This is a genomic window from Haliea sp. E1-2-M8, from assembly GCF_030649675.1.
In the GTDB taxonomy this organism is placed as follows: Bacteria; Pseudomonadota; Gammaproteobacteria; order Pseudomonadales; family Halieaceae; genus Haliea.
In genome coordinates this window covers 1-49,297 of record NZ_JAUTDR010000031.1, presented here as the reverse complement: position 1 = coordinate 49,297, position 49,297 = coordinate 1, and the positions used below count along the sequence as shown (strand labels likewise).

At 54.7% G+C, this 49,297-nt stretch carries 40 protein-coding genes and 5 pseudogenes; 25 read left to right on the top strand and 20 right to left on the bottom strand.

From position 1 onward, the window contains the following. Window positions 1–68: 68 nt before the first annotated feature. Both Q6D67_RS19130 and Q6D67_RS19125 read right to left on the bottom strand, forming a co-directional pair. Window positions 69–470 (bottom strand): annotated as a pseudogene (locus Q6D67_RS19130) (IS30 family transposase); the annotation flags it as partial. A 234-nt stretch (window positions 471–704) separates the two neighbouring features. Beyond that, on the bottom strand, window positions 705–1,484 hold the full coding sequence (locus Q6D67_RS19125) for an FCD domain-containing protein (protein ID WP_304707274.1): 780 nt from the start codon (window positions 1,482–1,484) through the stop codon (window positions 705–707). Window positions 1,485–1,686: 202 nt separating this feature from the next. Between Q6D67_RS19125 and Q6D67_RS19120 the strand changes: the two genes are divergently transcribed. From Q6D67_RS19120 to Q6D67_RS21925, 6 genes and pseudogenes are all read left to right on the top strand, one after another. After that, complete coding sequence (locus tag Q6D67_RS19120) at window positions 1,687–3,858, top strand: malate synthase G (RefSeq protein WP_304707273.1); 2,172 nt, start codon at window positions 1,687–1,689, stop codon at window positions 3,856–3,858. A 58-nt stretch (window positions 3,859–3,916) separates the two neighbouring features. After that, window positions 3,917–4,225, top strand: a complete 309-nt coding sequence (locus Q6D67_RS19115) for a heme-binding protein (protein ID WP_304707272.1) — start codon at window positions 3,917–3,919, stop codon at window positions 4,223–4,225. A gap of 97 nt (window positions 4,226–4,322) precedes the next feature. After that, window positions 4,323–5,807, top strand: a complete 1,485-nt coding sequence (locus tag Q6D67_RS19110; protein ID WP_304707271.1) for an FAD-linked oxidase C-terminal domain-containing protein — start codon at window positions 4,323–4,325, stop codon at window positions 5,805–5,807. Further along, on the top strand, window positions 5,794–6,861 hold the full coding sequence (gene glcE, locus Q6D67_RS19105) for a glycolate oxidase subunit GlcE (RefSeq protein WP_304707270.1): 1,068 nt from the start codon (window positions 5,794–5,796) through the stop codon (window positions 6,859–6,861). The genes Q6D67_RS19110 and glcE overlap by 14 nt, the downstream gene beginning before the upstream one ends. 13 nt (window positions 6,862–6,874) lie before the next feature. Continuing rightward, the gene (glcF, locus tag Q6D67_RS19100) at window positions 6,875–8,080 is read left to right on the top strand and encodes a glycolate oxidase subunit GlcF (protein ID WP_304707269.1); all 1,206 of its coding nucleotides are present in this window, start codon (window positions 6,875–6,877) and stop codon (window positions 8,078–8,080) included. Between the two features lie 257 nt (window positions 8,081–8,337). Next, window positions 8,338–8,745: pseudogene (locus tag Q6D67_RS21925) on the top strand (transposase); the annotation flags it as partial. 30 nt (window positions 8,746–8,775) lie between these two features. Here Q6D67_RS21925 and Q6D67_RS19090 read toward each other — a convergent pair. From Q6D67_RS19090 to Q6D67_RS19065, 6 genes are all read right to left on the bottom strand, one after another. Beyond that, window positions 8,776–9,042, bottom strand: a complete 267-nt coding sequence (locus Q6D67_RS19090; RefSeq protein WP_304707268.1) for a formate dehydrogenase subunit delta — start codon at window positions 9,040–9,042, stop codon at window positions 8,776–8,778. Continuing rightward, window positions 9,039–9,893, bottom strand: a complete 855-nt coding sequence (gene fdhD / locus Q6D67_RS19085; RefSeq protein WP_304707267.1) for a formate dehydrogenase accessory sulfurtransferase FdhD — start codon at window positions 9,891–9,893, stop codon at window positions 9,039–9,041. Before fdhD ends, Q6D67_RS19090 begins: the two co-directional genes overlap by 4 nt. Then, the gene (gene fdhF / locus Q6D67_RS19080; RefSeq protein WP_304707266.1) at window positions 9,890–12,763 is read right to left on the bottom strand and encodes a formate dehydrogenase subunit alpha; all 2,874 of its coding nucleotides are present in this window, start codon (window positions 12,761–12,763) and stop codon (window positions 9,890–9,892) included. The genes fdhD and fdhF overlap by 4 nt, the downstream gene beginning before the upstream one ends. 1 nt (window position 12,764) lies before the next feature. Further along, complete coding sequence (locus Q6D67_RS19075; protein ID WP_304707264.1) at window positions 12,765–14,318, bottom strand: NADH-quinone oxidoreductase subunit NuoF; 1,554 nt, start codon at window positions 14,316–14,318, stop codon at window positions 12,765–12,767. Next, on the bottom strand, window positions 14,315–14,809 hold the full coding sequence (locus Q6D67_RS19070; RefSeq protein WP_304707263.1) for a formate dehydrogenase subunit gamma: 495 nt from the start codon (window positions 14,807–14,809) through the stop codon (window positions 14,315–14,317). The genes Q6D67_RS19075 and Q6D67_RS19070 overlap by 4 nt, the downstream gene beginning before the upstream one ends. Before the next feature lie 318 nt (window positions 14,810–15,127). Continuing rightward, complete coding sequence (locus Q6D67_RS19065) at window positions 15,128–15,835, bottom strand: FadR/GntR family transcriptional regulator (protein WP_304707262.1); 708 nt, start codon at window positions 15,833–15,835, stop codon at window positions 15,128–15,130. A gap of 242 nt (window positions 15,836–16,077) precedes the next feature. Between Q6D67_RS19065 and Q6D67_RS19060 the strand changes: the two genes are divergently transcribed. The 9 genes from Q6D67_RS19060 (at window position 16,078) to Q6D67_RS19020 (ending at window position 28,702) form a co-directional block, all read left to right on the top strand. Further along, a complete protein-coding gene (locus tag Q6D67_RS19060; RefSeq protein WP_304707261.1) occupies window positions 16,078–16,962 on the top strand; it encodes a fumarylacetoacetate hydrolase family protein in 885 nt (294 codons plus the stop codon). Between the two features lie 530 nt (window positions 16,963–17,492). After that, window positions 17,493–18,761, top strand: coding sequence for an amidohydrolase family protein (locus Q6D67_RS19055; RefSeq protein WP_304707260.1), 1,269 nt, complete (start codon window positions 17,493–17,495; stop codon window positions 18,759–18,761). Window positions 18,762–19,618: 857 nt separating this feature from the next. Further along, window positions 19,619–21,925, top strand: coding sequence for a TonB-dependent receptor (locus Q6D67_RS19050; RefSeq protein WP_304707259.1), 2,307 nt, complete (start codon window positions 19,619–19,621; stop codon window positions 21,923–21,925). Window positions 21,926–22,000: 75 nt separating this feature from the next. Then, window positions 22,001–23,260 carry an amidohydrolase family protein gene (locus Q6D67_RS19045; RefSeq protein WP_304707258.1) on the top strand — a complete coding sequence of 420 codons (1,260 nt, stop codon included), beginning with the start codon at window positions 22,001–22,003 and terminating at the stop codon, window positions 23,258–23,260. 51 nt (window positions 23,261–23,311) lie between these two features. Beyond that, entirely contained in the window at window positions 23,312–24,103 is a 792-nt protein-coding gene (locus Q6D67_RS19040) for an alpha/beta fold hydrolase (protein WP_304707257.1), read from the top strand. Between the two features lie 81 nt (window positions 24,104–24,184). After that, window positions 24,185–25,669: an amidase gene (locus tag Q6D67_RS19035; protein ID WP_304707256.1), complete on the top strand. Its 1,485-nt coding sequence runs from the start codon at window positions 24,185–24,187 to the stop codon at window positions 25,667–25,669. A 20-nt stretch (window positions 25,670–25,689) separates the two neighbouring features. Further along, window positions 25,690–26,502 (top strand): sulfite exporter TauE/SafE family protein, encoded by an 813-nt coding sequence (locus Q6D67_RS19030; RefSeq protein ID WP_304707255.1) that lies wholly within the window; start codon window positions 25,690–25,692, stop codon window positions 26,500–26,502. A 39-nt stretch (window positions 26,503–26,541) separates the two neighbouring features. Then, the gene (locus Q6D67_RS19025; protein WP_304707254.1) at window positions 26,542–27,771 is read left to right on the top strand and encodes an MFS transporter; all 1,230 of its coding nucleotides are present in this window, start codon (window positions 26,542–26,544) and stop codon (window positions 27,769–27,771) included. 97 nt (window positions 27,772–27,868) lie between these two features. Continuing rightward, on the top strand, window positions 27,869–28,702 hold the full coding sequence (locus Q6D67_RS19020; RefSeq protein WP_304707253.1) for a fumarylacetoacetate hydrolase family protein: 834 nt from the start codon (window positions 27,869–27,871) through the stop codon (window positions 28,700–28,702). Window positions 28,703–28,748: 46 nt separating this feature from the next. Here Q6D67_RS19020 and Q6D67_RS19015 read toward each other — a convergent pair whose 3' ends face one another. The 6 genes from Q6D67_RS19015 to Q6D67_RS21920 all read right to left on the bottom strand — a co-directional run bounded on the left by Q6D67_RS19015 (window position 28,749) and on the right by Q6D67_RS21920 (window position 34,294). Then, window positions 28,749–29,762, bottom strand: a complete 1,014-nt coding sequence (locus tag Q6D67_RS19015) for a LacI family DNA-binding transcriptional regulator (protein ID WP_304707252.1) — start codon at window positions 29,760–29,762, stop codon at window positions 28,749–28,751. 71 nt (window positions 29,763–29,833) lie between these two features. Beyond that, complete coding sequence (locus tag Q6D67_RS19010; protein WP_304707251.1) at window positions 29,834–30,781, bottom strand: D-isomer specific 2-hydroxyacid dehydrogenase family protein; 948 nt, start codon at window positions 30,779–30,781, stop codon at window positions 29,834–29,836. Between the two features lie 76 nt (window positions 30,782–30,857). Further along, on the bottom strand, window positions 30,858–32,159 hold the full coding sequence (locus tag Q6D67_RS19005) for an amidohydrolase family protein (RefSeq protein ID WP_304707250.1): 1,302 nt from the start codon (window positions 32,157–32,159) through the stop codon (window positions 30,858–30,860). Window positions 32,160–32,198: 39 nt separating this feature from the next. Then, complete coding sequence (locus tag Q6D67_RS19000; protein ID WP_304707249.1) at window positions 32,199–33,002, bottom strand: 2-keto-4-pentenoate hydratase; 804 nt, start codon at window positions 33,000–33,002, stop codon at window positions 32,199–32,201. A 60-nt stretch (window positions 33,003–33,062) separates the two neighbouring features. Then, window positions 33,063–33,944 (bottom strand): alpha/beta hydrolase, encoded by an 882-nt coding sequence (locus Q6D67_RS18995; protein ID WP_304707248.1) that lies wholly within the window; start codon window positions 33,942–33,944, stop codon window positions 33,063–33,065. Then, window positions 33,941–34,294 (bottom strand): DUF1636 family protein, encoded by a 354-nt coding sequence (locus Q6D67_RS21920; protein WP_370551994.1) that lies wholly within the window; start codon window positions 34,292–34,294, stop codon window positions 33,941–33,943. The genes Q6D67_RS18995 and Q6D67_RS21920 overlap by 4 nt, the downstream gene beginning before the upstream one ends. Window positions 34,295–34,637: 343 nt before the next feature. Here Q6D67_RS21920 and eno point away from each other — a divergent pair, with 343 nt between their 5' ends. Beyond that, the gene (gene eno, locus Q6D67_RS18990) at window positions 34,638–35,972 is read left to right on the top strand and encodes a phosphopyruvate hydratase (protein WP_304707247.1); all 1,335 of its coding nucleotides are present in this window, start codon (window positions 34,638–34,640) and stop codon (window positions 35,970–35,972) included. A 27-nt stretch (window positions 35,973–35,999) separates the two neighbouring features. Then, window positions 36,000–37,016 (top strand): phosphotransferase, encoded by a 1,017-nt coding sequence (locus tag Q6D67_RS18985; RefSeq protein WP_304707246.1) that lies wholly within the window; start codon window positions 36,000–36,002, stop codon window positions 37,014–37,016. Window positions 37,017–37,336: 320 nt separating this feature from the next. Here the strand turns inward: Q6D67_RS18985 and otnC are convergent, their stop codons facing one another. The 4 genes from otnC to Q6D67_RS18965 are packed head-to-tail and all read right to left on the bottom strand — an operon-like array spanning window position 37,337 to window position 40,623. Continuing rightward, window positions 37,337–37,975: a 3-oxo-tetronate 4-phosphate decarboxylase gene (gene otnC / locus Q6D67_RS18980; protein WP_304707245.1), complete on the bottom strand. Its 639-nt coding sequence runs from the start codon at window positions 37,973–37,975 to the stop codon at window positions 37,337–37,339. Further along, window positions 37,972–39,237 carry a 3-oxo-tetronate kinase gene (gene otnK / locus Q6D67_RS18975; protein ID WP_304707244.1) on the bottom strand — a complete coding sequence of 422 codons (1,266 nt, stop codon included), beginning with the start codon at window positions 39,235–39,237 and terminating at the stop codon, window positions 37,972–37,974. The genes otnC and otnK overlap by 4 nt, the downstream gene beginning before the upstream one ends. A gap of 39 nt (window positions 39,238–39,276) precedes the next feature. Then, on the bottom strand, window positions 39,277–39,660 hold the full coding sequence (locus Q6D67_RS18970) for a RidA family protein (protein WP_304707243.1): 384 nt from the start codon (window positions 39,658–39,660) through the stop codon (window positions 39,277–39,279). 60 nt (window positions 39,661–39,720) lie between these two features. Beyond that, on the bottom strand, window positions 39,721–40,623 hold the full coding sequence (locus tag Q6D67_RS18965) for an NAD(P)-dependent oxidoreductase (protein ID WP_304707242.1): 903 nt from the start codon (window positions 40,621–40,623) through the stop codon (window positions 39,721–39,723). 465 nt (window positions 40,624–41,088) lie between these two features. Here Q6D67_RS18965 and Q6D67_RS18960 point away from each other — a divergent pair, with 465 nt between their 5' ends. The 4 genes from Q6D67_RS18960 to Q6D67_RS18945 all read left to right on the top strand — a co-directional run bounded on the left by Q6D67_RS18960 (window position 41,089) and on the right by Q6D67_RS18945 (window position 44,061). Continuing rightward, the gene (locus tag Q6D67_RS18960) at window positions 41,089–41,343 is read left to right on the top strand and encodes a transposase (protein WP_304707241.1); all 255 of its coding nucleotides are present in this window, start codon (window positions 41,089–41,091) and stop codon (window positions 41,341–41,343) included. Further along, a complete protein-coding gene (locus Q6D67_RS18955; protein ID WP_304707240.1) occupies window positions 41,303–42,076 on the top strand; it encodes a hypothetical protein in 774 nt (257 codons plus the stop codon). Before Q6D67_RS18960 ends, Q6D67_RS18955 begins: the two co-directional genes overlap by 41 nt. Continuing rightward, a complete protein-coding gene (locus tag Q6D67_RS18950) occupies window positions 42,073–42,651 on the top strand; it encodes an integrase core domain-containing protein (RefSeq protein WP_304707239.1) in 579 nt (192 codons plus the stop codon). The genes Q6D67_RS18955 and Q6D67_RS18950 overlap by 4 nt, the downstream gene beginning before the upstream one ends. Window positions 42,652–43,362: 711 nt before the next feature. After that, window positions 43,363–44,061, top strand: coding sequence for a FadR/GntR family transcriptional regulator (locus tag Q6D67_RS18945; protein WP_304707238.1), 699 nt, complete (start codon window positions 43,363–43,365; stop codon window positions 44,059–44,061). Here Q6D67_RS18945 and Q6D67_RS21915 read toward each other — a convergent pair. Then, a pseudogene (locus tag Q6D67_RS21915) lies at window positions 44,034–44,414 on the bottom strand (leucine zipper domain-containing protein); the annotation flags it as partial. The gene Q6D67_RS18945 and the pseudogene Q6D67_RS21915 overlap by 28 nt on opposite strands. On the opposite strand from Q6D67_RS21915, the pseudogene Q6D67_RS21910 reads away from it, so the two are divergent. Beyond that, window positions 44,356–44,672 (top strand): annotated as a pseudogene (locus tag Q6D67_RS21910) (hypothetical protein). The pseudogenes Q6D67_RS21915 and Q6D67_RS21910 sit on opposite strands and share 59 nt — an antisense overlap. Before the next feature lie 27 nt (window positions 44,673–44,699). On the opposite strand, the gene Q6D67_RS18935 reads toward Q6D67_RS21910, so the two are convergent. Beyond that, window positions 44,700–45,569 (bottom strand): SIS domain-containing protein, encoded by an 870-nt coding sequence (locus Q6D67_RS18935; RefSeq protein WP_304707275.1) that lies wholly within the window; start codon window positions 45,567–45,569, stop codon window positions 44,700–44,702. A gap of 215 nt (window positions 45,570–45,784) precedes the next feature. On the opposite strand from Q6D67_RS18935, the gene gap reads away from it, so the two are divergent. The 3 genes and pseudogenes from gap (at window position 45,785) to Q6D67_RS18925 (ending at window position 48,384) form a co-directional block, all read left to right on the top strand. Then, complete coding sequence (gene gap / locus Q6D67_RS18930) at window positions 45,785–46,831, top strand: type I glyceraldehyde-3-phosphate dehydrogenase (RefSeq protein WP_304707236.1); 1,047 nt, start codon at window positions 45,785–45,787, stop codon at window positions 46,829–46,831. A 132-nt stretch (window positions 46,832–46,963) separates the two neighbouring features. Next, window positions 46,964–47,290 (top strand): glucokinase, encoded by a 327-nt coding sequence (locus Q6D67_RS21905; RefSeq protein WP_370551995.1) that lies wholly within the window; start codon window positions 46,964–46,966, stop codon window positions 47,288–47,290. 111 nt (window positions 47,291–47,401) lie between these two features. Beyond that, a pseudogene (locus Q6D67_RS18925) lies at window positions 47,402–48,384 on the top strand (IS5 family transposase). The last annotated feature ends 913 nt before the right edge of the window (window positions 48,385–49,297 follow it).

The window sequence follows — 49,297 nt, the reverse complement described above, 5'->3', positions numbered from 1 at the left end:
GCGATAACAAATCAACCAGATACGCCGCCTTTTTTCAAACCCTCAAACACCACTTTTGGTTATAGCTCCTGAATATAGAGAGCTTGGTATATGCTTTCGTGAGAGATGCCCATGGATTCGTCATCTGGGAAATATATCTGCAGTCGATTGGAAATCTGCTCAGACGACCAGCCATTGACCCATTTACGGTCGCCGCGATGGGGTTTGCTTCGACCTTTGAACGGTGCCTGCCGAGGCCCGACAATCTCACGGCCATCTGCGTCCTGAACCTTACCCCCCCAGCGCTATTGTACGTATTCGCGCAATTGCGGGTTAGTCACCAGTTTCGCCGGCTTCAGTCTTTTGGCAATCAGTTCCGCTTTCCACTGCGCAACTGAAGCGCGATACTTGAGCCGGCCGGCACGAGTTGCAGCGTTACGAGTCCGCCCCCGTGAAATTGTCGACGGACTTCGTCCAAGACGGCGAGTAAGGTGTACAAGATCCGCGCGTGCAAGTGATACAAAGGACAGAGGGACGGGATTCCGGCGTCACTATCATTTGCTATGCTGGCGGTGAAAAGCAATTTTCGTTTACCTCTTTATTGGTTTGCGGCCTCGGCTTTTCCCGCTTCGACCTTCGGTCGTTCGCACTGCCTGTTACGCTTGTGTGTAGGGAGGTCCCTCGTTGATAAAACAGTAGCATGTACCCTCGCTTTGGCGAAAAGTTCATGAGCCGATCATGCGCTCCCAACTGGTTGAGCGATCCAGCCGCTGTTCCTCTTTTTCAATTTCCTGCAGGCGTGAACGTATATCGCGTATGTGTGCTCTGGCGGCCTTCTCGGCCCACTCTGGTTGGCGGCCTACAATGGCGTGGTAAATTTGTCGGTGGTGGCGGTCAATCTGTTTTTTGGAAGCGGTGCGGTGGTATAGGTTCTTGACGGAAGCCACCACCGACTGGCGCATCGGTTGAAGCAGGCTTTCCAGTGTGTGTATTAGTACCGGATTGTTGGATGCCTCGTAGATGGACTGGTGAAAGGCGTGATCGCAGCGCGCGACCTCTTCCGGATCAGTGTCGTGAGGGGGGGCCTCGAGGGCCCGGAAAGCGTGGGCAATTCGGTTTAAATCTATCTCTCTTGCCCGCTCAGCTGCCAGGAAGGCGGCGCGGCCTTCAAGGAGTTCGCGGACTTCGAGCAAGTCGTACAGAATGCGGGGATGCTCTTGGTAGAGTAGCATCAGTGGGCCCTCTTGGTGTAATCGCGGCACCAATCCGGTGACTACCGAGCCCTGGCCATGGCGGGTTTCGATCAGCCCGCGCCCGCGCAGCATCTTGAGCGCTTCGCGGAGACTATTGCGTGACACCCCCAGCCGCTCCGAGAGCTGCCTCTCGGAGGGGACTTTTCCACCAGGCTTGAGGGTTCCGTCGAGGATCAGATCTTCCAGTCGCCGCGTCAGCGACTCGGACAGCGAGGCGGGTTTCGATGGCGCTGTTCTAGCTGGTTCTACCATTTTGATCTCTGTTGAGAGGCGGAATTTACGTTATCATAACTCATTGATATAGAAGTTTTTTAGAAAGCAAAAACATAATTAATCACAGTAAACTGGTAGTACCAGTGTGTTTGTCGCTCGACTGTTACCAGTTTTAGCGAGATGATCGGCGCAGGCAAGACATGACCTTCAGTCAAGAATGCATAATGGAGAGTCGAGTGTTATGAATACCCGAGTGAACCGCGGCGGCCTGCAGGTTGTGGAGAGCCTAGCCAGGATGATTGAGGAGGAGATGCTGCCGGGCACGGCTATTGAGCCCGAACAATTCTGGCGTCAGTTTGCTGGCATCGTGCACGAGCTCGCACCTGTCAACCAGGAGCTACTACTTAAGCGGGACAAAATCCAGGCGCAGATGGACCAATGGTACCGCGCACACCCCCAGCGTCCGCTGGATATGACGGTGTATCGTGAGATGCTTGAATCGATTGGATACCTAGTGCCGGAAGGGACGGATTTTACGCTTGCTACCGAGAATGTGGACGCGGAAATCTGCCGGATAGCTGGTCCACAGTTGGTGGTACCTGTCAGCAATGCTCGATTTGCACTGAACGCGGCCAATGCGCGATGGGGCAGCCTTTACGATGCGCTCTACGGAACCGATGCGATAGCTGAGAACGATGGTTGCGAGCGGGGCGATACATTCAACACCAGACGTGGCCTGCAGGTGATTGCCTGGACACAGGCCTTCTTGGATCAGGCAATTCCTCTGAAAGATGGTAGCCACTCTGAGGTCACAGCTTATTCGCTGGACGATGTAAACGGTCGCAAGACGATGGTTGTATCTCTGGGCGAGCGTGGCAACACCGGTCTGCAGAATCCGGCGCAGTTGGTTGGCTATGTTGGGGACGAAAGTCCAGACAGTTTGTTGCTGGTGAATAACGGTTTGCATATCGAGTTGCAGATCAATAGGGATCACCCTATCGGTAAACTCGCCTTGGCAGGAGTCAAGGATGTGATTCTCGAAGCCGCCGTGTCCACCATCCAGGATTGTGAGGATTCGGTAGCCGCTGTCGATGCTCAAGACAAAGTGCAGGTTTACCGCAACTGGCTGGGTCTGATGAAAGGTACTTTGAGCGATACCTTTGTCAAGGATGGAAAGGAGATGACTCGCGTCCTCAACGGGGATCGTTATTACACGTCTGTCGATGGTGAGGAAGTGACTCTTCATGGCCGAAGTCTGCTGCTGGTACGCAACGTAGGCCACCTGATGACGACCGAAGCAGTTCTCGATCGGGATGGCAAGGAAATTCCGGAGGGTATCATGGATGCAGTGGTGACGACGCTGGCCGCCCTACACGACTTGAAGGGTAACGACAAGTCAGTCAACAGCCGCACCGGTAGTCTCTACATTGTTAAACCCAAAATGCATGGTCCCGATGAGGTGGCATTCACTAACACCTTGTTTGGTAGGGTTGAGGATGCCCTGGGGCTAGCGCGAAATACCATCAAGGTGGGTGTGATGGATGAAGAGCGCCGCACCACGGTGAACCTAAAAGAGTGTATCCGCGCCGTAAGTGAGCGTCTGGTGTTTATCAATACCGGTTTCCTCGATCGTACCGGAGACGAAATCCACACCAGCATGGAAGCCGGGCCCTTTCTACCGAAGGAGCAAATCAAGCGTCATCCCTGGATTCTGGCCTACGAGGATTGGAATGTGGATATTGGCCTTGCCTGCGGTTTGCAGGGCAAAGCCCAGATAGGCAAGGGAATGTGGGCCATGCCCGATGAAATGGCGCAAATGCTGGCGATCAAGCAGGGTCATCCGCAGGCAGGTGCTAGTTGCGCCTGGGTACCTTCACCCACGGCGGCGGTGCTGCACGCCACCCATTATCACACCGTCGCAGTGGTCGGGCGGCAGGAGGCACTCCAATCACGTCAGCGAGCCAGTATCGACGCCATATTGACGCCGCCGCTGCTGCTGGAAAGCACGCTATCGGCGGAGCAAATTCAGGCGGAGCTAGATAATAACGCCCAGGGCTTGCTGGGCTACGTGGTGCACTGGATTGATCAAGGAATCGGTTGCTCAAAGGTGCTGGACATCAACAATACGGGGCTTATGGAGGATCGCGCTACGCTCCGCATCTCGTCCCAGCACCTGGCAAACTGGTTGCGCCACGGCATTTGTACCGAGGCGCAGATGATGGACACCCTCAAGTCTATGGCGCGCGTGGTAGACGCCCAAAATGTGGGTGACCCAGCCTACAATCCGATGGCGCCAGCTTATGACGGTGTCGCCTTCCAGGCAGCCTGTGACCTGGTTTTCAAGGGCTGCGAGCAACCCAATGGCTACACCGAACCTGTGCTGCACGCCCGACGCCGTGAAATGAAGGCATGATTTCGAATGTTTATTCTCCCAAAGAGTTAGAACGTGATTCAATGCTGAATTCAGGATTATGATCGAAGGCGCGCGGCGTAAGTCCGTCGAGATTGGGGAGCCCCTACGTATTTCCATCGCCTATGCACTGGGTGATTTGGTTGCTCTAGATCGCATCGATGTTCACAAAGTGACCAGAATCACCATGGCCAACGACAAGGTGTTTACCGGTGCCGTTGCACGCAAAGCTACCCATGGCGGCAATACGGACTGTGTGCACGGGACCCTGGCATTTAGCATTCATACCGATGTGTATGGCCGCATCGGTACCGTTTTTGGGGGCCGGCCAGTGGTGATTGGCGGCGGAGTGGCTGGAGGTTCGGCTTGAAATCTGGTGCGTCGGTCCGGGACGTGGAATGCGTCCTGGAGGGTGTCGATCTCTTTGTGGTACAGCTTTACTGAATTGCCGGCGGGGATTCGCGATCATGGTTGCCTCTCATTACTTTGTACTGGCTGAAGAACTTACCAAGGAATTTCGTGCATTCATCGATCCCGAATACGTCATTGTCGATGCTGAAACCCAGCGACCCTACGAATGCGATGGCTTGTCCATGTACTGCGCGATGCCTCTCATTGTGTTACTGCCGGAAACGGTTGCGCAAGTACAGCGGGCGATGCAGATCTGCCACCAACGGGGCGTGCCGGTGATCCCGCGAGGAGCCGGTACCGGTCTTTCCGCCGGCGCCATGCCGCGCGAGGATGCCGTCGTGCTTTCCCTGGCCAAGTTCAAACACGTTCTGGATATCGACCCACTGGCACGTACGGCTCGGTTGCAGCCTGGTGTACGCAACCTGGCCATCAGCGAGGCGGCGGCCCAGTACGGGCTCTATTACGGGCCAGATCCGTCTTCCCAGATCGCTTGCACGATCGGCGGCAACGTGGCGGAGAATTCCGGTGGTGTGCACTGCCTTAAATACGGCCTCACAGTGCATAACCTGCTGAGTGTCGAGTTGGTCACTGTGGAAGGCGAGCTTGTCAGGTTGGGCTCAGAGGGACTGGATTGCGCGGGCATCGACCTGATGGCTCTGATTACCGGCTCCGAAGGCCTACTCGGGGTAATCACCGAGGTTACCGTGCGCCTGTTGCCAGTGCCCGAACAGGCGCGGGTGGTGATGGCGGCTTTTGACAGCGTGAAGGCGGCGGGTGACGCGGTCAGCGCGGTCATTGCCCAAGGCGTAATTCCCGCCGGCCTGGAAATGATGGACAGTCACGCCATCGTAGCTGCGGAGGCGTTTGCCAAGGCGGGCTACCCCATCGATGCCCAGGCCTTGCTGCTCTGCGAGGTGGATGGCACAGTGGAGGAGGTGGCAGACCACATTACGCGTATCGAGCAGCTGTTCCTGTCCCTGGGAGCGACCCTGACGCGGGTTTCCCGCGACGAGGATGAACGGGCACTGCTGTGGAAAGGGCGTAAGTCTGCGTTCCCGGCGGTCGGGCGTATCTCTCCAGATTATTACTGCATGGACGGTACCATTCCCCGCGGCGAGCTTGCTCACGTGCTTACCGAAATGCAGCACATGTCTGAGCATTACGGCCTGCGGGTGGCCAACGTCTTCCACGCCGGAGACGGCAATTTGCATCCGCTGATTCTTTTCGACGCCAGCAAACCTGGGGAATTTGACAAGGCCGAGGAGTTTGGCGGCAGGATTCTAGAGCTGTGTGTGGCGGTGGGCGGCTGCATCACCGGTGAACACGGGGTGGGTGTCGAGAAGCTACCCCAGATGAGCGTGCAGTTCAGCCCGCTGGAGATCGCCCAGTTTCACGGGGTCAAGGCCGCATTCGACCCCGCCGGCACGCTCAACCCGGGTAAGGGCATTCCGGTACTAAAAAATTGTCAGGAATATCGCGCCCTCGATCCGGGCCGAGGCCATGTTGCCCGCCAGCATCCGGAGGGATATGAGCAAGCATGATGTCACGCAGGAGTTGATCGAACAGGTCAACTGTGCCCGCACCGACGGCAGCACTCTGGAGATCGTCGGTGGCGGCAGCAAGCGGTTTATCGGCAGGGAGGCAGCAGCCGATGCGCGTATTGATGCAGGCCGGCACCGGGGCATCGTCAGCTATGAACCCGTGGAGCTGGTGCTTACCGCCCGCGCTGGTACACCGCTGCAGGAGATTGAGGACACTCTGGCGCAGCAGGGCCAGATGCTGGCCTTTGACCCACCGCATTTCGCCGGCGGCGCCACCTTGGGCGGCACACTGGCCTGCAACCAGTCAGGGCCGGCGCGCCCTTGGAATGGCTCGGTGCGGGATGCTGTGTTGGGAATTCGTCTGGTCAATGGCCGGGGAGAGCATCTGCGCTTTGGTGGCCAGGTCATGAAGAACGTGGCTGGCTACGACGTCTCGCGCGCTCAGGCGGGCGCCCTCGGCAGCTTGGGTATCATCACCGAAATCAGCCTGAAAGTCATGCCGAGGCCCGCTGCCAGCATGACGCTGGTAAAGGAAATGGATGCTGCCCGGGCAATTGTTGAGATGAACACCTTGGCTGGTCGGCCCCGGCCACTTGCAGGGGCATGCTGGCAGGATGGCCAGTTGTACCTGCGGCTGGCGGGTGTGCAGGCCGCCGTGGCAGGCACCGCTAGCCGCTGGGGCGGGGAAGTGCTGCAGCACGAAAGTAATTTTTGGCGCGACCTGAGGGATCAGCGGCAGCCCTTCTTTGTTGACGGAGAGCCCCTGTGGCGCTTCTCGGTCAATCCCGCGGCGCCCCACTGGCGAGATGGAGCCGATTGGCGGTTCGATTGGGGCGGAGCACAGCGCTGGTTACGAGGAGCTTTCCAGCGCGCGGAACTTGAGCGGGAAGCAGGGCGAGCTGGTGGGCAGGTCACTCTGTTCCGCGGCGGGGACAGGGCCGGTGAAGTATTCTCCACCCAGTCGGCAGCCCTGCAAACGCTGCATCGACGGCTCAAGGAGGCCTTCGATCCGATGCGGATTTTCAATCCAGGGCGGCTTTACAGCTGGATGTAAGCGGAGCGTAGCCATGCAGACCATTGTCCATCCCAAATATCACGGGCGCGCAGATGTTGCGGAGGCAGAAGAAATTCTGCGTGCCTGTGTGCATTGCGGCTTCTGCACGGCCACCTGTCCAACCTATCTGGAACTCGGCGACGAGCGTGACGGCCCTCGAGGACGAATTTACCTGATTAAACAGTTACTTGAAACCGGGGACATTTCGGAGGCATCACAAACCCATCTGGACCGTTGTTTGACCTGCCGTAGTTGCGAGACAACCTGCCCTTCCGGAGTGCGCTATGGTGCCCTGGCTGACATTGGTCGCGGCATCATGGAGCAGCAGTTGCCCAGGCCATTGCGGGCGCGCCTCACGCGCTGGGCGTTGCGCAAGCTGTTGCCGTTTCCCGCCAGATTCAGGCCCCTGCTGTTGCTCGGGCAGTGGTTGCGGCCAGTGTTGCCCGCTGGCCTTAAAGCCAGCATCCCGCGGAAGCAGCACTCGTTGCCGTGGCCGGTTCAATCGCATCCCAGGCGCATGCTGGCGCTGGCCGGTTGTGTGCAATCCGCTGTAACACCGAACACGAATGCAGCTGCGGCGCGGGTGTTGGACAAGTTAGGTATCACCCTATCGCAAGCGCCCGCTGCGGGTTGTTGCGGAGCGGTGAGTTACCACCTGGCGGCCCACGGGGAGGGTCTGGACTTCATGCGCCGCAATATCGATGCCTGGTGGCCCGCCATCGAGAGCGGGACTGAGGCTATCGTTATCAGCGCCTCGGGCTGCGGGGCCACAGTAAAGGAGTACGGCCACCTCCTGCGTCACGATCCGGAGTATGCACAGAAGGCGGCTCGAATCAGTAAGGTAGCCAAGGATCTTTCAGAGGTCCTGTTGGCGGAGAACCTGGATCAGCTGGCACCCGCAGCACAGCCCAGGACCGCGGTTCACTGCCCCTGTACCCTGCAACACGCCCTCAAGCTCAGTGGCGTGGTGGAGGCTGTTTTGAGCCGTGTTGGAGTGGAGTTGGCTGCAAGCAAAGACAATCATCTGTGCTGCGGTTCAGCGGGTACTTACTCGATTTTGCAGCCTAGAATCAGTCAGCAGTTATTGGATAACAAACTCGCTGCGTTGACTATCGACGGGCCAAGACAGATTGTCACTGCCAACATCGGTTGCCAGATGCATTTGGCGGGAAAAGCGAATATTCCTGTGCGCCACTGGATTGAGCTGCTTGACGGCTGACCTCGGTTGTGAGTCGTGCCCCTGTGTAGGTGTTAAGAGTGTTCGTTATTAAGCCGAGATTGATGGCGCTTTGATCATTGTTGCCAATCTGGCAGGATGAAGTTCGACCCATAAATTATTGTCTCCTACTGTATCAGTGCGGGACTAATATTTCACAAGCGGTAACTTTGCAATGGTCAGGCGCGGATTGAGATAAACTCAATCATTACATAAATATCGTTGACTGGACTTCCCCTGGTTCATGGAGATTTCTAGCCTATTGTGTGCGCGGCGAAATGGAGAATCGCATCAAGGAGCAGCAACTGGGATTGTTCGCCGACCGCACGAGCACGGCAACGATGCGTGCTAATCAGCTACGACTCTACTTCTCTTCCTTCGCCTATGTCCTGCTGCATGGCCTGCGGCGGCTCGGCCTGCAAGGCACCCGGCATGCGAAGGCCCAATGCACGACCATCCGGTTGAAGTGGTTGCAGAATGGTACTTCCGTCAGCACCGTGCGTTACGGTCGCCCGATTGGCCACCAAAATTGCGGTGAAACACGCAAAAATGGACCCATCATGAAAATCGGTGAGCGAAGCGGGCTAGAGCGCAACCAGGTGGTCAATGTTACGTCTCGCTTTGAGCAGGCGTTGCATTTTGACAAAAGGGACTCCCTCTCACCCTGAGCCTGACTCTTTGTCATTGAAACTGCCCAATCATTTCTGACATGTTGCCTCCAAATTGGTGAGATCGGTCAGAGACCCAATGCCAACACGCACCACCGCAAGCTTCACCACCTGATTCAACTCCGTTCCATCCGTTTGCACATAGTCTATAATCTGGGCCTTCATGCTCCGCGCCCAGAACAGCCGGATGTGCTTCGCCACCAGCTCCGCCGCCGCGGCATCATCGGCTGCGGCAGGGCGCAGGTTGGCTGCTATCTGGTTGGCCATGGCAATCAGATGCTGCAGCTCACCGTTCATCCCCGCTGCTCCTGCACCTGTTGCCTCTCCGGATCCCCGGCCGGGCCAGGCCTGTGGTAGATCACGTGTCGACCGGGCCGGGCAAAGCCCACCAGCAGCTGGCCCGCATGCCGCGCCCGGTCGATGGCCAGTGAGGTGGGCGCCGATATGGCCACCAGGGCACCAATGCCAACCGCGCAGCTCTTGTGGACCATTTCATAGCTGGCCCGGCTGGAGACCAGCACAAAACCGGTCGCCAGCTGCTCACCCCGGCGCCGCAGGGCGCCGATGAGTTTGTCCAGAGCGTTGTGGCGGCCAACATCCTCTCGCACCAGCAGTATCTCACCCTGTGCGCTGCACCAGGCGGCGCCGTGGCTGGCACCGGTACTGGCCTGCAGGGGTTGGTGGCAGGGCAGGGCTGCCAGCGCGCGCTGGATGGCGGCATCATGTAAATCGGGTGCAACCACCGACGCGACGGGGCGAATAGCCTGGGCCAGGGATTCGGTGCCACACAGGCCGCAGCCGGTACGCCCGACCAGATTCCGGCGGTGCTGCTTCAGTTCCACCCAGCGCTGGGTGAAGATCTCCATGTTGATGGAGATACCCTCCTCACCCGCAACCACATCCAGGCCATACAGCTCCCCCGGGTGGGCCAGGATGCCCTCGGTCAGGCTGAACCCCAGGGCAAAGTCCTCCAGGTCCGCCGGGGTCGCCATCATCACCGCGTGTGACAGCCCGTTGTACACCAGCGCTACCGGTATTTCCTGGGCAATACTGTCGCCAGTAACACGGTCGGCCTCGCCCGTTCGCCGCACGTCGACCGTGGCTGTGTCGCTGGCCCCCTCCCGCGTGCCGTCACACTCCCCAGTCATCCCTCGCTGACCTCGGGTGCGGGCCGCCTGCCCTTCTGCAACAGGGTAGTCTGCTGTCGGTCGAAGGCCTTGAACTTCTGCTGCCAACTGGAGGGCTGGCTCACCTTTTCCACCTGCACCGCGGTGACCTTGTACTCCGGGCAGTTGGTCGCCCAATCGGAGCTGTCGGTGGTAATGACATTGGCACCGCTGCCCGGATGGTGGAAGGTGGTGTAGACCACCCCCGGCAGCATGCGGTCGTTGACCCGGGCGCGCAGTACCGTATGGCCCGCCCGGCTGCTGATGCCCAGCCAGTCACCGTCCTTGACCCCGCGCGTTTCGGCATCGTGCGGATGCAGTTCGATCACGTCTTCATCGTGCCAGGTCTGGTTGGCGGTGCGCCGGGTCTGGGCGCCCACGTTGTACTGGGACAGGATCCGGCCGGTGGTCAGCAGCAGCGGGTACTTGCGGTTGGTCCGCTCGCTGGTGGCGACATATTCGGTGATGGCGAACTTGCCCAGCCCGATCGGGAACTCCCGTTCGTGCATGATCGGCATGCCTTCCGGGTAGGCGTCGTTGCAGGGCCACTGGATGCTGCCCAGGTTATCAAGCTTGGCGTAACTCACGCCGGCGAAACTCGGCGTCAGCCGGGCGATCTCGTCCATGATCTCCGCGGGGTGGCTGTAATCCATGGGGTAACCCAGGGCGTTGGCCAGATCCACGGTTACTTCCCAGTCCTCCTTGCCCGCCAGCGGCGCCATCACCTTGCGCACGCGGTTGATGCGTCGCTCGGCATTGGTGAAGGTGCCGTTTTTCTCCAGGAAGGTGGACCCGGGCAGCAGCACATGGGCATACTTGGCGGTTTCGTTGAGAAAAATATCCTGCACGATCAGGCACTCCAGAGCCCCCAGCGCAGCCTCCACATGTGAGGTGTTGGGGTCGGACTGGGCGATGTCCTCACCCTGCACGTACAGGCCCTTGAAACTGCCGCTGATGGCCGCGTCGAACATGTTCGGGATCCGCAGGCCTGGCTCGTCGTCGATCTTTACGCCCCAATCGGCTTCAAAGCGGCCGCGGGCGGTGGCGTCGGACACATGTTGGTAACCAGGCAGTTCATGGGGGAAGGAGCCCATGTCACAAGAACCCTGCACGTTGTTCTGGCCGCGCAACGGGTTTACCCCCACACCTTCACGGCCGATATTGCCGGTGGCCAGGGCCAGGTTGGCGATGCCCATGACCATGGTGGAGCCCTGGCTGTGCTCGGTCACGCCAAGGCCGTAGTAGATCGCACCGTTGCGGGCCCGGCCATAGGCGCGGGCGGCCTCGCGCACGGCATCGGCCGCAACACCGGTCGCACTTTCCAATGCCTCCGGCGAGTGGCACGGCTCGGAGATAAACGCGCGCCAGCGCTGGTACGCCTCGGTCTCGCACCGGCTGGCAATGAACGCGCTATCTTCCAGACCCTCGTTCACCACCACGTGCGCCAGGGCATTGATCATCGCCACATTGGTGCCCGGGCGCAGGGGCAGGTGCAGGGCCTTGTGGCGGTGGGGCGTGTGCAGGAGGTCAATGCGCCGCGGGTCGATCACAATCAGCTCCGCCCCCTGCCGCAGGCGGCGTCGCAGCTGAGAGGCAAAGACCGGGTGCGCATCCGTGGGGTTGGCGCCGATCACCACGATCACGTCCGCCTGCATCACCGAGTCAAAGGTCTGGGTACCGGCGGATTCGCCCAGGGTGGCCTTCAGGCCGTAACCCGTAGGGGAGTGGCAGACCCGGGCACAGGTATCGGTGTTGTTGTTGCCAAAGGCCGCCCGCACCAGCTTCTGCACCAGGTAGGTCTCTTCGTTGGTGCAGCGGGAGGAGGTGATACCGCCGATGCTTTCCCGGCCATGGCGCTGCTGGATCGCTCGCAGGCGGTCGGCGGCAAAGGCGATGGCCTCTTCCCAACTTACCGCCTGCCAGGGCTGGTCGATGGCCTCGCGGATCATGGGCGTGCGCAGGCGGTCCCGGTGGGTGGCGTAGCCGAAGGCGAAGCGTCCTTTTACGCAGGAATGACCGTGGTTGGCGGCACCGCCCTTGTAGGGCACCATGCGCACCACCTGGTCCCCCTGCATCTGGGCCTCAAAGGAGCAGCCCACCCCGCAATAGGCGCAGGTGGTGACCACGCTGTGCTCCGGCTGGCCGGCGTCGATCACGCTCTTTTCCATCAGCGTGGCCGTTGGGCAGGTCTGCACGCAGGCCCCGCAGGACACACACTCGGAATCCATAAAGGACTCATTGTCCCCGGCCGCCACTTTGGAGTCGAAGCCACGGCCATCGATGGTCAGGGCAAAGGTACCCTGCACTTCCTCGCAGGCCCGCACGCAGCGGGAGCAGACAATGCACTTGCTGGAATCGAAGGTGAAGTAGGGGTTGGATTCGTCCTTCTCCGCCTGCAGGTGGTTGGCGCCCTCGAAGCCGTAGCGTACCTCACGCAGGCCCACCACGCCGGCCATGTCCTGCAATTCACAGTCGCCGTTGGCGGGACAGGTGAGGCAGTCCAGCGGATGGTCGGAGATATACAGTTCCATGATGTTGCGCCGCAGCCTGGCCACCGGCTCGGTCTGAGTGGAGACCTGCATGCCATCCTCCACCGGAGTGGTGCAGGAGGCGGGATAACCGCGCTTGCCTTCGATCTGGACGGCGCACAGGCGGCAGGAGCCAAACGCCTCCAGATTATCTGACGCACAGAGCTTGGGGATATTGATGCCCGCCAGTGCCGCCGCCCGCAATACCGAGGTGCCCTCGGGCACGCTCACGGCGACCGCATCGACCACCAGACTGACCGTGTTGGCGGTCGCCGCAGGAGCCGGTGTCCCATAGTCCCGGTCCGGTTCGTGGTAGTGCAACATCTCAGCGCCTCCGATTGTCAGTAGGCCGCAGGTCCTCGGAAAAATGCTGCAGCACGCTCCGCACCGGGATCGGCGTCATGCTGCCCATCGCGCAGAGGGAGCCGTCCACCATGGTAGAGGATAAGTCATTGAGCAGCGACAGGTTGGCTTCAGGCCGGTCGCCGGCCCGGATGCGGTCGATGACCTCCACCCCGCGGGTGGAACCGATACGGCAGGGCGTGCACTTGCCGCAGGATTCCACGGCGCAGAACTCCATGGCAAAACGGGCCTGCTCGCCCATGTCCACCGTGTCATCGAACAGCACCACGCCGCCATGCCCAAGCACCGCCCCTACAGCCGCGAACGCCTCGTAGTCCAGCGGCGTATCCCATTGTGTGGCTGGTAGATAGGCGCCCAACGGGCCGCCCACCTGCACCGCCCGCAGGGGCCGGCCGCTGAGGGTACCGCCACCGAAATCCTCGATAAGCTCCCGCAGGGTGATGCCAAACGCCAGCTCCACAAGACCACCACGCTGCACATTACCTGCCAGCTGTACCGGCAGCGTACCGCGAGAGCGTCCCACCCCACAGTCCGCATAGGCCTGGGCTCCGCGGTCGAGAATAAAGGGCACCGCCGCCAGTGAGAGGACGTTGTTCACCACTGTGGGCCGGCCAAACAGGCCCTTGAGCGCCGGCAGCGGCGGCTTGGGCCGCACCATGCCGCGGCGGCCTTCCAGGCTCTCCAGCAGGGCGGTTTCCTCGCCACAGATATAGGCGCCGGCACCCAGCCGCACTTCCAACTGGAACGCACGGCCACTGCCCAGCACGGAATCGCCCAGGTAGCCGGCGGCGAGCGCCCGTTCGATCGCGGTATCGAGAATACGCCGCGCCAGCGGGTACTCCGAGCGCAGGTAGATATAGCCGCGGGTCGCGCCCACCGCCAGGCCCGCGATGACCATGCCCTCAATCAGCATATAGGGATCGCACTCCATCACCAGGCGGTCGGCAAAGGTACCGGAGTCACCCTCGTCGGCATTGCAGACAATGTACTTCTGGCCCGGGTCAGCGTTTAGCACCGTCTCCCACTTGATGCCGGTGGGAAAGGCCGCGCCGCCGCGCCCGCGCAGGCCCGAAGATTTTATCTCCCCGACGATGGCGGCCGGCGCCATCTGTAGCGCCCGCTCCAGGCCGCGAAAGCCTTGGTGGTCGCAGTACTGCTCGATGGACAGCGGATCGATCACGCCGATGCGGGCAAAGGTCAGCCGGTGCTGGCGCGCCAGGTAGGGAATCTCCTCGGTGAGCCCTTGGCACAATGGGTGTGAGGTCGCGCCCTCCAGCAAACCGGCATCCAGCAGCGCGGGCAGGTCCGCGACGCTGACCGGTCCGTAGGCGACCCGGCCGCGGGCAGTTTCCACCTCGACCAGGGGTTCAAGCCAACAGAGGCCACGGCTGCCATTGCGGATCAGCTCGAGATCCAGGCCACGCTGCGTCGCCACCGCCGCCAGTTCCTGCGCCAGAGCATCGCCACCCATGGCCAACGCCGTGGTGTCGTTGGGCACAAATACGCGCACGGTCATCCCGGCAACTCCACCGCTTGTATAGCCAGGCCAGCCAGAAGGTCATCGAAACGCGCCTCCGATACCCGGCCATGGACCACGTCGCCGATGCGAATGGAGGGACCGCAGGCGCAGTTGCCCAGGCAGTAGACCGGCTCAAGGCTGAACTGCCCATCGGCCCGGGTCTGGTGGTAGTTGAGCCCAAGCCGGGATTTGGCATGCGCTTCCAGCTGCCGCGCCCCCACCGCCTGGCAGGCCTCAGCCCGGCAAATCTCGACGATATGCTGCCCGGGTGGCGTGGTCCGGAAATGGTGGTAAAAGCTGATCACGCCTGACACTTCCGCACGGGTTAGCCCCAGCGCCTCGGCCATCACAACAATCGCATCGCGCGGAATATAGCCGAGACTGTCCTGCACGGCGTGCAGCACCGGCAGTAGGGCGCCGGGCTGGGACCGCCAGGCTGCTATCGCGGCCTGCACCGGGTTTGGAGTGAAATCGGGATGCAGATCCATAGGGAGTACCTATTGAGCAAAATTTTATTGTGTATCGAAAATAATGTTAAGACCAACAAACGGGAGAGAGCGGCTCATCTGGACCCGTAACTGTATCAGATGGGTGTGTCTGCCGGATGCTCCGCAACAAAAATCCGCGGGCAGACTTTGGGGAGACTCTAGAATTAATCGATGATGGCCTGCCCGGGGGCAAAGAGTTGGGCTCCTTCGGTTGCACAGCGTGAGGGATTACTACACGGTTAACACGGTTTCCGATGCAATGAAGTTATAGTTCTGGTCGACCAGTGACCGCTGTTCGATTCTGCGATTCCATTCCTCTCATGGCATCATGGCATTGCGCACGCTCTCAAGGTGCGCCTTCATCGCCAGCTTAGCATCGTTCGGCAAGCGTTGAATGATCGCATCTACGATGGCCGTATGCTGTTGGTCGTATAGCTTGCGTCGCTCCTCTGTCACCGACTTTCTTTTCAGCTCGATCCAGCTAGCCTGATTGCGAATCTGATTTAAGGCGTGATAGTGGCCAATTAGCGCTGTATTGCGGGTGGCGCGGAATATGGCCCCATGCAAGTGCCCATCCCAGTATTCGAAATCAGCCAGGTTTTTTGCCGAGAGTGTTTGGTCGAGCGCGGCCTTGATTTCCTCTATGTTCTCCTTCCGTGCTCGAAGGGTGGCCAGTGCAGCAACCTCAGGTTCAATTACGAGGCGCGACTCAAGGACTTCGAGAGGGCTTGAATCCAGAATGTATTGCTCGCTTAGCTCAGTATTCGGCTTGACCGTGTCATCTCTCTGCGCCGGCCGCTCGGCAAAACCAGATTCTTGCTTGAAGGCAACGATAGGCCGAGAGTTTTCCACAATCTGGAGGTATGAATCAACGGCCAAGGCCTTAATGGCCTTGCGAATTGTGTTTCGCGAAGCACCAATCTCGTTGGCGAGTGAGCGCTCGGAAGGAATTTTGCTGCCCGCGACCCAAGTTTGGTCTGTAATTCGGCTAATCATTTGCTCCTTCACTTTTACATAAGACACCATCGGCACCTAAATCCTGATTACAGTCTGGCGTTTTGATTACCATAGTTTGTGTTTCACTGACGGCGATGATAGCAGATTGCCGTATATAGGAACCAAAATATTTATGGTCTATTTATGGTGCTTTTTATATGTTGACAAGAATGGGTTAAAGGCTAGTATAGATACCGTAAGCGCACTGAATTGCCAGTAATGGTTTAAGTTTCTGAAAAAATGAACCAAAATATTGATCCATGGGGAGCAAGATGAGGTACGTCACTTTCCGCCAAGGCGAAAAAATCAGCATCGGAATAGTAAACGGTGAGAATTCCACTATCACGGTCTTGTCGCAATTCGATGGCGATCCTGAGCTGGGTATCGTCAATCTGATCGAGTCGACCAAGGCCCCTGAGCCTACTGGTGTTCATGTCGAATTGGGTGCCGTTACCTTACTCGCCCCCATTCCTCGCCCGCGCCGGAATATCATCTGCGTTGGCAAGAACTACGTTGAACATGCCCATGAGTTTTCTGGCTCCGGATTCGATTCTGGTGCTGCTCAGGGTGCCATCCCTAGCGCGCCCATCGTATTCTCAAAACTTCCAGAAACGGTCGTCGCACACGGTGATAATGTAATCATCGATCCGACCGTCAGCAAGGCAATCGATTATGAGGCTGAGCTTTGTGTGATTATCGGTAAAGGCGGGCGAGGGATTAGTCGGGCATCAGCCCTTGATCACGTCTGGGGCTACACTATCGTGAACGACGTGACTGCCAGAGATCTGCAGAAGCTACATAGTCAGTGGCTAATAGGCAAATCACAGGACAGTTTTTGTCCAATGGGTCCTATTGCCGTGACGCGCGATGAGCTCGATCTTGGTGACACCGCCGTGCGTTGCTGGGTAAACAACGACCTTAGGCAATCATCTAATACATCCGCGCTCATATTCGACGTGCCTGAACTTATTTCGACAATATCGCGAGGAATCACACTTTATCCGGGCGATCTTATTGCTACAGGTACGCCGGCAGGGGTGGGTATCGGCTTCAGTCCACCGCGCTATCTTCAATCTGGAGATGTGGTCAGGGTGGAGATAGAGGGCATTGGTGTACTGGAAAACATGTTTGTATCTTCAGAGGAGCGGCTGTCTTGACGCGATACGAAAAAGTCGGCTGCTCAATTAGAGTACGTGGTAGGCATGACGCCATGCTTGTTATTAATGGATTCGGTTACTCAAGCGACAACGTCTTTCCAGTCAGAAAACTCAAATACAGGCAGCATCGGATTGTGGGCATTCTAGGTTCTGTATTTCCCGGTAATAGTGGCCCTGCCTACCTAGTCGAGTCTAATTTCAAAGAACAGCATATGGATCGCATTCTCATGATAGGTCAATTATGATCATACAGCGTATGGCTAAAAGGAAATCAAATCGTACCCTGACCATGAGCTTGTTTGGGGTGCTTAAAGGATATCCGGGAGTTGCGCGGGATAGCTTGCAGACATAATCGTAGATAGCGCGGTGACGAAGATTGCAGGTGCCATTGAGAAATGTGGATACTGACCGAGAGTCGGAAGGCGTATGTGTACTCAAAAAGCAAGATCAAGAAGCTTCTATAAATTTCCATGAACGCACTAAACTGCCAGAAATAAAAACTCTTTGCTAAGATTCTGATGGAGCTATGTATGGACGAAAATAGGAATAAAAATGCAAATGGGGTCGTGTTTAAAAACGTCAATATCTTCGATGGAAGTGGCGCGGATCTTTTTGCAGGTTCTGTGCTCGTTGAGGGAAACCGAATCAGCAAAGTGATGCGTGAAGACGTGCCGATTCCAACGGGAACAATAGCTATTGACGGCTGTGGCCGCACCCTAATGCCGGGTATGATTGACGCGCACCTCCACTTGTCGTGGAACAACGCTTCATCCTTGGAAGCGATCATGTGGATGCCCGTTGAAGAACATGTCCTGTCATGTATAGCGTCGGCCAAAATTGTACTTGATGCAGGCTTTACATCTGGGCTTGGAGCAGCTGCTGCAAAACCAAGATTGGATGTTGTTATTCGAGACGCAATCAATAGTGGCGCAATTCCCGGTCCGCGCTATTTGGCTGCATCGCCAGAGTTCACTACTATCGGTGGACTCGGTGACACTTCGCCGCCTCATATTGAGCTAGACGCGCTGACCTTTGGGACGATCGTTACAGGGACCGATGAAATGCGTGCCGGCGTGCGACGCATGATCAAATACGGCAACGACGTCATCAAGTTAAACCTTTCGGGAGAAGATCTTACACCAACCCCGGCGGAAGCAACTCCTTTTACAGACGAGGAAGTCGCTGCAGCATGCGACGAGGCATTAAAGCGTAAAAAAATGGTGAGTGCCCATGCCCGCTCGGCAGATTCTATTAAGCAATGTATACGTCATGGTATTCGCAATATCTACCATGCGTCCTATGCAGATGATGAGGCATTGGACATGCTTGAGGCGGCAAAAGAAAAACATTTTGTAGCTCCGGGCTTGGCCTGGCTTTACCAAACAGCACGTGGTGCATCTCAGTTTGGACTGACGCCAGATACTGCGCTGGCGAAAATGTATGAGTGTGAGCTTGGAGCCGCAATCACTTCGATGAAGTCTATGCATAAGCGCGGGGTAAGAATCGCGATTGGTGGCGATTACGGGTTTGCGTGGACCCCTATGGGGACGAATGCCACCGATCTGCAGTACTTTGTTGAGCTGCTTGACTTCTCGCCGCTTGAAGCGTTGGTGGCGGCGACATCAGTTGGAGCGGAGATGATGGGTATGGGCGATAGCCTCGGTCGAGTTAAGGAGGGATATCTCGCGGACCTGTTGTTGGTAGATGGGGACCCAAGCAAAGATGTGCGGATACTACAGCAGAAACAGAATATCAATGGAATCATGAAAGATGGCCAGTTTCATAAGTTTCCCCAGTAGGTAAGGAAGCACGAGAAGCAAAAAACCACCAGGTTATGGGCTGCGCGACAAAGATAGCGTGTTGAACGCAGCTCAAATTTTGGGCTTCTTGTAAACGGCAATCAATAGATCTGGTTCATAATAGTTAAATCGGCAGGGGATGGTGATTTTCAGGTGCCAGATTGGCGGGAATAACACATTGCTAGCAGAGCCGAGAATGTGCCAGGGGAAGAAGCTTGTTTCGTTGGGCTTGTAGCGAAGGGACCGAAAAAGTTTTCCAAACCATTCGACACTGGTTCTCCTACACCAGATTCAATAATAATTAACGTGTTCTTATAAAGCGGTCGGCTTTACTCTTCGAGAACTACCATAAAAACAGTAGGTTAGCCTCGTATCTGTTGTTTGGCTTAACTCGTATCAGAATCAAAGTCGACCAAGTAGGTATTTTCTTGACAACAGATATATACAGTACCTAAACTGACCCTATGCCGAACCAATGCACAATAATATTTGGAAATGATGAACGGTGCCGCCATAGGCCGTGCAGGGTTGAAAGCCTGAAATCGGGCACTGAAGTTTTGCTTCAGCCCTTATTTCAGCTGAAGTGTATGGTGGCATTGAGACTACCTTACAGAGATCTCGTTATGTCAGTTGCAAATCTAGAGCAGCGGCAAGAATTACCAACGGCGGTTCATTAACACATGAACCGACATAGAAGCTCAGTGCATTGTGAACTGTCAGCTGACAACCGGGTGAGCAGAGGGCTCTAGAGAATAGCCCAAGCCTGCGAGTTGGTGGTTTAGGTGCCTTGAATGGCAGTAGAACGTAGCTAATAAAAGCGGTATTAAATCGAGGTCCAACTGTGAGGGGAAGCGATTATGGATACATTAACCGGTAAGCGTTACGCAGCTAGTGGTGCGTTTTTTTTCACTGCGATGCTGGTGGTCAATCCGGCATTGGCGCAGCTTGAGGAAGTCATCGTGACCGCCGAACGCAGGCAGGAGTCGTTGCAAGATGTGCCGATAGCGGTGACGGCGTTCACGAATCAAAGGATAGAATCTTTAAAGATCGAAAATTTTCAGGACCTCGCTTCCCAGATTACGGGATTCAGCATTAATTCATTCTCTAAATCTCGCAATAACCCTGCTCTCCGGGGTGGGTCGTCGTCACTGGCATCGGCGGGCGCCGAGAACGCTGTCGGCCTGTTCATTGACGACGTCTATTTTGGCGGCGCAGGGGATTTTGAGATAGACGTATTTGACGTGGAGCGGATCGAAGTTTTGCGCGGTCCGCAGGGAACCTTGTTCGGTCGGAATACAACCGGAGGCCTTATTAATGTAGTCACCAAGGACCCGGGCGAAGAGTTTGAAGGGCGCGTCAGGGCCTCTCTGGGCAACTATAATTTGAACCGGTTTGGTGCCTATATCAGCGGTCCGATTACTTCAAACCTTGCCGGATCCATTGCTATGTCGTCCGTGGATCGTAATGGGACGTCTTATAACAGCGTGACCGATAACGATGTTGACACCAAGAACTCTTCGGTTTTCCGGGGGAAGCTGGTCTGGGATCTATCGGACACTCTTGAAGTCAAATTAGGCCTGAGCCATAGCGCCAAAGACGAGACCGGAAGTGCGCGGGATGCAACCTCACCGGTTGATTTCGTTGACCTTGCCGTGCTGGCGGATCAGGACTTCAGGATCGACGGTGACACTCGAACGGTGCAAATGCACACGGACGGCCGGTACGTGAGCGAGCAGTGGGTAGGGACTTTGCATGTTGCGAAGCAGCTCAACAACAACTTGACGCTAGAGTCAATTACTACCGGCCGTCTCTTCGATGTTGAGCAGGAGCCAGAGAATCTTGGCGGACTGCCAACCCCGATTTTTGCGATCGCTGATGAGCGGGACATCAAGTCGTTCACTCAGGAGTTCCGTCTAATTTCGGACTATGATTCCGCGTTCAATTGGCAGGGTGGTGTGTATCTACTGCACAACGATGACACCCGATTTCTTGAAGTGACCACGCGATGGGACGATTCCACTGCCGCAGGCGCATTCTCAGCAATTTCTGGATGCCCGACTCAGACGCTGGAAGATTTCGAGAACTTCGTGGTTACCCCTTCCTGCCTGATCAGCCACCCTGGTCTGTTCGACGAGAACAATTTCAATACTGTCGAGAATGTCAAGACTACCAGTTACTCAGTATACGCTCAGGGAACCTATGATTTTGATACTGATCTATCGCTGACTCTAGGTGCACGCTATACCCACGATGAGAAAAAGCTGCGCGGAACGACAACGGATGAGTATGACTGGTCATGGAACCCACGGCCGGGAGAGAGCTTCCGCAATTCAGCTGACTGGGGAGAAGTCACTTGGCGCGCCGCACTCGACTACAAACCAACTGACAATATCCTGTTATATGGTTCTGTTTCAACTGGATTCCGGAGTGGCGCCTACGACATGACCCAGTCGGATGGAGATCTTATCGATTTGCCCGTGGATCCGGAAACGGTCACCAATCTTGAAGTCGGCTTCAAGTCGCGCTTCGCTTCCAACCGCGTGCAGTTCAATGTCGCAGTATTCGACACCACTTATGAAGACCTGCAGTTTTATGTGAACGCAATTGGAGCCGGTGGGGCCTCCGCCACGACAAATGCTGGCGAGGCTACAGTGCAGGGTGTGGAAGTCGAATTGACCTGGGCAGCGACAGATGCATTGACCCTCAACTTTTCCTACAGTCACCAAGAAGGGGATTCCAAGGATATCCCACCCGAGGCAGAGATTCCAGAGGGTACACCACCACAGGGCACTGTCCCCAACAGCTACATCTTCAGTGCAGACTATGTCACTGACTTGGCGTTCGGTGAACTCTATTTTCATGTCGACTATCTTGTGAAGGACGAGTACAGCCTCGAGTTTATGGATAACTCCATACCGCAGTTTCGAAGCGAAGTTGAGGGGATGCTCAATGCAAACATGGGACTCAACTTCAACAACGGCTGGGGCTTGCAGATTTGGGGCAAGAACCTGCGAGACGAGGATGTCGTTCTCTATGGTCAGGATTTCTGGTTCTCCGTCTATGGGCCGACAATTGGCACCAATCCCGAAGTTACTAATGCCTCCTTCGGACCAAGGTATAGTGATCCAAGGACCTACGGGATTACTGTAAGTTACGATTTTTGACTGGGGCTTTGATAATGAGCGAAGAAAACGCCAGAAGCGATTTTGCTTTACCTTACAAATCAGGAGGGATGTGATATGCCTGTACTTTTTAAAAACGTTTCTATATTTGACGGTAGCGGATCAGCATTGTTTCCTGGTGAAGTTATGGTCGAAGGCCAGCGCATAACCGCGGTAGCGAAGGGCTCGGGAAAGATCAAGGGAGAAGGTGCTGAAGTCATCGACGGCAAGGGTGCAACCCTGATGCCGGGGATGTGTGAAGCGCATGCCCATATCACCTATCCCAACATGGCTACGCTCGATGAGCTTGCGGCGGTACCGCCAGAAGAGCACGTCTTTGTGTGCATGCACAATGCCCACAAAATGCTCGATGCGGGATTCACGAGTTTGTATTCAGCCGCGTCTTCAAAGATCCGTACCGAAGTCGTCGTTCGCAACGAAATCAACGCTGGCCGTATCAAGGGCCCGCGATTCCGCGCGGCTTCGCCGGAATTTGTATCTACGGGTGGCTTGGGCGATGGCCGACAGCTGCACTGGGACAAACAGGGTATCGAGATAGTCGCCGACGGTGTCGACGACATCACACGAAAAGTTCGCCTGTGCATACGAGAAGGCGTTGATACGATCAAGGTAAATATTTCCGGCGATAACTTTGTACATGCAGGCCAGGACGGCGTCTGTACATATTCGGAGGCGGAAGTCCGTGCTGCTTCAGAAGAGGCACATGAGCGAGGGGTATGGCTTTCCACTCACTGCCGAGCGGACAAAGCAGTTCGGCTCGCATTGAAGTACGACTTCAAGGTACTTTACCATTGCGAACTTATTCGCGACGAAACACTGGATCTGTTGGCAAAAAAATCCGACAAGATATTCTTGGCGCCGGCGATCGGCGCAAACTATCGATTGGCCTATCATGGAGAGCCGTGGGGTTTCACACCCGAGGTCGTTGAGAAAATGGATGCGAAACGCACGGTTGAAATGACCGTAAAGACGTACGAGAAGATTCGCAAGCACGGCGGAATCCGCGTGCTGCCGGGGGGTGATTACGGTTTCGCCTGGAATCCAATAGGAACCAATGCCAGGGACCTTGAGCTTTTTGTTACGCTGCTCGGGTATACTCCGGCGGAAACCCTCAGTGCAGCTACCAAGCTCGGCGGGGAAATCATGGAAATCCCTGATCTCGGTCTTGTTAAAAAGGGCTTTCTGGCTGACCTGTTGCTGGTGAATGGAGATCCGCTCAAGGATATCACGATTCTGCAGAATAAGGACAACCTGATGATGGTTATGAAGGATGGAGAATTCTGGAAAAAACCGGGACAACCACACGTCAACAAATGAGTCCTTGTGCCACAAGCGACACCCTGCGGATTTCTCGAGGAATGTTTAACCATGAAAGTAAACGGAAAGGAGCTCGCTGTCGAGCAGCATGGCGAAGGCGAAGCCGTCCTCATGATTCATGGCCTGGGCGGCTCAAGTAACACCTGGTTCGGCCAGTGTCGCATGCTTGCCAGAAATTTCAATGTCATTTGCCCTGATCTGAACGGGTCCGCGCGATCTCCACTGAACGGAACACCATCGATAGATGGGTTCGTGGAGGATATGGTGGCACTACTTGATGCACTGGATATCGAATCCGCGCACCTGGTCGGCCATTCTATGGGAACTATCGTATGCCAGCATCTGGCGGTTTCGCACAGCACTCGGGTGCGCAGTATGCTGCTCATGGGCCCTTTGGCTGAACCTCCGCCACCTGCGCGCAAGGCCTTAGCTGACCGTGCTGTACTGGCTCGAAACGAAGGTATGGTGCCCATTGCAGACGCAATGGTCGGCGTGTCTATTTCAGAAGATACGCGAGCAAATCAGCCGACAGTAGCTGCCATGGTTCGAGAGATTCTGATGCGCCAGAGCGCAGAGGGATATGCTAGGACATGCGAGGCGTTAGCGGGGGCGAAGGCCGCTGAAGTCGAGCGCGTGCGGTGTCCAACGCTTCTATTAACCGGTGACGAAGATCCGGTTGGGCCGCCTGTCAATACACAAGAACTTGCTAGGCGGATTCCTGATTCGAGTGCGCTGGTTTTCAGCCGTACTGGCCATTGGACCCCAATTGAAAGGCCGTTCGAAGTCAATCAAGCGATGCTCAATTTTTATTTTGGCGGATCGGCGGACAGATTATCGAATTGAGCGGCGTGAGTTACCACCAACAGTACGGTTGCTTCAGCTACGCAGCCGCATGCGCTGCTGCGGCTATCATGGGAGATAATTGTGGCTTTATCAGATGATCTTGCTTATTTGAGCGCGACGGAACTTGCCCTTCGTATTCGTCGGCGGGATTTTTCGCCGGTAGAGGTTGTTGACGCCTTTATAGCGAGAATCGAAAAGAGGAACCCAAGTCTGAATGCGTTCGTCTTTCTCGGATTCGACGACGCTAGGAAGAGCGCAAAGCAAGCTGAGAAGGAATTGATGTCTGGTGAAGCGCTTGGGCCGCTGCACGGTGTGCCGGTGGCGATAAAGGACCTGTTCGACTTCAAGCCAGGCTGGCCTGCAACATTGGGCGGAATCCGTGCGTTGAAAAATAATATTACCGACTTTCATTGCGCCTTTGCTGCACGAATCGAAGCTGCGGGCGGAATTCTTGTTGGCAAGACTAACAGCCCTGTAATGGGCTTTCGCGGGACATGTGACAACTACCTTTTCGGGCCGACGCGTAATCCGTTCGACACAAAAAAGAATACCGGTGGCTCGTCGGGTGGTAGTGCAGCCGCTGTCGCTGACGGCCTAGTTCCGTTTGCCGAGGGTTCCGATGCAGGAGGCTCAATACGTATTCCTGCTGCCTGGTGCAATCTGGTCGGGTACAAAGCGTCATACGGGCGAACCCCGGTGCATATGCGACCAAACGCATTCGCTGCGACAAACCCGTTTGTGCACGAAGGACCGATCACCCGCACTGTGGAAGACGCTGCGCTTGCATTGAACGTCCTGTCCGGCTATGACCCAGCCGATCCTTTTAGTATCGATGAAGAGATCGACTTTACTGAGTCGACACGACGGTCGATTCGGGGATGGAAGATTGCCTACAGTCCGGATTTCGATGTTTACCCGGTTGATAGCCGCGTGGCAGATACGGTGGCTAAGGCTGTGAGGGCCTTCGAAGAAGCCGGTGCAATTGTTGAACAGGTAAAGGTTGGCATAAAGCGGCCGCAAACTGAACTCTGCGACTTGTGGTGCCGGCTTATTACGCCGTTGAATGTACAGGGACTAGAAGGGTTCAAGGCTGCCGGCCTTGATTTACTGAGAGATCACCGCGAAGATTTCCCGCCCGAGTATCTGCGATGGATCGATGCGGGGCCTGATATGAAAATGTTGGACATCGCCAACGACCAGTCGATTCGTACGGAAATCTACGATGCAATTCAGGGCGTATTAAATAATTATGATCTTTTGATTACGCCAACACTGGGATGTATGCCAGTGGATAATGCGAACGACGGCAATACGCTGGGTCCCAGCGAAATTAATGGTGAACCCGTTGATCCCTTGATCGGGTGGTGTCTAACCTACCTGATAAATTTCACAGGCCATCCTGCCGCGTCGATACCGGCGGGACTCGTAAATGGGCTACCTGTGGGTATGCAAATAATAGGCAAACGCTACGCCGATAGTGATGTTCTAGCAGCAAGCGCTACCTTTGAACGTCTACGACCATGGCAGGACCACTATAGCATCTGCCGTTCCAGACAGATTCTTTAGTAATATCACTGAGATCCAACATGGAAGATTGGTTAGTTGTCGTTGTCGCTTTGGTAGCCGTAGGCCTAATAGCCGGTGTGCTTGCTGGAATGTTTGGCATTGGAGGAGGGATCATTACCGTACCAGCTCTGGAAGCCGCCCTCAGCTATCTTGGTATTGATTCCGCTATACGTATGCACGTTGCTGTTGCGACCTCGTTGGCTATCATTATTCCGACGTCGCTCACATCAGCGTATGCGCACCATCGCCGTGGATCCGTTGATCTTGAAATAGTGAGGCGATGGGCTGCTTTTTTATTTGCTGGCGCGCTCATAGGGGCTTGGATCGCTTCTATGGTGCATAGCCGCACGCTTGCTTTTATATTTGCATCATTGGCGCTTGCAACAGCGGTGAAGTTGATTCTGTTCCCAGAGAGCCGTAATTTCACGCAGTCTGTACCCCGAGGCGCATGGGTTCCAGTTATCCCCGCAGTAATAGGCAATTTTTCCAGTATGATGGGCGTCGGCGGAGGCACCTTTTCAGTAATTGCCCTTACATTGTTCAATCATCCAATTCATCGTGCTGTTGGTACTGCTGCTTTGTTTGGTCTCATAATCGCGGTGCCGGGCTCTGTGGGATTTATCCTCGCTGGTCTCGACGATGTACGTGTACCACCAGGAAGCTTGGGCTATGTAAGCTTAATCGGTTTTCTGCTGATTGCTCCGTCTACAGTGATTGCTGCACCCCTTGGCGTGAGAATTGCGCACGAATTTTCGGAAAGGAAGCTAAGTATACTTTTTGGCGCAATTTCAATTGTCGCGTCGATTCGCCTGTTCTATAAAGCAATAGCCTAAGATAAGCCACTGCAAGATATTATCAGAGGATTGATAGAAATGCCCCTGTCGATTACTATCGTAATTAAGCTGCGTATTCTGATGTTCTTGCAATATTTCATATGGGGTGCCTGGTATACGACGGTTGCAGTGTACATGCGCAATCATGGGATGGAAAATCTAACGCACTGGCCGTACACCGTTACGCCGATTGCTGCAATGGCTAGCCCTCTTTTTCTCGGGCTGTTTGCGGACCGCTTATTTCAGACACAAAAGATGCTTGGCGTACTACTCTTGATGGCAGGCGTCTTCATGCTGTTAACGCCGCAGGCCTCAGGAACCCCAATAGTTTTCATCAGTCTTCTATTTGTGTTCAATCTTTGTTTTATGCCGACACTCGCACTTGCGAACTCGCTGGTTTTTTTTCACACTGCGGAACCGGAGAAACAGTTTCCGCTCATCCGGGTGTTCGGAACTTTGGGCTGGATTGTTGCGGGGTTGATAATTAGTTTTGTCCTTGTTTGGTTTACTGCAGATGTTATCCCTGAACGAACGCCGCTACCGCTGTATCTGTCGGGAGTAGCGGCATTGATCCTTGGGTTCTTCAGTTTCACGTTGCCCGCGACTCCGCCGTCCGCAAAAGGAATGCCGCTATCGATTGGTGGCATACTGGGTTGGGACGCACTGAGGTCTCTCGGAAGTCCATCATTTTATGTATTTCTTTTCAGTTCGATCCTGATCTGTATTCCGTTAGCAGCATACTACAACTTCACACAGATATTTCTTGAGACACGGGGGTTCCGAAACATTGCCGCGATGCAGAGTCTCGGCCAGATGTCGGAAGCATTTTTCATGTTACTCCTTCCGCTTTGTTTCCGGCGACTTGGTGTCAAGTGGGTGCTGGCCATTGGCATGGGTGCGTGGGCGTTGCGTTACATGCTGTTTTCTATTGGAGCGCCGGATGGGCTGCTTTTACTGATAATAACTGGAATTCTGTTGCACGGGATTTGCTACGATTTTCTCTTTGTCGCCGGTCAAATATACGTCGAACGTCACGCTTCACCGATGTTCCGTGCGCAGGCGCAGAGTCTTTTTGTCTTTGCAACCTATGGATTGGGAATGCTTGTTGGAGCACAGGTTGCAGGCTCTGTCTATAATCTATTCCTCGGGGACGCAGCAGCATTGACTGGTGAACAATTCCGTATTTTTTGGATGTTGCCTTCGATCTTTTCCATTGTTGTGCTGATTATTTTCGCGATCACGTTCAATCCTGCCGTAAAGCACCGTTGATGTGCTGGATTTTCGGTGTATAGAAATAAACTAACGTGTTTATATAATAACGAAGAAAAATTAACTATGTTTTCTTTGTCTCATAGGGTTGCCTGGTATGCGTATTGCTCGATGTAGTGAAGGAGACAGAATATTTTGGGCGTCAGTTGATATTGAACGCAGGACTTTGCGTGAAATTCGTGGGAACTTTTCTTCCTGGGCTCCCAAATTCACGCACGGAAAGGATGTCAAAGTTCTAGAACTGGACGATAGTGAGTTGTCGCTGGCAGACGTTCGGCTGCTGCCGCCCGTAGAGAAAACTAGTAAGGTGGAGGTCGTGGGTGGAAACTATGCGCAACATCTTGCAGAAATTGATCTAAGAGCCTCTGAGCAGCCGGTAGTTTTCCTGAAAGCCTACGGTGCGCTTATTGGGGCCAATGATCCGATTCGCTATCCACCGCTGACGACACAATTAGACTACGAGGTTGAACTGGTGGTCGTTGTGGGTTCGCATCGTATTGATCATGCTGATCCGCTCTCTTGTGTGCTCGGCTATGCTGTGGGTAACGACGTTAGTGCACGCGATCTGCAGATGCTCGGTCCGAGAGACATCAGCATGGATCTTTTGGGAGCGAAAAGCCAAGATCGTACCTGTGGCGTTGGGCCGTGGATCGTTACGACTGACGAATTTTCGGAAGGGCAGCCGAAATTCCGGATGAAACTGAGTGTGAATGGAGACATCCGACAAGATGGGAACACAGGAGAAATGACGTGGACTATTGCCGAACTGCTCCGATTTTCTGATCAGCGATCGAGCCTTGAAGCGGGAGATATAATTTTTACGGGTACACCAACAGGCGTTGGCCTTGGTTCGGGTCGGTTTCTGCAGCGCGGCGACCTCGTGGAAGCCGAAATAGACGGTATAGGAGTTTTACGAAACCGCGTGGAGTAGTGTGCCGATTTATTGGATGAGCCGCGGCGAACGAAGATTTGAGGGGCTAATTACGAATCATCAACTTAGTGGAAAATACCACTCTTTTTCGGCGTATTCGTCGCGATAGCTCGGGCAAAAGGGAATCAAAAAGCATTTTGGTAGCCATTTCGCTCATTTCCTGGATGGGCAGCGCGGCAGCCGTAATGCGTGGTGTGCAAATACTGAACCAGTCTGCATCGCCGTAAGCGACCAGTGACAGAGATTCGGGAATGTTGATTTGGAGGCGATTCGCAGCACGCAGCATCCCGAGTACCAGGCGCGAGCTGGCGACGACGATCGCCGTAGGAGCGGGAGAGTGTGAATGAATCCTATCAAACGCGGATTCTCCGCATTCGGGACGGGGCGTAACGAATACAAGCAAATTTTTGTCCAACTCAAGACCCGCTGCCTGCATGGCGTATCGGAATCCAGCATAACGCTGGCGGCCGGTACTAAGTTGAGTCGGCGGCCCGATAAAGCCGATGCGTCGATGGCCCGAATCAATCAAATGTTCTGTGCAAGTGATGATTGAGCGACGGTCGTCTGCCCTGACGACAAGAGAGCCAAGTCGCGTGTCGAAGCGAAGTATCTGTACGGTGGGAACGCTATCCAACAGTTCTATGGTTGCTTCAGTCGGATCTGGCGACGGCGAGATAAGTACACCTGCAACCAGATTTTCCCGCAGGGTTCTTACGTGTTGTTCCTCTTTTTCCGGATCGTCCTCCGAAATTCCCAGAATTAGATGGTAGCCAGAGGCGGAGCACTGCTGGGCCATTGCTCGCGCAGCGGCACTGTAAAATTCGTTCTGTATATCGGGGACGATAAGCCCGACCACTTTCGCAGTGCCGCGTCGCATGGTTCGTGCGCCGAGATTAGCAATGTATCCTAGGTCCCGTGCCGCCTTTCGAACTCTGTTCTTGGTGGCAGCACTGATCCTGGGGTGGTCGTTCAAGGCTCGCGAAACCGTGGTATGGGCGAGACCAAGCTCCTTCGCGATATCCTTTATTGTTATCGCAGCCGGGCTGTTGCGCGGAGTCATGGCAATAAACGGTCGGTTTCAGTGGTGGTAAGCAAATATGGGTGCATATTGTCCATTTTCCGCCACTGTGCTCAAGTAGGCACCTGATGGATGAGGGGGGATCCGTTCAGGAGCAATTGACAGTTCTCCACCGCGACCGTGAGGCTTCGCTCGATTGTTTCCAAAGTAAGCCAAGATACGTGTGGTGTGACAATGACATTCGGGAGTGTGAATAATGGATTGTCACTACATGCAGGCTCTGTATTCAATACGTCGAGACCTACGCAACGAACATGTCTTGATACGAGATTGCCGTAGAGAGCTTGTTCATCAATCAGCTCGCCTCGCGCCGTGTTTACGAGTATGACACCCTTTTTCATCTTTTCAAGCTGCACGTGGCCGATCATGGCTTGCGTTTCAAGCGTCAACGGAACATGCAACGATATGATATCGGCTCGACGAATGAGATCGTCCATTGGAACGCGCTCGCCATTTGGGCTGGCTGACGCTCGGCGGTCGCAATAAATGACCTTCGCGCCCAATGCCGTCAAGGCTGGTGCGAGGCGTTGAGGAACGGCGCCAAATCCAATCAGCCCGACCACCTTTCCACCTATTTCTCCGACGTCGTCCATGGTCTCTGGCGACAAGCTCCACCCTTGCCCGTTTCGGGTCGCCTGATCGAAGGTCACGATCTTGCGCATGGCAGTCAGCATCAAGCCGAGAGTCATTTCAGCCACTGCCTGGCTGTTGGTGCCCGGCATGTTGGCAACCAGAATACCCCTGCGATGCGCCTCATCAAGATCAATGGTATTGATTCCGACGCCGATTTTCTGAATCAACTTGAGATTCGGCGCCAGCGACATCAGGGCTCGGTCAGCGGGCGCCAATACGTGAAACAGGACGTCCGTGTCTAAAAGTTGCTCCTTTATGCCTGCCTCGTCCTCGGGGTCGACAATCGCCAGTTCCAGCCACGACGGCATTCTTTGTCGCATCCGCCGAGCTAAAAAATCGCTCGCACGAAAGTGCAGAAGAGCTTTCATTGTCAAGTAACCTCGCCTGGATGCGCGCTGGCATAGTCTGCATTTCCGAGTTTCATTTTCGTTCCTTCACGGCAGATCAGGGTTCCCAGACCGATTTGGTGGAGGCGGCAACGGTTACGGTCGCTATCTGCTCTCCCGAGTCTCGCTTGTAATACACGCCGTCCTTCATCACCATTCGTATATTATCCCGATCCTGAAAAAGCTTAATATTTTCAACGGGGTTGCCATCAACCATAATCAGGTCTGCCAGGTAGCCCTCCTTTACCAGACCGAGGTTGGGGATATCCATAATCTCTCCGCCCCACTTGGTCGCGGCCATAAGCGCTTCGTTGGGTGTGAAGCCGAGTATATTTACGAAGTGTTCCAGGTCGCGTGCATTTGTTCCCATTGGATTCCACGCGAAGCCATAGTCACCCCCCGGCAGTATTCGCATCCCTCGTTTTTTTAGTTCGGCATATACTTGCGGGGCGGTTTCCAGCATCCCGAACATATCCATGTGGTGCGCTACTTCTTCAGTGATACCCCAGGGCCCGGCTTCATATGCGGTCGTATATATTATGCCTATGGCCGGTGCAAGAAAAATGGAATCTCGCTTTTCTTCGAGCAGGTCAAATGTCTCTCCTTCGATAAAGTCGAGGTGGTAGATGCAACGGAAGTTGTATTTCAACGCGAGCCTCACGGCTGCATCGGCGCGAGCATGGCATGACAGCCAGGCCCCGCGCTCATGTGCGACTTCGGCGGCGGCGGCTACTTCCTCTTCTGTATAGGACAATTGACGACCAAAGTCCTTACGCTTGAAATTGTCGCCCGATATGTTGAGTTTGATCGTGTCGACGCCCTCGCGGATGAGCAAGCGTACCATCTTCCGGATCTCATCGGCTCCGTCAGCGACCACTTCGATGCCCTGATGATGCATATGCAACTGATTGTCGTCACCCAGGCCACCCGTTGCTACTATCTCTGGACTTGCAGCGCGCATTCTCGGGCCAGCAAATCTACCGGCATCGACTGCGTTTCGGAGTGACACCTCAAGGCGCATTTTCGACGACGCGGCCGAATACAGGCTTGTAAAGCCCGAATCTAGCATCAGTTTCATGTTCTCCAACCCGAGTATCGTATGCTCCTCAATCGGAATCTCACCCATCTCTTTCAGGTGCACCATATTGCTGTAGGTAACATGCGCATGCGCTTCGACTAACCCGGGCATCAGCGTCATCCCCCGGCCATCGATAACGTCGATACCCGGGTCTCGGCCGAGCATGTTGCTGCCATGACTGACGGCAGTGACCCGGTTGCCTTCGACAAGAACTTCCCCTGGAAAGCAATCACTGCCAGTTCCATCAAAAATCTGGATGTTCGTGAACAATTGTGGATTCATGAAGTCTCTCCTAAAAATAGGTCGAAAAATCCCGATGCCTCAAGTGATCTCAACTATCACCGGTGGCAGATGGCCGATGCGGACATCAATGAATGCACCTTTGCCTGACGATATAATGGGTCCCAGTGCGCCGGTCATGACGACTTCTCCACGACGGAGAGGGTTGCCATCGGTGACTCGTTCGCGCGCGAGCCAAAGTAGCGATTGCAATGGACTTCCCAAATACGCTCCGCCACTACCAAAAGATCGATGATTGCCATTGATGGTCGTAACTGTACCCAGCGTGCGTACATCGCAGGATTGAATATCGAAAGGTGTCTCCCCCAGCACGATCATACTGGCCGCTGCATTATCTGCGATAAAGTCGAACAACTTTAAGTCCCAGTCCCGAATGCGCGAGCTGACAAGCTCTATTGCCGGCAACCCATAGTCGATAGCGCTAATTACGTCGACTATAGTTGTATTGGGGTTGTCGATATCGGAGTTAAGAACAAAAGCGATTTCAGCTTCTACTCGCAACTGCGAGACAACATTTGCATCGATAGATGCGCCATCCGTTTCGACCATATCTGCGAAAAGAGTGCCGTAAGCGGGTGAGTCAATACCGAATTGCTCCTGAGCCGCGCGGGATGTAATACCGACTTTGCTGCCAACAATCCGCCGTCCTTCTTTAACCCAAAAATCTATGTTCGCGCGTTGGATTGATTTTGCCAGTGCGTCGGATGGGTCACTGATCTCATTGCGTACCGGCTCAATCAATGCTCGATCGCGCACGGCTATTCGCAGTTTCGCGGCTATGTGATCACGGTCTTCACTCAGATGTTGCATGTCGTTGCTATTCATTGTGATAACATTCCCGATGGTTGGGTGCGGATTGCATGCGCTACGGCGATTAATTCCCGCCTAAATGGAGAATGCATAGCGCATCTGCTCGAGTTGGCGTAGAACCAGCAGGGAATCGGGATCGCCAAGGTTGTTCACGACACTGAAGTGATCGAGGCCTGGCGGCTCTATCATCTCTACGGGATAGCCATATTTCTCCCAGACTTCTTTCATGATTAGGGATTGGCGGTGGAGTTCCGGCGACTCATCGACCGCAGTCACGAGCAACAATGGCGCGGAGATCGGAAATTCGAGATTTACCGGGCTGTGACGCTTGGCCTGCTCTTCTGTGAGGTGCAACTTCTGATTAATGAGTGATTTTCGGATTGGCTCCAGATCGTGCAATCCCCCAATTGAACAGACCCCTTTGACAAGGTTCTGTGGCAGGGAAGGATCGACCGATGGCCAGTCAGTACCCAATAAAATCATGCCGAGATGGCCGCCTGCCGAATGCCCGCCGATGTAGATTCGATTGCGATCGGCGCCTATCTCATCTGCATGCCGCCAAAGCCACGCCAGCGCTGATCGATTGTGTTCCACGATCGTGTCCATGTCGTGAACGGGCGCCAAACCGAAATTGTTGGTAACCGTAGTAATCCCGTGTGGTCGCATCCCCTCGGCCACGTAGCTGTAGTGACTTTTATCAAGGGAATACCAATACCCACCTTTTATAAACACATAAATCGGCGCCAATTTCGCAGGCGACGGGAAAATATCGATGCGTTCAAACGGTGTTTCGCCAACGGAAACGTCAAGATTACAGGGCAGCTTATCGCGTGTCGCTGCACTCCACTTCGTCCAGCTGGCGAAATGAGTCTCGTAGTCGGGAAAGCGCGCTCTATTGTTGTACTGAGCGTCGAGTTCAGCCTGAGTAAAATTCGCGTAGACGATCTGGTCGTTCATTTTCCTACCATGGCATGTTTCGGTGCTATGGCACTAATTCTAGATCGAAGTGCCATCGGAAAGACATTGAGGCTGGACAGTGCGGTGCCAAAATGCACGTAGTTGCGCGCGGCCTGTGTCAGCAGGCCCGCGTCCTGTACAGCAATGTCGGATAAGCGAATACGTGCCTTGTTGGGTGCATCAAATGCGACTCCGCATGGTTTCCGGCAACTCCCCAGGCACTGCACCATCATTATGCTTGGCCCGTCGTCAGCCAGCCTGGTGCGCAATTCGGCCCGTAGCTCCAATCCGAAGGTGCCACTTTGCGGCGTATCCCGCGGACACGTACGGCAGATTGCTATTGTGTGCATCAAGCGCAATTCCTGCTGATACCTATAAAGACTATTTTAGATTTACCTATACTCTACCCGAGGAATGGACACGTGTGCAAGCGTTCGACTCCTCAAATCCTGGCTGCCGAAATCTGTTGAGGTATAACTGCGATTTCGTCACTTGGCGATATGCCAGATCACCCAACGGATTGCGCCTATCGTGTCGTTCCAGTTCCGCGATGCAAACCCTTGAACGGGAGCTAAGGGTTCGAGTTGCGACTTGCGCACACGTTTCCACTTATTGTACCTTAGACGATGAACCACGCGTATCTAGCCACTGGCTGGAGCGGCTGCCGCATTCTCGTTGATTTGGGATTCAATAATGAAAACATCGATCAGGGCCGTGAACGGCTTTCGCGTGTGGGACTCCAGAGGACGACCGACCGTCGAGGTCGAGTTGGTCCTGGAAAGCGGCATAACAGGGCGGGGAATTGCTCCCTCTGGTGCATCATGTGGTTCCAACGAAGCAGTGGACTTGCGCGATGGCGGTGCAAGCTATGGCGGTTATGGTGTCGCGCGTGCACTGGAAAATGTCGCACACCTGATTTCCCCCGCGCTCGTCGGTCTGGATGCCATGTGCCAGGCAAGTGTCGACGCGCGACTGATTGAACTTGATGCAAGTTCAACTCGAGACAAGGTTGGTGGAAACGCGCTTATTGCCACATCGATGGCCGTTTTGCATGCAGCCGCCGAAACCACCGGCAAGCCACTTTGGAGTCACCTGGCTGAAGGCCGTGCGATCAGCATGCCGCTTCCTGAGGTGCAGATTTTCGGTGGTGGTGCCCATGCCGGACGGCGCGTCGATGTTCAGGATTTTCTGGTGATGCCTGTCGGTGCCTCCACATTTGATGAGGCGCTGTGTATTTGCGCAGACATTTACCGCATCGCAGGCGAGTGCATGGAGGCTCGTGGCGGCAGAATGGGTGTCGCTGACGAAGGCGGGTGGTGGCCGAATTTTTCGTCTAACGAGGAAGCACTTCAGGTGCTCACAGGCGCAATTGAGAGGGCTGGTTACGGGAATGGCGAAGCGATGATTTCCCTGGACATAGCGGCATCCGGATTATACAAAGATGGCTACTATCGATTGGCTATGGAGGATCGTCAGTTTGACTCCGATGCCTGGCTGGATCTCGTTTGCTCATGGGTTGCGAAATATCCAATTCTGTCGATCGAAGATCCCGTAGCTGAGGACGATGTCCTAGGCATGCGCAAGTTTACAGATGTGCTCGGCGATAAAATACAGATCATTGGTGATGATTACCTGGTGACCAATGTTGATCGGGTCTCCCAAGCCATCACTGACGGCTGCTGCAATGCCGTGCTTATCAAACCTAACCAAGTGGGTACAATAACTGAGGCCAAGGCAACACTTGATCGTGCCAGGGACGCAGGTTGGGGCACAGTTATTTCTGCCCGCTCTGGCGAGTCCGAAGATGTAACCATTACTCACCTCGCCATCGGCTGGAATGCGGGCCAGCTTAAAGTCGGTTCATTTTCGCGCTCAGAAAGGATGGCAAAATGGAATGAGGCATTGCGAATTGAACGTGGTGGTGCAGCGACGAAAGCATTTTCCGGTCTTGGTGCACTGCCGATCAAAGTGAGAGCGGGACAAGAAGATGCTCAGGCGTCTGGGCGCAGAAGCCGTGTTGCGCGATAGTATCGCAGCCTGTCTCCGGGACTTGCCATGACACCGGAATTCATCTCGGGCCTGTTGCATGAATTGGGTTTTGCCGAGCACGGCGAAAATCCGGTGATTGAGGCGCTAAGCGGTGGCGTGTCCTCTGAGATACTCAAGGTGACCGTAGGCTCGGGCATTTACTGTATCAAACAAGCGCTGCCGAAACTGAAAGTTGAAAAGGACTGGTCGGTGCCGACCGATCGAGTATTTTCCGAAATTGCGTGGTTGCATGCCGCCGATCGTATCGTTCCCGGCCATGCGCCTCGGGTGCTCGGCGTCGACCGGCGCGCCGGCGCCTTCGTGATGGAGTTCCTGAGCACGGAGTCCCACCACAATTGGAAGACTTTACTCGTAAGTGGAATTGTCGAGGCTGATTCCGGGCGACAGGTTGCGTCAGTGTTGGGTCGTTTGCATGCCGCGACAGCCGGCGACCGGAACTCTGAGAAGCAATTTTCGAAAAAAGACAATTTCTATCTTCTGCGGCTGGAACCTTATCTTATCGAAGCCGCAAAGCAGAACCCAGATCTGGCGGAGGAGCTGATAGATATCGTCCAGTCTGTACAAAAGCACCGGCTGGCCCTGGTGCACGGTGATGTGAGCCCTAAAAATATATTTCTCGGCCCAGAAGGGGCAATATTTCTGGACGCAGAATGTGCTTGCTTCAGCGATCCGGCGTTTGACGTCGCATTCCTGCTGAATCACATGCTACTAAAATCGGTACTGCTGCCGGATCAACGCGATGAGCTGCTACTCGTTTTTGATCGAATCTGGACTGAGTACAAGGGTCATGTGAACTGGGAGTCGAGTTGTCAGCTGGAGAAGCGTATTGTGAAACTCTTGCCTGCACTTTTACTAGCACGAGTTGATGGCAAGTCGCCCGTGGATTATCTTTCGAACGTCCAAGGTTCCGGTGTGCGAACATTTGCGAGGGATCTGTTGATACATCCAGCTGATACCCTTGATGACTTTGTCACAGCATGGTCGGAGGATCTGGATCCACCCGGTTGGACAGTGATTGAGTAAATACCCTCCGGCAAAGCTGGCGGCTTTAGTTTTGTGAGTCGCCCAAAGCGAAAATTACGGAGCCTTCGGCTACTTATGTTCCCTTGAGGGGGCCGCCACTGCTACATCAACTTCAACTGATCTATCCGTTTGTCTTCCTGTTCTTGGTGCCGGATATACTCCCGAGTGACTTGGCGGATTCAATGACTAAGGCTACTCTGATCAATTCCGATGTTCATTTATAATTGGTCCATTCCCGAGAACTAGATTCGCTCCTTTTTAAGGCTGCTGAAGAAGGACTCGGCGACGGCGTAGGTTTGTGTGAACGCTGATTTTCAGCGTCAGATATCTGTGGGAAATCGATTCTTTAATTCAGCAATCTGCTCGGGGGACAGAAGTTTCAGTCTGGAAGTTCCCAGCAACAAGAAAAGCTTAGCTGTCTCTTCGAGTTCTTCAATTGCAAAGACGGCTTCCTCCACAGATTTTCCAGCAACAACTGGACCATGATTCGCAAGTAGAACTGCGTGATGCTTTGAAGCCAAACCGGCTACGACTCTGGCCAGGTTGCGATCGCCCGGAGGAAAATAGGGAACAAGTGGTAAGGTACCTATTCGCATGACGTAGTAGGCAGTTAGCGGCGGTAGTACATCATCAGAATTAATGTCGGCCAGACAGCTGACTGCAACTGAATGGGTTGAATGCAGGTGTACTACAGCACCGGCCTTAGGACGCTGCTGATACATTGACAAGTGGAGAAAGGCTTCTTTGGTTGGTTTATCTCCATCGACCCAGTTGCCCTGCTCATCTAGGAGCGAGATTCGCTCAGGATCGATTTCGCCTAGAGAAGCACCTGTTGGAGTCATGAGCCAGCCCCCATCAACACGGGCACTTATGTTGCCTGTAGAGCCGAACGTTAAACCTCGTTCGTACAAAGATTGGGATAGTATTGAAATTCGTTCTCGTAATCGCGATTCATTCATGGGAGCATCCTGAAAGCCTTCATAAAGAAATCGTCACTTCCAAAATTGCCAGACTTCAGTGCCAGAGCAATGCGTGGTTTCTTTATAGTTTCGGTCCAAGGTACGCCGGGATCTATTTCGGGGCCGATCCTGAGGCCATCGATACCGAGTGCCGAGACAACTGCGCCTGCTGTTTCTCCGCCGGCTAGAATCAGCTTGCGCCTACCCATGCCAACAAGGCCAATCGCGATTTTTCCCATTGTGTCCTCGATCAAGGCTGACACTTGCTCACGGCCATATTGCTCCTGAACTGCCTGAACATCAGCGGGGTCATCAGAGGAATAGATAAGTATCGGTTGATCGTTATGGTTTTCGGCCCAGGCGAGTATTTCTTCGAGGTCCGCTTCCCCGCAGGCTATTCGGCTGACATCCAGTTTGAGCAATGGGTACTGATTTTGCTGCCAGCAGGCTATCTGTTTGCGAGTTGTTTGCGAGCAACTGCCGGCCAGAATCGCAGCCGTTCCAGCAACCTCAGGCAGCCGAGGCTTCTGTGGTGGACCTAGTAGGCCAGCATGGCGAAAGTTCTCAGCAAGACCCTGAGCTACCGCTGACCCGCCGGTAATTAGGCGATGCATCCTAGCGGCAGCGCCGATAGTTGCAAGATGTTTATTGGAAAGGGCATCTGTCACGCCATACGAAATCCCTTCTAGGCGCAGTGATTCGAAGGCTTTCTCCGTTGCTTCGCTACCAGTTGTTACTACATTGTATGGAACTAGACCTACTCGACGGTTTGACTGAGTGCTCATCAACCGTATTAGATTTGCATCTTGCATTGGAGTGAGTGGGTGATCTTTCATTGGCGTCTCTGAAAGTAGTTTATGACCGATGAACAGATGCCCCATGTAAACGGTTCTTGAGTTTGCTGGAAATGCTGGACAGACCAGCGCAAAATTTTCCTCCAACTCTGTAAGTAAGGCATCGGCAACAGGTCCAATGTTTCCTTCATGAGTAGAGTCAAAAGTGGAGCAATACTTGAAAAAAAATTGTTGTACACCAAGTCGCCGAAGCCAGCGAAGTGCTGCGATAGAGTCTGAAACTGCCCGGTCGACTGGAGCGGTTCTTGATTTCAGAGCCACAACCACAGCATCTGCTTTACTGATGTCGACAGATTTCTTCGGAACGCCGATAGTTTGAATTACATGCATTCCGCTGCTGATCAGCGTATTAGATAGGTCCGTTGCGCCGGTAAAGTCGTCCGCGATTGCTCCAAGCAAAACTGCCATATTAGCTAAAATCCTGCACAACGGATCCTATCTTTTTGCCTAATTGCTGAGCGCTGCGATGGCGGATATTTCCACCAGCAATCCTTCACCAGCGAGGTCAGCTCTGATCGTTGCTCGAGCGGGAAAATCACCCCCGAATCGCTTAGAGTAGACTTCGTTCATCGCTGCATAATCACTGAGCGATTGCAGGTATACAGTGGTAGACACGACATCCGGTAACCCCATTCCCGCCTCGGCAAGAATTTCTTCGATTTTATCGATGACTACCTCGGTTTGAGCCTTCACGTCTCCAACACCAATCGTACTCCCATCATTTTCTACTGGAATTTGACCGGCCAAGAACGCGAGATTTCCGACCTGCGTGCCCAGACTAAACGGACCTGCTGGAATCCAATTTTTCGGTTTCAATATCTTCTTTGCCATTTCTTAATCTCCCGTGCTTGTTGTTGAACGCAGTAAGTATACTGCTAAATCCCCTCGGGTTTATTTCCCAACAGAGGTTGCTGCCATCGCTTCGAGTATGGTCACTACCTCACTCGAATCGTGTTTGCCTTTTCCTTGTGCAATTACAGCTCGAAGCAATTCCCGCGCGGCACTTACGGTCGGTAATGACACTCCCAATTGCTCCGCAAGATGCATCGCGCCCGATAGATCCTTGTACATGTTGTTCGCAGAAAAGTGCGGCGGAAAAAAGCTACGACTGATCATCCGTGGGCCACGCGTAGCCATTGCGCCGGTTTGCGGTCCCGTGCCTGGCAATGATGTAATGTCTATGACAACCTGCGGGTCAATACCCGCTTTGGCGGCCAGTACAAGCGCTTCGGCGGAAGCCTGTATAGCGACTCCCATGACGAGATTGGCGATGACTTTTAGAGTTGTGCCGTTACCGCTGTCTCCTGCGTAAAGAACCATACTACCCAATTCTTTGAGTATTGGCTCGCATGTGTCGAATGCCTCCTTCGAGCCCCCTACCATAATCCCTAGTGCGCCCTTCTCGGCGACCTTCGGTCCGCCCGAAACCGGTGCGTCTAGGATATACACGTCTTTGGACCTTGCCCGCTCGGCGTGAGCCCGTGACGCTTCAGGGGCAATGCTCGCTGAATCAATGACGATTAGACCCGGTGCCGCACCCTCCAGAATACCTCCGGGGCCGCAAATCACTGCTTCGGACGCGGCGGCATCGGAAACTATGGTAAATACTACATCGGAGATAGCTGCTACTTCACCTGGTGAATCCGCCCATGTTGCACCCTCAGTGATGAGCGGTTCCCCGCTGGCCTTGGTTCTATTCCAGACTGTAAGCGGGTAGCCAGCGTCCATCAGTCGACGTGCCATCACTATGCCCATTGTTCCCAACCCGATGAAGCCGATTTTCGTTTTACTCATTCTGATGTCTCCTACTATCGTGTTATCAGTTGCACTGCAGGTAAATATCGCATTCTAGACCATGGTCTATTCAGTAATAGGTAAGCGAGGCGTTGCCTGTTAATCGGATCATAAAACGGAATCAAAAGAGGCGTAATGTTCTAAAGATGTAGTTATGATCGCAAAATTCCTCGATGGTAGCAAGCCGAATTCGTCGGTTTTTGACATCTTTGTTTATTTGCTCTCTTCTTGATTTTGAAAGGAGGGGCAGGGTAGTGTCCCGCGAAGATGGTTATGCAGCGTTTTTCTCACCTCCTCGCGGTGAGCTTTGACTAATGGTATTGTTTTCCGATGGCCCTATTGGGGTCGTAGCGAACCAGACGAATTGTCCCAACAAGGTGAATAGAGTCCCTCCCTCTGTCAGCATAGTTCTCGCGCCCATTTTTCACTCTAAATCTCAAGGAGGGTGCGGTCAGTGAGGCCAGCGTGGGACAATACAAAGGAGAGTTCAAAGAGCAGGCGGTCAGGCGACTGCTGCCGCCCAATGCCCAATCCGTGGCACAGGTCAGTCGGGATCTCGGCGTCTCTAATGTCAGCCTGTACAATTGGCGTAACCAATACCGTGATCGAGGTAACCCCGTGCCTGCAGACCCCTCCAATCCAGAGAATTGGAGCGGCAAGAACAAGCTTGCGATCGTCATTGAGACGGCAGCCCTCAACGAGGAAGAGCTTTCCGCATAGTCGGGAAAAAGGGCTGTATGTCGACCAGGCGCGGCGCTGGCGGGCAGCAGCTGAATCCGGGGCCGATGGGGACCGTCCGCTGACGGCGGTGGAGCGCCGGGAGTGGCAGCAGGAACGGAAGAAGAGCCGCAAGCCGGTGAATGAACTCAACCGCAAGGAGAAAGCCCTGGCGGAGGCAGCGGCCCTGTTAGTGCTCCAAAAAAAGCCCGAGCGATCTGGGGGACAACGAGGACGATTGATTGTGGAGGCGGATCGGCAAGAGGCGATTGAGCTGATTGAGGAAGCGGTGGCGGCTCGCGCCCGCTGCTTCAGGGCCTGCGAGATACCGGACATTGATGTGCGAACACTGCAACGGTGGAAACGAGCTCTCAGGCTGGCGGTGCTTGGCGACCAACGCAAGGCTGCCGCCCAGGCCCGTACGTCTGGCAATGCAATGACGCTAATGGAGCGCGAAGAGATTATCCGCGTGTGCAATCTCCGCGAGTACTGCAGCCTGTCGCCCATGCAGATTGTGCCGCGCCTGCCCGATGCGGGCCGCTATCTCGCCTCGGAGTCGAGCTTTTACCGGGTCTTGCGTGATGCCGGGCAGGTCAATCGTCGCGGTACTGCGGAGCAACCCTGCAAGGCGCAAAACCCCAGGGCTTTTGCGCCACAGCGCCCAATCAGGTCTGGACTTGAGATATTACCTTCCTTGCCAGCAGCATCCGCGGGCAGTTCTACCGCCTGTACATGATGCAGGACATCTTCAGCCGCAAGATCGTCGGCTGGGAAGTCCACTCGGAGAAATTGGCGGAGCATGCCAGCACTCTGATCAGCAAGGCCTGTATGGCGGAAGGTATTCGCCTTGGACAGTTGGCTCTTCACGCTGACAACGGGAGCCCCTTGAAGGGCGCGACCATGCTCGCAACCCTGCAGCGGCTGGGCATCGTCCCATCGTTCAGCAGGCCATCGGTGAGCGACGACAACCCGTACTCCGAGAGCCTGTTCCGTACGCTCAAGTACACGCCGGCCTACCCCCACAAGCCGTTCGAGAGTATCGTAGCAGCGCACGCTTGGGTCTACGAGCTCGCTACCTGGTACAACAATGAGCATCGTCACAGCGCGATTAAATACGTGACGCCGGCGCAGCGGCATGCTGGCCTCGACACCGAGCTGCTGCAGCAGCGGCAAGCAGTTTACGAGGCAGCAAAAGTCGCACATCTACAACGGTGGTCTGGGCCGACACGAAATTGGGAGAGAACCGACGACGTCTGGCTGAATCAAAAAGAACTGTGCGCTGAGAGACCATCATTGGTAAAGGCTGCATAGTCAATGAACGCAACTCTTTGTTGACAAGCACGCCCCCTCCAGCTAGTCGTGACCCTAGTCCTTGACCCTCACAAGGTGCTATCGTTACTGGTGTGTTGGCTTTCTGCAGGTTTGTGGTCGTGCTCGGGTAGGTGGCGCAGTGTCTGATAGGGCAGTGCGGGATGTATGGAGACACGGGATCTCCTTCAGATTCACCTCCAGCAATTGGTATCTGCTATTTTGCTAAATCCGCTAGGGCGCTCTCCCTCGGCGGGCAGCGCTGGCCCAGTCGTGCAGTTAAGGCACGTTCCGAGTCATTCTAGTGGATGATCATCCGCGCCAGGAGCTGAGTTTTCTCCTCTTGAGTCAATTGACGGGTCTGCTTAATTATACAGACTGTTTCGAAGCGAATCGTCTGTATGTCTTTAAACACACGAGAGTGGTTTGTCAACCCGATTCAGAAATTCCCCCTCGAGGGGACACTACCGCTTGGGGCCAACAACACACAATTGTCTCATGCAGCTTATTCGTTCGGTGGTAGGCCCCTACGATATATTTGTTTCGAGACGGCATCGATTTGGTGTCACCGGCATCATTGCACGATGACAATCGAGAATGGTTCGCTTAACATTCGGAAGAGGGTATAATCTACTATGCACCACTTCGGATCGCGCTAGGGGTCGCGCGGTGACTTCCCATATTAACGTGTAGTTTAAAGCAGCAGAGGAAAGCATGGAAAACGTTCGCGAGGCTTCCCAGAGGGCGGCTGGCGAGATCATGGATTACATACTGGACCGTATTTCGAGCGGCGATTGGCCGAATGGGCACAGGATTCCGACAGAGAAGTCGTTGATCAGCCAGTTCTCCGCCGCGAGAAACACCGTTCGAAAGGCTCTAGGAAAGTTAGAGCAAGAAGGTATTATTGTGCGGTATGTTGGGCGCGGGACCTTCGTACGGGGCGAGGACGAAGAGCCGGAGAGCGATATCGCAGCGTTTATCAAGGGAGATGCGAGTCCCTCCGAAATTAACGAGTTGAGGGTTATCCTTGAGCCGGCTACCGCGGAGATCGTTGTAGCAAGAGCAACAGAAACGGAGATCCGGCACGCGCAAAAATGCCTGCAAAATACGCTCGCTGCCAAGTCTGTTGAGGAATATGAGCGCTGGGAGGCTGAGTTGCATTTGACCATCATAAATTCGGCCAGGAATACTGTGCTGACGAGGATCTATAAAGCCATTCATCTAGCACGGAATAAGACGGCGTGGAAGGAAATAAAGCGGCGGTCATTGAACGACATGCGACGCGAAAGGTATGAACGTGACCACGCAGCGATGGTTGATGCATTTGCGCGCCGGGATGCAGTCGGTCTTCGACAAGCAATGAAATCGCACCTCGAATCCGTAAGTCATAATATGGTTAACCCTGTCAGTTGAATCCCGTCCTCGAATCTGGCAGGTTCCAACTGGCTCAGTCGAGGCAGTCCTGCTTGAGACAGGATGCGGACGACCGTGCTTCGATTGACCCGCGTCGATTCAGCGATCTGCAGGTATGTTTGCCGTCGACGCCTGAAATGGCTCACATGTTTGATGGTTTGTTGGGGTTTGGCGTGAGGGCAGTGGTGGGGGCGGGACGCACGGTTCAGCAGGCCGGCCTTACGCTCTACGTTGTACCGGTAAAGCCACTTGTACGCGGTGAGCGCGCTGACCCCCGTGGACTGGGCAGCTTCGATGGGGCTCAAGTCATGTTCGATGATTCTACGCACCAACAGCAATCGGTCGTGGACGGCTAATCGGCCATTTTACAGCAGGGCAGCAGGGCTGCGACACCTGAAGTTTTTCCCGGCCGAAGTCGCACGTGAGGTGGCAATCTTGAAGTCGCTAGCGAGGCCTTTGCCACAGTTGCGCTTTTGCCGACCGGTGGGGCGACTTCGCAAAACGCGCGGCGCTACCTGGCGCCGCCCGACGTCGTCTGTGTCAGTGGTACCTGGATGCTGGATCCGCAGGCCATCATCTTGGGCGATTGGGAGGAAATAGAGCGCCTGTAGCTTGAAGCGACGGGCCTTTCGGCCTGACTAATCGCGCTTGAATTTTCGTTTGGATTGACCTTTTTTTGTCGCATCCAGGCTGCTCTTGATTTTTTTGAGTTGATCCTCGATTTCCGGGCCGCCGGCCAGGGCCATGCCGGTCGCCAGAATGTCGATGATGGTCAGGATGATGATCCGGGTCGTCATCGGCACATAGATAGTGGTGTCTTCGATCTCGTCACCGGAGGTAATGGTGACATCCGCCAGTTTAGCCAGGGGTGATGTGGGGTTGGTAATGGAGATCAGGCGGGCGCCGCTCTGTTTCGCCAATTCCGCAATTTCGATCATCGCCCTAGTTTTGCCGGTGAACGAGAAGGCGAGGAAGCAGTCCTCGGGCGTCGCGCCAGCGGCGGCCATGCGCAACATCAAGTGGTCGTCATAGGCGATGGTGGGCACGCCCAGTCGGAAAAGCTTGTGATGTGCGTCTTGGGCAATGGCGCCGGCCCCGCCCATTCCGCCGATCACGATCTGACGGGCATTGTGCAGCAGGCTGACTGCCAGATCCACGGTTTCACCGTCGATATGGGTGCGAAGGTATTCCAGTGCCGCCTGGTTTGCACTGATGCGCTTCTCTATGACGGTTTTGGCACTGTCACCCTTGGAAACTGCCTCGGAAATAAAACTTGTCTGGTGGGCAAGGCTGCGCGCCAATTGCACTTTGAAGTCGGGAAAACCACTACAGCCGAGATTGCGGCAGAGACGCGACACCATGGGATCGCTGACGCCGGCGCGCCTGGCGAGTGCTGCGGTGGCCATATTCACTGCATCATCGGGCGCTGCCAGGATTACATCGGCTATTTTGGCCTCCGCCCTGCTTAGCTCATCGCGTCGCGATTTCAGTTGACTAAGAATATTCATTACAGCTCCATGGTCCAAAGGGTCTCCCGGTGCGGTGGCGGTAGTTTTCCTGCGTCCGTCAGGATCTGCAGCATTGCCCTAAACCGCTTTGCTTTCAATACGATAGTGGAAGGTGATTTTCCATAAAAAAGTAATAAAATTACACATAATAGGATATGATGCCAAGACGGCGTGTTTTTTATGTAATTATATAACTCATTGGGTCGGAAGGTGCTATGAAAATTCGTGTGGCAATCAATGGTTATGGTCGGATCGGCCGGAATATTCTCCGCGCACTTTACGAGTCGGATTATCACCAGCATATCGAGCTCGTGGCCATCAATGACCTTGCGGATACCTCGGTCAACGCCCACCTGACTCGCTACGACTCTGTACACGGACGCTTTAACGGATCGGTGGTGAGTGAGGGCGATACATTGATCGTCAATGGTGACCGCATCCACATCTGCGCGGAACGTGATCCGGCCAAGTTGCCGTGGCGAAAGCTGGGGGTTGATGTCGTTTTCGAATGCACGGGACTATTCACTACCCGCGAGAAGGCCGCAGCTCACCTAGGCGCCGGCGCCCGCAAGGTGATCATTTCAGCTCCGGCCTCCGGGGTGGATGAGACCGTTGTGTACGGGGTGAACGACCGGGTACTGTCCGATCGCAGCGAAATAATTTCCAGTGCCTCTTGTACCACCAACTGTTTGGCCCCTGTCGCCAAGGTTCTGAACGATGGTCTGGGGATCGAACAGGGTTCGATGACAACCATCCACGCCTTTACCAATGACCAGAACCTGCACGACGTCTATCACGCGGATATTTATCGTGCCCGCGCAGCCGGACAGTCCATGATCCCCACCAAGACCGGCGCCGCTCAGGCGGTGGGTCTGGTTCTGCCGGAGTTGGCGGGTAAGCTAGACGGTATGGCCGTTCGGGTGCCAACAATCAACGTGTCCCTGGTGGACTTCAATTTCCTGGCCAGTCGCGACACATCTGTTGACGAAGTGAATGCGTTGATCAAGACCGCTGCCAATAGCGCGATGGCCGGGGTATTGCAGTACAACGACGAACCTTTGGTCTCGATTGATTTCAATCATCAATCAGCTTCGTCCATTTTTGACGCCAGGCAGACTCGGGTACACGGCTACATGGTGAAAGTTATGGCCTGGTACGACAATGAATGGGCATTCTCCAACCGCATGCTCGACAACTGTCAAGCACTGATGGCTGTTGCCGGCAGTGGGGGTCGGAAACACGCTGGAACCCGCACGGCGTGATTCGTCATATCCGTATCGTTTTGGTTGGCGAACATCTGGGCAATTTTTTAGCGTTCGACCCCTGCGAATGACAATCGCAAGTCACAGCGGCATGAGCGAGTATAGCGCTAAACAACCGCTCTTTGAACGAGGCTGGAGACTTCCGGTGTCTTAGTCCTACCGTCATCTCCTTATTTATTTTCTGACAGAGGCTGCACAAACGCACGTTGTGCATTTGACGGTGTGGTGGCAGACGATATTGCACTCAGCATGGAGGCGATGTCGGGGGTTTACCTGTCGGGCGGTATACTGCCCGAGATTCTGGATATTATCGAGAGCCCATTGATAAGAGCGAACTGTGAGAGCAATGGGCGATTCAGCGCGAGCTGCGCAGAAGTTCCCTTGGCCATCGTGCGGGCGGACAACCCTGGTTTGGTCAGTTTTTCACATGCCTCGTGGTGTCCTCGGGAGTCAATTTGAGATATCGGCGAAGGGTGCCCGGCTGTTTAATACATGAGTGGGCTAAGGATGCTCTGATCAAATCCGATGATAATTTATAATGGGTCCAGTCCCGAGAACGAGTTGAACCTGATGCGCCAAGACTCCTTTTTCGATGCCGGATTCGAGAAATACCGGAAGAATACTCGCAAAGAGCAGTTTCTGGAGGAGATGGAAACCATCATCCCCTGGAAGGAATTGACCGCTGCTATCGAGCCCTTCTATCCGAAGCCGGAGGGCGCTGTTAGCGCCCGATCGGTATTGAGCGAATGTTGCGGATCCACTTCATTCAGCACTGGTTCAACCTGTCGGATCCGGCCGCCGAGGAAGCCCTCTACGACTCTCGCTCGCTCCGCCAGTTCGTTGGGGTCGACCTCGGTCGAGACCCAGTGCCGGACGAAACCACGATCTGCAAGTTTCGCCACTTGATGGAAAAGCACAATCTGGGTGATCAGCTGTTCCACCTGGTGAATCAGTATCTGCAGGAGAATGGCCTGAAGGTATCCCGGGGCACTATTGTCGACGCCAGTATCATCAGCGCACCGAGTTCCACCAAGAACAAAAAGAAGGAGCGCGATCCGCAGATGCATCAGACCCGCAAGCGCAACCAGTGGTACTTCGGTATGAAGGCGCTTATCTGTGTCGACAGTCGTACAAAGCTCATCCACTCCGTTGTCGCCACATCTGCCAATGTCCACGATTCGCAGGTATTGCCCGACCTGCTCCACGGCGAAGAAACCAGAATCTGGGATGACTCCGCGTACAGTGGGAAAAAACAGACGATCGCTGACAATGCGCCCCGAGCCAAGGACTTCACACAGGCGAAGGGCAGTCGCAACCGAAAGCTGACGGATGAAAATCGCGCCAGGAACAGGAACAAGTCGCGTGTGCGGGCCAAAGTGGAACACCAGTTCGGGATCATCAAATGTCAGTTTGGATTCTCGAAAGTGAGATATCGCGGGCTGGATAAAAATGCTCGTCGCCTGTTCGTTGCCTGTGCGCTGAGTAATCTTGTGATCGCCAAACGAACGCTGCTGAGACGTAGCCAACCAGCTTTGCAGGCAAGTTGTGCCTGAAAAGTGGAAACCAGCGAGGAAATCCCATGCGCACCGCTGAAATACGACCCATCACAGACTTTTTGAGCCGGAATCGTCGTGAATTTCAAAATTGAGATGTAGCGTGTCATGGGTTCCTTATATTTTGTCGATTAATCAGATGATCCCTAAATATTGAATAGCGCGGAGCAGGCGGGATCTCGGGTCGAATTTTAATAGGCTCATTTACCTGCATTGATTGTAGGCTACGTCGCCCTGACTGAACTCTCTATTAATTGGTTGAAATATTTCCGCCTTTAGTGATTACAATCTGATCCAGTCCCGTTTGATCTTTTGTTGTTTAACTTTTACTCTTCCGTGATTGATAAACTGTTCGCTGAACTCCTTTAGGGCTGGCTTTCTTGGCGGCTTTCCGGCGTTAACCTTGACCCAGTAGCCTAGTGGAGGTGTGTGAGACATCGAATCGCGAGATTATCTCGCAGATCGCCCTAAGACCTCTAAGATCACGCTTTGGGGAATCTGTCGAAGTGGCAGTCCACTTTCTGGTGAGTGAGCTAAAGGCACGGAGATTCCAGGTGGCGATTAGCAGGTTCTTGCTGACCTTTTTGATCGGGATGGCCAGATCAACGGCCGCTTTCAGGTGAGTCAATTCAAGAGCTACATTGGCGGGCGGATTGTCCGTTAAGTTTGGCATAGCGAATCCCAGTGCAGGAGTTAGTCGACGCTACTGATTGTAGTGCAAATCGTGAAGCGAGCCCGGGGGCCAAAAGCCCCTCGATCACACGCGAAGAGATGTTGTGTGGGCGGCTGCTTTATCACAAATTTGGTTAGGCATAGATTACTAAAAGCGCTCGCAATTTAGTGTAAGCGCAAAATAATCTACGCCCTGCCAACGCCGCCCTGAACTGTGCAAGCTGCACCCTCCGAATGGTCA

What these genes read in the sequence shown, in the direction of transcription:
- Q6D67_RS19000 (WP_304707249.1), bottom strand. Translation starts at nt 33,002, where the DNA reads ATGAATAGCAACGACATGCAACATCTGAGTGAAGACCGTGATCACATA.
- Q6D67_RS19020 (WP_304707253.1), top strand. Translation starts at nt 27,869, where the DNA reads ATGCGTATTGCTCGATGTAGTGAAGGAGACAGAATATTTTGGGCGTCA.
- gap (WP_304707236.1), top strand. Translation starts at nt 45,785, where the DNA reads ATGAAAATTCGTGTGGCAATCAATGGTTATGGTCGGATCGGCCGGAAT.
- Q6D67_RS21920 (WP_370551994.1), bottom strand. Translation starts at nt 34,294, where the DNA reads ATGCACACAATAGCAATCTGCCGTACGTGTCCGCGGGATACGCCGCAA.
- Q6D67_RS19125 (WP_304707274.1), bottom strand. Translation starts at nt 1,484, where the DNA reads ATGGTAGAACCAGCTAGAACAGCGCCATCGAAACCCGCCTCGCTGTCC.
- Q6D67_RS19025 (WP_304707254.1), top strand. Translation starts at nt 26,542, where the DNA reads ATGCCCCTGTCGATTACTATCGTAATTAAGCTGCGTATTCTGATGTTC.
- Q6D67_RS19050 (WP_304707259.1), top strand. Translation starts at nt 19,619, where the DNA reads ATGGATACATTAACCGGTAAGCGTTACGCAGCTAGTGGTGCGTTTTTT.
- Q6D67_RS19115 (WP_304707272.1), top strand. Translation starts at nt 3,917, where the DNA reads ATGATCGAAGGCGCGCGGCGTAAGTCCGTCGAGATTGGGGAGCCCCTA.
- Q6D67_RS18970 (WP_304707243.1), bottom strand. Translation starts at nt 39,660, where the DNA reads ATGGCAAAGAAGATATTGAAACCGAAAAATTGGATTCCAGCAGGTCCG.
- Q6D67_RS19120 (WP_304707273.1), top strand. Translation starts at nt 1,687, where the DNA reads ATGAATACCCGAGTGAACCGCGGCGGCCTGCAGGTTGTGGAGAGCCTA.
- otnC (WP_304707245.1), bottom strand. Translation starts at nt 37,975, where the DNA reads ATGAATGAATCGCGATTACGAGAACGAATTTCAATACTATCCCAATCT.
- glcF (WP_304707269.1), top strand. Translation starts at nt 6,875, where the DNA reads ATGCAGACCATTGTCCATCCCAAATATCACGGGCGCGCAGATGTTGCG.
- Q6D67_RS19040 (WP_304707257.1), top strand. Translation starts at nt 23,312, where the DNA reads ATGAAAGTAAACGGAAAGGAGCTCGCTGTCGAGCAGCATGGCGAAGGC.
- Q6D67_RS18965 (WP_304707242.1), bottom strand. Translation starts at nt 40,623, where the DNA reads ATGAGTAAAACGAAAATCGGCTTCATCGGGTTGGGAACAATGGGCATA.
- Q6D67_RS19055 (WP_304707260.1), top strand. Translation starts at nt 17,493, where the DNA reads ATGGACGAAAATAGGAATAAAAATGCAAATGGGGTCGTGTTTAAAAAC.
- Q6D67_RS18935 (WP_304707275.1), bottom strand. Translation starts at nt 45,569, where the DNA reads ATGAATATTCTTAGTCAACTGAAATCGCGACGCGATGAGCTAAGCAGG.
- fdhF (WP_304707266.1), bottom strand. Translation starts at nt 12,763, where the DNA reads ATGTTGCACTACCACGAACCGGACCGGGACTATGGGACACCGGCTCCT.
- Q6D67_RS19070 (WP_304707263.1), bottom strand. Translation starts at nt 14,809, where the DNA reads ATGGATCTGCATCCCGATTTCACTCCAAACCCGGTGCAGGCCGCGATA.
- Q6D67_RS19110 (WP_304707271.1), top strand. Translation starts at nt 4,323, where the DNA reads ATGGTTGCCTCTCATTACTTTGTACTGGCTGAAGAACTTACCAAGGAA.
- eno (WP_304707247.1), top strand. Translation starts at nt 34,638, where the DNA reads ATGAAAACATCGATCAGGGCCGTGAACGGCTTTCGCGTGTGGGACTCC.
- fdhD (WP_304707267.1), bottom strand. Translation starts at nt 9,893, where the DNA reads ATGACTGGGGAGTGTGACGGCACGCGGGAGGGGGCCAGCGACACAGCC.
- Q6D67_RS19030 (WP_304707255.1), top strand. Translation starts at nt 25,690, where the DNA reads ATGGAAGATTGGTTAGTTGTCGTTGTCGCTTTGGTAGCCGTAGGCCTA.
- Q6D67_RS19005 (WP_304707250.1), bottom strand. Translation starts at nt 32,159, where the DNA reads ATGAATCCACAATTGTTCACGAACATCCAGATTTTTGATGGAACTGGC.
- Q6D67_RS18995 (WP_304707248.1), bottom strand. Translation starts at nt 33,944, where the DNA reads ATGAACGACCAGATCGTCTACGCGAATTTTACTCAGGCTGAACTCGAC.
- Q6D67_RS18945 (WP_304707238.1), top strand. Translation starts at nt 43,363, where the DNA reads ATGGAAAACGTTCGCGAGGCTTCCCAGAGGGCGGCTGGCGAGATCATG.
- Q6D67_RS19045 (WP_304707258.1), top strand. Translation starts at nt 22,001, where the DNA reads ATGCCTGTACTTTTTAAAAACGTTTCTATATTTGACGGTAGCGGATCA.
- Q6D67_RS19065 (WP_304707262.1), bottom strand. Translation starts at nt 15,835, where the DNA reads ATGGTGTCTTATGTAAAAGTGAAGGAGCAAATGATTAGCCGAATTACA.
- Q6D67_RS19010 (WP_304707251.1), bottom strand. Translation starts at nt 30,781, where the DNA reads ATGAAAGCTCTTCTGCACTTTCGTGCGAGCGATTTTTTAGCTCGGCGG.
- glcE (WP_304707270.1), top strand. Translation starts at nt 5,794, where the DNA reads ATGAGCAAGCATGATGTCACGCAGGAGTTGATCGAACAGGTCAACTGT.
- Q6D67_RS18950 (WP_304707239.1), top strand. Translation starts at nt 42,073, where the DNA reads ATGATGCAGGACATCTTCAGCCGCAAGATCGTCGGCTGGGAAGTCCAC.
- Q6D67_RS19075 (WP_304707264.1), bottom strand. Translation starts at nt 14,318, where the DNA reads ATGACCGTGCGCGTATTTGTGCCCAACGACACCACGGCGTTGGCCATG.
- Q6D67_RS19060 (WP_304707261.1), top strand. Translation starts at nt 16,078, where the DNA reads ATGAGGTACGTCACTTTCCGCCAAGGCGAAAAAATCAGCATCGGAATA.
- otnK (WP_304707244.1), bottom strand. Translation starts at nt 39,237, where the DNA reads ATGGCAGTTTTGCTTGGAGCAATCGCGGACGACTTTACCGGCGCAACG.
- Q6D67_RS19015 (WP_304707252.1), bottom strand. Translation starts at nt 29,762, where the DNA reads ATGACTCCGCGCAACAGCCCGGCTGCGATAACAATAAAGGATATCGCG.
- Q6D67_RS19090 (WP_304707268.1), bottom strand. Translation starts at nt 9,042, where the DNA reads ATGAACGGTGAGCTGCAGCATCTGATTGCCATGGCCAACCAGATAGCA.
- Q6D67_RS18985 (WP_304707246.1), top strand. Translation starts at nt 36,000, where the DNA reads ATGACACCGGAATTCATCTCGGGCCTGTTGCATGAATTGGGTTTTGCC.